70 protein-coding genes (2 of these 70 running past the window's edge) are annotated in these 53,865 nt (G+C 58.8%); 54 read left to right on the top strand and 16 right to left on the bottom strand.

Going from position 1 to position 53,865, the window contains the following annotated elements:
• The 6 genes from CFBP5499_RS21855 to CFBP5499_RS21830 all read right to left on the bottom strand — a co-directional run.
• Positions 1–1,566, bottom strand: the 5' portion of a protein-coding gene (locus tag CFBP5499_RS21855; protein WP_080828309.1) for a GMC family oxidoreductase. It extends 30 nt beyond the left edge of the window; the window shows 1,566 of its 1,596 coding nt (coding positions 1–1,566); its start codon is at positions 1,564–1,566; its stop codon lies off the left edge, out of view.
• A gap of 75 nt (positions 1,567–1,641) precedes the next feature.
• Entirely contained in the window at positions 1,642–2,649 is a 1,008-nt protein-coding gene (locus CFBP5499_RS21850) for a branched-chain amino acid ABC transporter permease (protein ID WP_080828311.1), read from the bottom strand.
• Between the two features lies 1 nt (position 2,650).
• The gene (locus CFBP5499_RS21845) at positions 2,651–3,538 is read right to left on the bottom strand and encodes a branched-chain amino acid ABC transporter permease (RefSeq protein ID WP_080828312.1); all 888 of its coding nucleotides are present in this window, start codon (positions 3,536–3,538) and stop codon (positions 2,651–2,653) included.
• A 2-nt stretch (positions 3,539–3,540) separates the two neighbouring features.
• Positions 3,541–4,242, bottom strand: a complete 702-nt coding sequence (locus CFBP5499_RS21840; RefSeq protein WP_080828314.1) for an ABC transporter ATP-binding protein — start codon at positions 4,240–4,242, stop codon at positions 3,541–3,543.
• Position 4,243: 1 nt separating this feature from the next.
• The gene (locus CFBP5499_RS21835; protein ID WP_080828315.1) at positions 4,244–5,029 is read right to left on the bottom strand and encodes an ABC transporter ATP-binding protein; all 786 of its coding nucleotides are present in this window, start codon (positions 5,027–5,029) and stop codon (positions 4,244–4,246) included.
• 29 nt (positions 5,030–5,058) lie between these two features.
• The gene (locus CFBP5499_RS21830) at positions 5,059–6,267 is read right to left on the bottom strand and encodes an ABC transporter substrate-binding protein (RefSeq protein WP_080828316.1); all 1,209 of its coding nucleotides are present in this window, start codon (positions 6,265–6,267) and stop codon (positions 5,059–5,061) included.
• Between the two features lie 212 nt (positions 6,268–6,479).
• On the opposite strand from CFBP5499_RS21830, the gene CFBP5499_RS21825 reads away from it, so the two are divergent.
• Both CFBP5499_RS21825 and CFBP5499_RS21820 read left to right on the top strand, forming a co-directional pair.
• Entirely contained in the window at positions 6,480–7,397 is a 918-nt protein-coding gene (locus CFBP5499_RS21825) for a LysR family transcriptional regulator (protein WP_080828318.1), read from the top strand.
• A gap of 135 nt (positions 7,398–7,532) precedes the next feature.
• Positions 7,533–8,555, top strand: coding sequence for an LLM class flavin-dependent oxidoreductase (locus tag CFBP5499_RS21820; RefSeq protein WP_080828319.1), 1,023 nt, complete (start codon positions 7,533–7,535; stop codon positions 8,553–8,555).
• Positions 8,556–8,926: 371 nt separating this feature from the next.
• On the opposite strand, the gene CFBP5499_RS21815 is transcribed toward CFBP5499_RS21820, so the two are convergent.
• Together CFBP5499_RS21815 and CFBP5499_RS21810 are read right to left on the bottom strand one after the other, a co-directional pair.
• A complete protein-coding gene (locus tag CFBP5499_RS21815; RefSeq protein WP_130932538.1) occupies positions 8,927–9,112 on the bottom strand; it encodes a hypothetical protein in 186 nt (61 codons plus the stop codon).
• A gap of 81 nt (positions 9,113–9,193) precedes the next feature.
• On the bottom strand, positions 9,194–10,003 hold the full coding sequence (locus CFBP5499_RS21810; protein WP_233284555.1) for an XRE family transcriptional regulator: 810 nt from the start codon (positions 10,001–10,003) through the stop codon (positions 9,194–9,196).
• A 127-nt stretch (positions 10,004–10,130) separates the two neighbouring features.
• Here CFBP5499_RS21810 and CFBP5499_RS21805 point away from each other — a divergent pair, with 127 nt between their 5' ends.
• The 15 genes from CFBP5499_RS21805 to CFBP5499_RS21735 all read left to right on the top strand — a co-directional run bounded on the left by CFBP5499_RS21805 (position 10,131) and on the right by CFBP5499_RS21735 (position 18,846).
• Positions 10,131–10,433: a helix-turn-helix domain-containing protein gene (locus tag CFBP5499_RS21805; protein ID WP_035241028.1), complete on the top strand. Its 303-nt coding sequence runs from the start codon at positions 10,131–10,133 to the stop codon at positions 10,431–10,433.
• Complete coding sequence (locus tag CFBP5499_RS21800) at positions 10,430–11,131, top strand: hypothetical protein (RefSeq protein ID WP_080828323.1); 702 nt, start codon at positions 10,430–10,432, stop codon at positions 11,129–11,131. Before CFBP5499_RS21805 ends, CFBP5499_RS21800 begins: the two co-directional genes overlap by 4 nt.
• 120 nt (positions 11,132–11,251) lie before the next feature.
• Positions 11,252–12,232 (top strand): ParB/RepB/Spo0J family partition protein, encoded by a 981-nt coding sequence (locus CFBP5499_RS21795; RefSeq protein WP_080828325.1) that lies wholly within the window; start codon positions 11,252–11,254, stop codon positions 12,230–12,232.
• Positions 12,232–12,696 (top strand): hypothetical protein, encoded by a 465-nt coding sequence (locus CFBP5499_RS21790; protein ID WP_233284551.1) that lies wholly within the window; start codon positions 12,232–12,234, stop codon positions 12,694–12,696. The genes CFBP5499_RS21795 and CFBP5499_RS21790 overlap by 1 nt, the downstream gene beginning before the upstream one ends.
• A complete protein-coding gene (locus tag CFBP5499_RS21785; RefSeq protein ID WP_080828327.1) occupies positions 12,693–14,969 on the top strand; it encodes a Mu transposase C-terminal domain-containing protein in 2,277 nt (758 codons plus the stop codon). The genes CFBP5499_RS21790 and CFBP5499_RS21785 overlap by 4 nt, the downstream gene beginning before the upstream one ends.
• Positions 14,970–14,996: 27 nt before the next feature.
• A complete protein-coding gene (locus CFBP5499_RS21780) occupies positions 14,997–15,764 on the top strand; it encodes an AAA family ATPase (RefSeq protein WP_080828329.1) in 768 nt (255 codons plus the stop codon).
• Positions 15,761–16,327, top strand: a complete 567-nt coding sequence (locus CFBP5499_RS21775; protein ID WP_080828331.1) for a hypothetical protein — start codon at positions 15,761–15,763, stop codon at positions 16,325–16,327. The genes CFBP5499_RS21780 and CFBP5499_RS21775 overlap by 4 nt, the downstream gene beginning before the upstream one ends.
• Complete coding sequence (locus CFBP5499_RS21770) at positions 16,309–16,698, top strand: MarR family transcriptional regulator (protein WP_233284550.1); 390 nt, start codon at positions 16,309–16,311, stop codon at positions 16,696–16,698. The genes CFBP5499_RS21775 and CFBP5499_RS21770 overlap by 19 nt, the downstream gene beginning before the upstream one ends.
• On the top strand, positions 16,688–16,894 hold the full coding sequence (locus CFBP5499_RS21765; protein ID WP_080828336.1) for a hypothetical protein: 207 nt from the start codon (positions 16,688–16,690) through the stop codon (positions 16,892–16,894). The genes CFBP5499_RS21770 and CFBP5499_RS21765 overlap by 11 nt, the downstream gene beginning before the upstream one ends.
• Before the next feature lie 13 nt (positions 16,895–16,907).
• Positions 16,908–17,183: a hypothetical protein gene (locus tag CFBP5499_RS21760; protein ID WP_080828338.1), complete on the top strand. Its 276-nt coding sequence runs from the start codon at positions 16,908–16,910 to the stop codon at positions 17,181–17,183.
• A gap of 17 nt (positions 17,184–17,200) precedes the next feature.
• Positions 17,201–17,728, top strand: coding sequence for a host-nuclease inhibitor Gam family protein (locus CFBP5499_RS21755; RefSeq protein ID WP_080828341.1), 528 nt, complete (start codon positions 17,201–17,203; stop codon positions 17,726–17,728).
• 9 nt (positions 17,729–17,737) lie between these two features.
• Positions 17,738–17,941 (top strand): hypothetical protein, encoded by a 204-nt coding sequence (locus CFBP5499_RS21750; RefSeq protein WP_080828343.1) that lies wholly within the window; start codon positions 17,738–17,740, stop codon positions 17,939–17,941.
• On the top strand, positions 17,938–18,138 hold the full coding sequence (locus CFBP5499_RS21745) for a hypothetical protein (protein ID WP_080828345.1): 201 nt from the start codon (positions 17,938–17,940) through the stop codon (positions 18,136–18,138). The genes CFBP5499_RS21750 and CFBP5499_RS21745 overlap by 4 nt, the downstream gene beginning before the upstream one ends.
• Positions 18,128–18,403, top strand: a complete 276-nt coding sequence (locus CFBP5499_RS21740) for a hypothetical protein (RefSeq protein ID WP_233284549.1) — start codon at positions 18,128–18,130, stop codon at positions 18,401–18,403. Before CFBP5499_RS21745 ends, CFBP5499_RS21740 begins: the two co-directional genes overlap by 11 nt.
• Positions 18,400–18,846, top strand: a complete 447-nt coding sequence (locus CFBP5499_RS21735) for a regulatory protein GemA (protein ID WP_080828347.1) — start codon at positions 18,400–18,402, stop codon at positions 18,844–18,846. The genes CFBP5499_RS21740 and CFBP5499_RS21735 overlap by 4 nt, the downstream gene beginning before the upstream one ends.
• A gap of 2 nt (positions 18,847–18,848) precedes the next feature.
• Here CFBP5499_RS21735 and CFBP5499_RS21730 read toward each other — a convergent pair whose 3' ends face one another.
• Positions 18,849–19,166, bottom strand: coding sequence for a hypothetical protein (locus CFBP5499_RS21730; RefSeq protein WP_080828348.1), 318 nt, complete (start codon positions 19,164–19,166; stop codon positions 18,849–18,851).
• Positions 19,167–19,267: 101 nt separating this feature from the next.
• On the opposite strand from CFBP5499_RS21730, the gene CFBP5499_RS21725 reads away from it, so the two are divergent.
• The 27 genes from CFBP5499_RS21725 to CFBP5499_RS21600 all read left to right on the top strand — a co-directional run bounded on the left by CFBP5499_RS21725 (position 19,268) and on the right by CFBP5499_RS21600 (position 39,179).
• The gene (locus CFBP5499_RS21725) at positions 19,268–19,645 is read left to right on the top strand and encodes a helix-turn-helix domain-containing protein (protein ID WP_003492010.1); all 378 of its coding nucleotides are present in this window, start codon (positions 19,268–19,270) and stop codon (positions 19,643–19,645) included.
• Between the two features lie 79 nt (positions 19,646–19,724).
• Positions 19,725–20,579 carry a glycoside hydrolase family 19 protein gene (locus tag CFBP5499_RS21720; protein ID WP_080828351.1) on the top strand — a complete coding sequence of 285 codons (855 nt, stop codon included), beginning with the start codon at positions 19,725–19,727 and terminating at the stop codon, positions 20,577–20,579.
• Positions 20,579–20,986, top strand: a complete 408-nt coding sequence (locus CFBP5499_RS21715) for a hypothetical protein (RefSeq protein ID WP_080828353.1) — start codon at positions 20,579–20,581, stop codon at positions 20,984–20,986. Before CFBP5499_RS21720 ends, CFBP5499_RS21715 begins: the two co-directional genes overlap by 1 nt.
• The gene (locus CFBP5499_RS21710; protein ID WP_080828356.1) at positions 20,983–21,231 is read left to right on the top strand and encodes a hypothetical protein; all 249 of its coding nucleotides are present in this window, start codon (positions 20,983–20,985) and stop codon (positions 21,229–21,231) included. Before CFBP5499_RS21715 ends, CFBP5499_RS21710 begins: the two co-directional genes overlap by 4 nt.
• Positions 21,224–21,727, top strand: a complete 504-nt coding sequence (locus tag CFBP5499_RS21705; RefSeq protein ID WP_233284548.1) for a DUF1804 family protein — start codon at positions 21,224–21,226, stop codon at positions 21,725–21,727. The genes CFBP5499_RS21710 and CFBP5499_RS21705 overlap by 8 nt, the downstream gene beginning before the upstream one ends.
• A complete protein-coding gene (terL, locus tag CFBP5499_RS21700) occupies positions 21,724–23,379 on the top strand; it encodes a phage terminase large subunit (RefSeq protein ID WP_080828360.1) in 1,656 nt (551 codons plus the stop codon). Before CFBP5499_RS21705 ends, terL begins: the two co-directional genes overlap by 4 nt.
• The gene (locus CFBP5499_RS21695; protein ID WP_080828361.1) at positions 23,376–24,794 is read left to right on the top strand and encodes a phage portal protein family protein; all 1,419 of its coding nucleotides are present in this window, start codon (positions 23,376–23,378) and stop codon (positions 24,792–24,794) included. The genes terL and CFBP5499_RS21695 overlap by 4 nt, the downstream gene beginning before the upstream one ends.
• 44 nt (positions 24,795–24,838) lie before the next feature.
• A complete protein-coding gene (locus tag CFBP5499_RS21690) occupies positions 24,839–26,326 on the top strand; it encodes a PBECR2 nuclease fold domain-containing protein (protein WP_233284547.1) in 1,488 nt (495 codons plus the stop codon).
• A gap of 103 nt (positions 26,327–26,429) precedes the next feature.
• Entirely contained in the window at positions 26,430–26,894 is a 465-nt protein-coding gene (locus tag CFBP5499_RS21685; protein ID WP_080828363.1) for a phage virion morphogenesis protein, read from the top strand.
• Between the two features lie 275 nt (positions 26,895–27,169).
• A complete protein-coding gene (locus CFBP5499_RS21680) occupies positions 27,170–28,285 on the top strand; it encodes a hypothetical protein (RefSeq protein ID WP_233284546.1) in 1,116 nt (371 codons plus the stop codon).
• Between the two features lie 15 nt (positions 28,286–28,300).
• Positions 28,301–28,642, top strand: a complete 342-nt coding sequence (locus CFBP5499_RS21675) for a capsid cement protein (protein WP_080828366.1) — start codon at positions 28,301–28,303, stop codon at positions 28,640–28,642.
• 13 nt (positions 28,643–28,655) lie between these two features.
• Positions 28,656–29,609, top strand: coding sequence for a major capsid protein (locus tag CFBP5499_RS21670; protein WP_080828367.1), 954 nt, complete (start codon positions 28,656–28,658; stop codon positions 29,607–29,609).
• Between the two features lie 12 nt (positions 29,610–29,621).
• Entirely contained in the window at positions 29,622–30,146 is a 525-nt protein-coding gene (locus tag CFBP5499_RS21665) for a hypothetical protein (RefSeq protein ID WP_080828369.1), read from the top strand.
• A 95-nt stretch (positions 30,147–30,241) separates the two neighbouring features.
• Entirely contained in the window at positions 30,242–30,712 is a 471-nt protein-coding gene (locus tag CFBP5499_RS21660) for a phage protein Gp36 family protein (protein WP_080828372.1), read from the top strand.
• A complete protein-coding gene (locus CFBP5499_RS21655) occupies positions 30,709–31,194 on the top strand; it encodes a Gp37 family protein (protein WP_233284545.1) in 486 nt (161 codons plus the stop codon). The genes CFBP5499_RS21660 and CFBP5499_RS21655 overlap by 4 nt, the downstream gene beginning before the upstream one ends.
• A gap of 13 nt (positions 31,195–31,207) precedes the next feature.
• Positions 31,208–31,429 carry a hypothetical protein gene (locus tag CFBP5499_RS21650; RefSeq protein WP_003491976.1) on the top strand — a complete coding sequence of 74 codons (222 nt, stop codon included), beginning with the start codon at positions 31,208–31,210 and terminating at the stop codon, positions 31,427–31,429.
• A 3-nt stretch (positions 31,430–31,432) separates the two neighbouring features.
• A complete protein-coding gene (locus CFBP5499_RS21645) occupies positions 31,433–32,692 on the top strand; it encodes a phage tail sheath family protein (RefSeq protein WP_080828376.1) in 1,260 nt (419 codons plus the stop codon).
• Between the two features lie 15 nt (positions 32,693–32,707).
• Positions 32,708–33,220 (top strand): phage major tail tube protein, encoded by a 513-nt coding sequence (locus tag CFBP5499_RS21640; protein ID WP_080828379.1) that lies wholly within the window; start codon positions 32,708–32,710, stop codon positions 33,218–33,220.
• A 41-nt stretch (positions 33,221–33,261) separates the two neighbouring features.
• Entirely contained in the window at positions 33,262–33,579 is a 318-nt protein-coding gene (locus tag CFBP5499_RS21635; protein ID WP_080828381.1) for a hypothetical protein, read from the top strand.
• Positions 33,580–33,660: 81 nt separating this feature from the next.
• The gene (locus CFBP5499_RS21630; RefSeq protein ID WP_080828383.1) at positions 33,661–34,026 is read left to right on the top strand and encodes a hypothetical protein; all 366 of its coding nucleotides are present in this window, start codon (positions 33,661–33,663) and stop codon (positions 34,024–34,026) included.
• 26 nt (positions 34,027–34,052) lie between these two features.
• Positions 34,053–34,190: a hypothetical protein gene (locus tag CFBP5499_RS30130; RefSeq protein WP_175416848.1), complete on the top strand. Its 138-nt coding sequence runs from the start codon at positions 34,053–34,055 to the stop codon at positions 34,188–34,190.
• Positions 34,191–34,275: 85 nt separating this feature from the next.
• Positions 34,276–36,756, top strand: coding sequence for a tape measure protein (locus CFBP5499_RS21625; protein ID WP_080828385.1), 2,481 nt, complete (start codon positions 34,276–34,278; stop codon positions 36,754–36,756).
• A 4-nt stretch (positions 36,757–36,760) separates the two neighbouring features.
• Positions 36,761–37,237: a phage tail protein gene (locus tag CFBP5499_RS21620; RefSeq protein ID WP_080828387.1), complete on the top strand. Its 477-nt coding sequence runs from the start codon at positions 36,761–36,763 to the stop codon at positions 37,235–37,237.
• The gene (locus CFBP5499_RS21615; protein WP_080828389.1) at positions 37,234–37,503 is read left to right on the top strand and encodes a tail protein X; all 270 of its coding nucleotides are present in this window, start codon (positions 37,234–37,236) and stop codon (positions 37,501–37,503) included. The genes CFBP5499_RS21620 and CFBP5499_RS21615 overlap by 4 nt, the downstream gene beginning before the upstream one ends.
• A gap of 2 nt (positions 37,504–37,505) precedes the next feature.
• The gene (locus tag CFBP5499_RS21610) at positions 37,506–38,504 is read left to right on the top strand and encodes a phage late control D family protein (protein ID WP_233284544.1); all 999 of its coding nucleotides are present in this window, start codon (positions 37,506–37,508) and stop codon (positions 38,502–38,504) included.
• Entirely contained in the window at positions 38,485–38,916 is a 432-nt protein-coding gene (locus CFBP5499_RS21605; protein ID WP_080828391.1) for a hypothetical protein, read from the top strand. The genes CFBP5499_RS21610 and CFBP5499_RS21605 overlap by 20 nt, the downstream gene beginning before the upstream one ends.
• Positions 38,916–39,179: a PAAR domain-containing protein gene (locus CFBP5499_RS21600; protein WP_080828393.1), complete on the top strand. Its 264-nt coding sequence runs from the start codon at positions 38,916–38,918 to the stop codon at positions 39,177–39,179. The genes CFBP5499_RS21605 and CFBP5499_RS21600 overlap by 1 nt, the downstream gene beginning before the upstream one ends.
• A 29-nt stretch (positions 39,180–39,208) precedes the next feature.
• Here CFBP5499_RS21600 and CFBP5499_RS21595 read toward each other — a convergent pair whose 3' ends face one another.
• Positions 39,209–40,138, bottom strand: a complete 930-nt coding sequence (locus CFBP5499_RS21595) for a hypothetical protein (protein ID WP_080828395.1) — start codon at positions 40,136–40,138, stop codon at positions 39,209–39,211.
• 119 nt (positions 40,139–40,257) lie between these two features.
• Here CFBP5499_RS21595 and CFBP5499_RS21590 point away from each other — a divergent pair, with 119 nt between their 5' ends.
• The 9 genes from CFBP5499_RS21590 (at position 40,258) to CFBP5499_RS21550 (ending at position 47,428) form a co-directional block, all read left to right on the top strand.
• Complete coding sequence (locus tag CFBP5499_RS21590; RefSeq protein WP_080828397.1) at positions 40,258–40,665, top strand: baseplate; 408 nt, start codon at positions 40,258–40,260, stop codon at positions 40,663–40,665.
• Positions 40,658–41,791: a baseplate J/gp47 family protein gene (locus CFBP5499_RS21585; protein WP_080828399.1), complete on the top strand. Its 1,134-nt coding sequence runs from the start codon at positions 40,658–40,660 to the stop codon at positions 41,789–41,791. Before CFBP5499_RS21590 ends, CFBP5499_RS21585 begins: the two co-directional genes overlap by 8 nt.
• Positions 41,784–42,443: a phage tail protein I gene (locus CFBP5499_RS21580; RefSeq protein ID WP_080828401.1), complete on the top strand. Its 660-nt coding sequence runs from the start codon at positions 41,784–41,786 to the stop codon at positions 42,441–42,443. The genes CFBP5499_RS21585 and CFBP5499_RS21580 overlap by 8 nt, the downstream gene beginning before the upstream one ends.
• A gap of 3 nt (positions 42,444–42,446) precedes the next feature.
• Entirely contained in the window at positions 42,447–43,661 is a 1,215-nt protein-coding gene (locus CFBP5499_RS30530) for a phage tail protein (protein ID WP_233284543.1), read from the top strand.
• Between the two features lie 10 nt (positions 43,662–43,671).
• Positions 43,672–44,229, top strand: coding sequence for a hypothetical protein (locus CFBP5499_RS21570; protein WP_080828403.1), 558 nt, complete (start codon positions 43,672–43,674; stop codon positions 44,227–44,229).
• Complete coding sequence (locus tag CFBP5499_RS21565) at positions 44,226–44,501, top strand: hypothetical protein (protein ID WP_080828405.1); 276 nt, start codon at positions 44,226–44,228, stop codon at positions 44,499–44,501. The genes CFBP5499_RS21570 and CFBP5499_RS21565 overlap by 4 nt, the downstream gene beginning before the upstream one ends.
• Positions 44,502–44,638: 137 nt before the next feature.
• Positions 44,639–46,213, top strand: coding sequence for an SGNH/GDSL hydrolase family protein (locus CFBP5499_RS21560; RefSeq protein WP_233284542.1), 1,575 nt, complete (start codon positions 44,639–44,641; stop codon positions 46,211–46,213).
• Between the two features lie 31 nt (positions 46,214–46,244).
• Positions 46,245–46,469, top strand: a complete 225-nt coding sequence (locus CFBP5499_RS21555; RefSeq protein ID WP_080828407.1) for a hypothetical protein — start codon at positions 46,245–46,247, stop codon at positions 46,467–46,469.
• 164 nt (positions 46,470–46,633) lie between these two features.
• Entirely contained in the window at positions 46,634–47,428 is a 795-nt protein-coding gene (locus CFBP5499_RS21550; RefSeq protein ID WP_080828408.1) for a DNA adenine methylase, read from the top strand.
• 123 nt (positions 47,429–47,551) lie between these two features.
• On the opposite strand, the gene CFBP5499_RS21545 is transcribed toward CFBP5499_RS21550, so the two are convergent.
• Positions 47,552–48,670, bottom strand: coding sequence for a mandelate racemase/muconate lactonizing enzyme family protein (locus tag CFBP5499_RS21545; RefSeq protein WP_080828411.1), 1,119 nt, complete (start codon positions 48,668–48,670; stop codon positions 47,552–47,554).
• A 230-nt stretch (positions 48,671–48,900) separates the two neighbouring features.
• Here CFBP5499_RS21545 and CFBP5499_RS21540 point away from each other — a divergent pair, with 230 nt between their 5' ends.
• Complete coding sequence (locus CFBP5499_RS21540) at positions 48,901–49,575, top strand: GntR family transcriptional regulator (RefSeq protein ID WP_080828413.1); 675 nt, start codon at positions 48,901–48,903, stop codon at positions 49,573–49,575.
• A gap of 64 nt (positions 49,576–49,639) precedes the next feature.
• On the opposite strand, the gene CFBP5499_RS21535 is transcribed toward CFBP5499_RS21540, so the two are convergent.
• From CFBP5499_RS21535 to CFBP5499_RS21515, 5 genes are all read right to left on the bottom strand, one after another.
• Positions 49,640–50,485 carry an ATP-binding cassette domain-containing protein gene (locus CFBP5499_RS21535; protein ID WP_080828415.1) on the bottom strand — a complete coding sequence of 282 codons (846 nt, stop codon included), beginning with the start codon at positions 50,483–50,485 and terminating at the stop codon, positions 49,640–49,642.
• Positions 50,482–51,321, bottom strand: coding sequence for an ABC transporter ATP-binding protein (locus CFBP5499_RS21530; RefSeq protein WP_080828417.1), 840 nt, complete (start codon positions 51,319–51,321; stop codon positions 50,482–50,484). The genes CFBP5499_RS21535 and CFBP5499_RS21530 overlap by 4 nt, the downstream gene beginning before the upstream one ends.
• 3 nt (positions 51,322–51,324) lie before the next feature.
• On the bottom strand, positions 51,325–52,239 hold the full coding sequence (locus CFBP5499_RS21525; protein WP_006313844.1) for an ABC transporter permease subunit: 915 nt from the start codon (positions 52,237–52,239) through the stop codon (positions 51,325–51,327).
• On the bottom strand, positions 52,236–53,243 hold the full coding sequence (locus tag CFBP5499_RS21520; protein ID WP_080828419.1) for an ABC transporter permease subunit: 1,008 nt from the start codon (positions 53,241–53,243) through the stop codon (positions 52,236–52,238). Before CFBP5499_RS21520 ends, CFBP5499_RS21525 begins: the two co-directional genes overlap by 4 nt.
• A gap of 62 nt (positions 53,244–53,305) precedes the next feature.
• Positions 53,306–53,865, bottom strand: partial view of an ABC transporter substrate-binding protein gene (locus CFBP5499_RS21515; RefSeq protein ID WP_080828422.1) — the 3' portion only. The gene runs 1,045 nt beyond the window's last position; 560 of the gene's 1,605 nt are visible here — the last part of the coding sequence; the start codon falls outside the window, past its right edge; its stop codon occupies positions 53,306–53,308.

Genomic DNA, 53,865 nt, shown 5'->3' with positions numbered 1-53,865 from the left:
GGCCTTTTCGGCAATCATGATCGTCGGGGAATTGGTGTTTCCGGAGGTGATGCGCGGCATCACCGAGGCGTCGGCAACGCGCAGCCCCGCAAGCCTGCGGAGTTTCAGCCGCGCATCGACAACGCTCTCCGTATCCGACCCCATGCGCAGCGTGCCGACGGGGTGGAAGATGGTGGTGCCGATATCGCCCGCCGCCTTGGCGAGATCATTGTCGTTTTCGAACGACGGACCGGGCCGGTATTCCTGCGGGTTGAAGCGGGAAAACGCCGGCTGGGCGACGATGCGACGCGTCAGCCGCATGGAATCAATTGCCACCTGGCGGTCGCCTTCGGTGGAAAGATAGTTCGGGCGGATTTCCGGCTGCATGGCGAAATCCGGTCCTTTCACATGCACTGAGCCCCGGCTTTCCGGCCGCAGATTACAGACACTCGCGGTAATGGCCGGAAAAGTGTGAACCGGATCACCGAACTTGTCGAGTGAAACCGGCTGGACATGATATTCCAGATCGGCGGTTTCCTTTTCCGGCGAAGAACGGGTGAAAACACCAAGCTGGCTCGGCGCCATCGACATCGGCCCGGAGCGCGTCAGCGCATATTCAAGGCCGATCCGCGCCTTGCCGAACAGGGTGGAGGCCCGTTCATTCAGCGTCAGGACGCCGGAGACCTTATAAACCATGCGCAATTGCAGATGGTCCTGCAGGTTCTCGCCCACGCCCTGAACTTCCGCCACGGTGTCGATACCGGCGGCCTGAAGCACGTCGCCACGGCCGACACCGGAAAGCTCCAGAATATGCGGTGAGCCGATCGCCCCGGCTGACAGCACTGTCTCGCGCCGTGCACGCATCTTTTTCAGGACGCCGTCATGGTGAAATTCGACGCCCGTAACGCGGCCCTCCTCGATGATCAGGCGCTTGACATGCGCCTTGGTCAGAACCGTAAGATTCTTGCGGCCGAGTGCCGGCTTCAGAAACGCCTTGGCCGTATTCCAGCGCCAGCCCGAACGCTGGTTGACGTCGAAATAACCCGCACCCTCATTGTCGCCCCGGTTGAAATCGTCGGTCGCGGGAATGCCGGCTTCGCCTGCCGCCTTCTGGAAGGCATCAAGCACATCCCAGCGCACGCGGGCTTTCTCCACCCGCCATTCGCCGCCGCTGGAATGCATGTCGTTCTTGCCGCGGTAAAAATCCTCCGACTTCAGGAAATAGGGCAGGATGTCGCTCCAGCCCCAGCCCTCGCAGCCCAGCTGGCGCCAGACGTCATAGTCGCGCGCCTGACCACGCATATAGATCATGCCGTTGATGGAGGAGCAGCCACCCAGAACCTTGCCGCGCGGATAGATCAGCGCGCGGCCGTTGAGCCCCGGCTCTTCCGCCGTCTTGAAACACCAGTCCGTGCGCGGATTGTTGATGCAATAGAGATAACCGACGGGAATATGGATCCAGTGGTAATTGTCATTGCCGCCGGCTTCCAAAAGCAGGACGCGGTTGTTCGGATCCTTCGAAAGGCGGTTGGCGAGAACGCATCCGGCACTCCCCGCTCCGATGACGATATAGTCATAGTCCCCCATGCTCTTCTCCATACGCCACCCTTGCCGCGTCGTCCCTGACGCGGGGGTGGCCTTTTCCAGTGTTTTCAAAAATGTCTAGCCGCGGTGCTGGAAGCCGAGTTTTCTCCCAAGCCGCGACGCGTAAAACTCGCCGATCAAACCGCGCCGGAACACCAGAACGCAGGCCATGAACACAAGGCCGGTAATGATGGTGACCGGAAAATCCGATGTCGCGAGATAGTTCTGCAAGGTGACGACGAGGCCCGCGCCGAAGATCGGGCCGATCATCGTGCCGATGCCGCCGAGCAGCGTCATCAGAATGACCTCGCCGGACATCTGCCAGGTGACGTCGGTCAGCGTCGCAAACTGGAAGACCAGCGCCTTCAGCCCGCCCGCAAGACCGGCAAGCGCCGCCGACATGACGAAAGCACCGAGCTTGTAGCGCTGCACACTGTAGCCCAGCGAAATGGCGCGCTGCTCGTTTTCACGGATGGATTTCAGGATCATGCCGAAAGGCGAATTGACGAAGCGCCAGATGATCAGAAGAGCGAGCACGAAAAATGCCAGCACCGTGTAGTAGATGTTGAGCGGCGCGTTAAGATCGAGAAGGCCGAAGAGGTGGCCGCGCGGCACGCCCTGCAAGCCATCCTCGCCATGGGTAAACGGTGCCTGAAGGCAGAAGAAATAGAACATCTGCGAAAGCGCCAGCGTGATCATGGCGAAATAGATGCCCTGGCGGCGGATGGCGAAAAAGCCGATGACGAGACCGAGAAGGGCCGCACCCGCCATGCCGATGACAAGACCGATCTCCGGCGTCACGCCCCATTCTTTCACCGAATAGGCGGTGAAATAGGCGGCACCGCCGAAAAACGCCGCATGGCCGAAGGACAGCAGCCCGGTGTAACCGATCAACAGATTGAAGGCGCAGGCAAACAGCGCAAAGCACAGGAGCTTCATCAGAAAGATCGGATAAACGAACATCGGCGCGGCGATGAGGACGGCAAGCCCCGCAACAATGAGGACAGTCTTGATGGTGCCGGCAGTCGCGGAAACTTCCGTCTGCGGCATCGCTCCGGCGGTGGGGCTATGGGTGGCTTTGGACATATCAGGCGTCCTTTCCGAAAAGTCCGGCGGGGCGGATGAGCAGCACAAAGGCCATGATGACGAAGATGACGATGTTGGAGGCCTCAGGGTAAAACACCTTGGTCAGACCTTCGGCGATGCCGAGCATGTAACCGGTGACGATGGCCCCCATGATCGACCCCATGCCGCCGACGACCACCACGGCGAAGACGACGATGATGAGGTTGGTGCCCATCAGCGGCGAGACCTGATAGATGGGTGCTGCCAGCACGCCGGTGAAGCCTGCAAGGCTGGCACCCAATGCGTAGGTCAGCGTCAGGAGCACCGGGACGTTGATGCCGAAAGCCTGCACCAGCGTCGGGTTTTCCGTCGCCGCCCGCAGATAGGAACCAAGCCGGGTTTTTTCGATCAGCGCCCAGGTGGCAAGGCAGGCGACCAGTGAAATGACGACAACGAAGGCGCGATAATTCGGCAGGAACATGAAGCCAAGATTGGTGCCGCCGGCAAGCTCGCGCGGCACCGAATAGGGCTGGCCGGCCGCGCCATAAAGCCAGCGGAACGTGCCTTCCACCACCAGCGCCAGGCCGAAGGTGAAAAGCAGACCGTAAAGCGGATCGAGATCATAAAGCCGCGACAGCAGGAAGCGTTCAACGATCGCGCCGAAAAGCGCAACGACGAGCGGCGTCACGACGAGCGCCGCCCAGAAATTGATGCCGAAATATTGCAGGCCGAGGAAGGCGACAAAAGCGCCGAGCATATATTGCGCGCCATGCGCAAAGTTGATGACGCGCAGCAGGCCGAAAATGACGGCAAGGCCGAGCGACAGCAAGGCGTAAAACGAGCCGTTGATGAGGCCGATCAACAATTGCCCGAGCAGGGCCTGAATTGGAATGCCGAAGATCATCGTCATCGTTAAACCCCCAGCACTTTATTAAGTTCGCCCATGCGGCCGGAAAGCTCGCCCACCGGGAAATTGCTGACCATCTGGCCGTGATCCATCAGGTAGAAGCGGTCGGCGATGCGGCTGGCGAAACGGAAATTCTGCTCGACCAGAACCACGGTCATGCCGCGGCTCTTCAGCTTTTGCAGCACCTCGCCAATGCGCTGCACGATAACGGGTGCAAGCCCCTCGGTCGGTTCGTCAAGCAACAGCACCTTCACCCCGGTGCGCAGGATGCGCGCCATGGCCAGCATCTGCTGCTCGCCGCCGGAAAGCTTGGTGCCGGGGCTGGTGCGGCGCTCATGGAGATTGGGGAACAATTCATAGATTTCATCGAGCGTCATGCCGCCGGAGGCGACCACGGGCGGCAGCTTCAGGTTTTCCTCGACACTCAGCGTCGCGAATATGCCGCGCTCTTCCGGTACGAAACCAATGCCGTATTTCGCCGTGCGATGCAGCGGCACCGGCATCATATCCTTGCCACCGAGTTTGATCACGCCTTTGCGGTTGCGGATGATGCCCATGATGGTGCGCAACGTCGTGGTTTTGCCGACACCGTTGCGCCCGAGAATGGTGATGGTTTCGCCTTCGCCGACGGTCAGGTCGACGCCGTGCAGGGCCTGGCTTTCGCCATACCAGGATTTCAGGTTGGAGACTTCGAGCATTGCCGCCATATCAAGCCTCCTCCGTGCCCATATAGGCCGTGCGCACGCGCGGATCAGCGGAAACGGCGGCGTAATCGCCCTCCGCCAGAATTTCACCGCGCTGCAGAACCGTGACGTGGTGGCAGATATCGGCCACGACTTTCAGATTATGTTCGACCATCAGCACCGCGCGTGTCTTTGCCACCTCGCGGATGAGTTCGGCGACATGGGAGACGTCTTCCCCACCCATGCCGGCCATCGGCTCATCCAGCAGCAGAACCTTCGGATCGAGCGCCAGCGTGGTGGCGATTTCCAGAACACGCTTGCGGCCGTAAGACAGATCGGCCGCAAGCGCATGTTTTTCCCTGACCAGACCGACCATGGCGATCAGCTCCTCGGCGCGGGCATTCAGCCTGTCGAGAGAGGAGAGCGGCAACCAGAACTGCGTTGCAAGGCCATTCGGACGCTGCAACGCAACCCGTACGTTTTCCAGAACCGTCAGATGCGGAAACACCGCCGATATCTGGAAAGACCTGACGAGGCCGAGACGCACCACCTTGTCCGGTGGCGTCCTTGTTATATCCGTTCCCATGAAGGTGATCGCTCCGCCCGTCGGCTGGAGAAACTTGGTCAACAGATTAAAGACCGTAGTCTTGCCGGCGCCGTTTGGGCCGATCAGCGCATGAACGCGGGCATGGTGGACGTCGAGATCGACGTTTTTCACGGCCGCGAATGCGCCGAAGGTTTTGCTGAGACCACGCGCCGAAAGAACGACGCGGGGTTCAGCCTGCCCGGCGGGGGCGGGAGCGATCGTCATGAAACTTTCCCCTTTATTGCGTCAGTCTTTTATTGCGTCACCAGCGGGCAACCGCTTTTTGCGGGGTCCATGAAGGCTTCCTTGCCGGGGATGGTGGCAAGCACCTTGTAATAATCCCACGGCTGCTTGCTCTCATCCGGCTTCTTCACTTCCATGAGGTACATGTCGTGAATCATCCGACCATTGGCGGCTACATGGCCATCCTTGGCAAAGACGTCGTTGACGGGCATTTCCTTCATGGCCTTGGCGACGGCGTCTGCATCGTCGGTGCCGGCCTTTTCGATGGCTTTCAGATAATGCAGCACGGCGGAATAGGTGCCGGTATGCACCATGTTCGGCATGGCGCCGGTGCGTTCCTTGAAACGCTCACCGAATTTGCGGGATTCATCGTCACGGTCCCAGTAAAAACCTTCCGTCAGCGTCAGGCCCTGCGCTGCCTCAAGACCGAGACCGTGCACTTCGGCAAGCGTGAAGAGAAGCGCCGCAAGCCGCTGGCCGCCGGCGACGATGCCGAATTCGGCCGCCTGCTTGATGGCGTTGGAGGTGTCGAGGCCGGCATTGGCAAGACCGATGACCTTCGCGCCTGATGACTGCGCCTGCAACAGGAACGAGGAATAATCCGTCGTCGCCAGCGGATGCCGCACGGACCCCAACACCTTGCCACCATTGGCCTTGACGAAATTCGCGGTGTTTTCTTCCAGCGAATAACCGAAAGCATAGTCGGCAGTCAGGAAGAACCAGCTGTCGCCGCCCTGCTTGACGAGCGCGCCGCCGGTGCCGACTGCCAGCGAATAGGTATCATAGGCCCAATGGAAACCATAGGGGCTGCACTGTTTGCCGGTGAGCTCGGTGGTTGCCGCGCCGGTATTGACGGTGATCTTCTTCTTATCCTTCGAGAGCGCCTGCACGGCAAGGCCCACCGACGACGAGGTCAGTTCCATGATCGAATCGACCTGCTCGGTGTCGTACCATTGGCGGGCAATGTTGGACGCCACATCCGCCTTGTTCTGATGGTCGGCCGTCACCACCTCGACCGGCGCACCCAGCACCTTGCCGCCGAAATCCTCAACCGCCATCTTCGCGGCTTCATAAGAGTATTTGCCGCCGAAGTTGGCGTAGACGCCCGATTGGTCGTTCAGGATACCGATCTTGACCTTGCCGTCCGAAATCTCGGCGGCATAAGCGGCGGTGCCGGCGGCCAGTGCCATGGCCGTGGATAAAACGATACTCTTGCGCATGACTTCTCCTCCCAGAGATGATTGCGAGCCTCAGATTGTCTGTGCAACGGTGAACGAAACCGTTGCACCCGAATGGCCGCACCGCCCTCCTCAAAGCGATGCATCCTGAGCCTAGACTTCTCGAATTCGGCCGTTGACACAAGAGCCGGGCATCATCAAATTGCGAACAGGAACTGTTCATTTTTGAACAGAACTCTTGATGGGAGACAAATATGGCCACCCCTTTCACCTGGGACGACCTGCAATATTTCCTGGCCGTGGCCCGCACCGGACAGCTCTCATCGGCGGCCCGCAGCCTGCGCACCAGCCACGCCACCGTCTCCCGCCATATCGACCGGCTGGAATTCTCGCTTAAAACCAAGCTGTTCGAGAGAAACCCGCGCGGTTACGAGCTGACGACAGTGGGACGGCGGCTGGTGGATACCGTCGAGCGCATCGAGGCGGAGGCGGAACGGCTGCAATCGGATATTTCCGAAAGCGGCAGCCTGCTGCGCGGCGTGGTGCGCCTCAGCGCTCCGGAAGGTTTTTCCAATTTTTTCTTCGTGGAAAGGCTGAAAGACTTCGCCATCACCCATCCGCACATCATGTTGGAAATGGTGACGATCCAGCAGATCATGGCATTGTCGCGGAAAGAGGCCGATGTGGCCGTAACGCTCGATCCGCCGAAAGCCGGCCCCTATATCAACGAACAGATCATCGATTACACGCTGCATATCTATGCCTCGCGCTCCTATCTTGCTGGCCACCCGAAAATTACCCGGCGTGAGGATCTGCCGAATCATTTCTTCATCGGTTACGTGCAGGACCTGATCTTCTCGCCCGGCCTAGATTACATGCGCGACGTGTGGCCCGGCCTGCGCCCCAACTTCCAGTCCTCGAGCATTTTCGCGCAGCTGACCGCCACGCTGAGCGGCCGTGGCCTCTGCATCCTGCCGAACTTCATCGCCGCGCGCTTTCCGGATTTGCAGATGGTGCTACCAGGCGATGTCGAGCTGCGGCGCGGTTATTGGCTGACCAGCCATCAAGATTTTGCCAACGTGCCCCGCGTGCGCTCGCTGATGGATTTCATTCTCACCACCGCGCGTGCGCATGAAAATCTCTTCATCCTCGATCGCAAGTCGATCGCCTGACACGGCCATCGTTCACATTTCGGCGACACCGTGTCTACGGGTGGCGGATTGGAGGATGCGCATGGCTGCCTATATGACTGACAACACGAAGCCGGTTTGTAAAAACCGGCATCCTCCGACATCTGGAAGGTCATCATGAAAAAGATCGGATTTTTATCCTTCGGCCACTGGACGCCCTCGCCCCAGTCGCAGACCCGCTCCGCGGCCGACACCCTGCTGCAATCGATCGACCTCGCCGTGGCTGCGGAAGAACTGGGGGCCGATGGCGCCTATTTCCGCGTGCACCATTTCGCCCGCCAGCTGGCCTCGCCCTTCCCGCTTCTGGCCGCCGTCGGCGCCCGCACGAAGAAGATCGAGATCGGCACCGGCGTCATCGACATGCGTTATGAAAACCCGTTCTACATGGTGGAGGATGCCGGCTCGGCAGACCTCATCGCCGGCGGGCGCCTGCAACTCGGCATCAGCCGCGGTTCGCCGGAGCAGGTGATCGATGGCTGGCGTTATTTCGGATATCGCCCGGCCGAGGGTCAGAGCGAAGAAGACATGGCGCGCCAGCACACCGAGGTCTTCCTCGAACTTCTGAAGGGCGAAGGTTTCGCTGAGCCGAACCCACGGCCGATGTTCCCGAACCCACCCGGCCTTTTGCGTCTGGAACCCCATTCCGAGGGGCTGCGCGAGCGCATCTGGTGGGGCTCTAGCTCCAATTCAACGGCGGTATGGGCGGCAAAGCTTGGCATGAACCTGCAAAGCTCCACCCTGAAGACGGACGAAACGGGTGAGCCTTTCCATGTCCAGCAGGCGCAGCAGATCCGCACCTTCCGGGAAGCCTGGAAAGAAGCCGGTCATACGCGTGAACCACGCGTTTCGGTCAGCCGCAGCATCTTCGCGCTCGTTAATGATCGCGACCGGTCCTATTTCGGTTACGGCAATGAAGGCGACGACAAGATCGGCTATATCGACGACAAGACGCGCGCAATCTTCGGGCGCAGCTATGCCGCCGAGCCTGAAAAGCTGATCGAACAGCTGAAGGCCGATGAGGCCATCGCCGAGGCCGATACGCTGCTCCTGACCGTGCCGAACCAGTTGGGCGTCGATTACAATGCCCATGTGATCGAGACGATCCTGAAGCAGGTGGCGCCGGCTCTCGGCTGGCGATAAGTCCGGCACGCCCGCGAAAAAACTCGCCCCGTCATTCCGGCCTTGAGCCGGAATCCAGCCGACGTGCGTCTGCACGGTGAAAAAATTCTTTCAGCCCAAGGACTTGGGCTGGCTGGATACCGGCTCAGGGCCGGCATGACGGAGGGAAGGTTTCGCCCTATCTGTAGGGGGGTAATACCTTCTGGACACTAGCTATCCAGCCATAGGAACTCACAAAGGCTTGTGAAATAAGGGGAAATCGCTCGTATACGCTAACGCGGGGGCTGGACAGGATTGCAAATGGCTGTCCAAAGGCGGGCCGAAATCGCGCATTTCAAACCATTTATCGCGCATTCTGCTGGCAAAGATTGCTCATTGATATGCGCGTCCACTCATCGGGCAAAAAACCTTGCTGCATAAGGCGTTTCGTCGTCTGAGAGGGCAAGCGAGAAATAGAGAACAGCTACTTCACGCGCTTCCATCGCCGAAAATTTCCGGTGGACGAAAGCTGTTAAGTCGGCAGTTTGCGCCGACTTAGACGGCGGATTGCCGACTTGAATTAAGATGCTGTTTTTCAATAGATTTCCGACAGGCGGCATTTTTATGCGCAGAAATATAAGTCGGCAGCCAAGAACTGCGTTCCTGCGTTAGAAACTAAATCACGACTGATGACCGATAAAGATTACTCGTCCCACAACCGTCAGGTCTTCGACCCGATCAGCACGGAAAGTCTCGACAGGATAATTTCCGTCAACGTTGTCTGACGTCAGTTCAAGGGTGCCATCCATGCGCCATTTTGCACGCTTCACCAAGACAGCGTTTCCCACCGCAAAGACGTAAATTCGCCCATGATCCACAACGCGCTGACTTGAATCGACAATTAACAGCGCATTGTCATTAATCGTCGGCAACATGCTGTCGCCAGTTGCCCACATCATAAAGCAAAAATCGGGTGCGCCGCCCATTTTCCTCAGAAACGCTCTTTCGAAGGCTGTTTCTGAGACTGGCATTTCGTTGATCGGAATAAGGCCGCGACCAGCCGACGCCCTTACATCATATTGAGGCAGATTAACAAAATCGGCCTTCTTCAGCTCAAATGGCAGACGCTCTGTCCGGTTTTCTTCGGTGTAGCGAGCGGCTTCAACAAGAAAACTTCCCGATCCGGATGTGGGGTCAATGACGCGGCTGCTTAGCTCGCGAATTACATCTTTTGGCGAGAACATCTCCCCCTCACCAGTGATGAGCCAGTCGAGATTAACAGAGTATCTCTGTTTGTAGGTTGAAAGGAATGCAATGTCTGGTTCCGAATCGCCGCGCTCATACCCTCCCAGAGTTTCAGCATTTATACTGATCTCTTCGGCAAAAGCCTTCCTATGCGGGAAGCCTATAGCTTCTCGCACCTTGGTAAGTCTCTGACCTAAAGGCGTTTTTGCAATTGCTGTGCGCGCCATAGCAAAACAGAAAAACACTGTTTTCAAAACAGAGAATCTCTGCTAATACTCCTAACTGCGAAGCGCTTACGCGGTTCGCACTTGTACCAAAGAAGTCCCAAAAAAACGGGCGCTGCAACGCCCGTTTTCTCAGCGGAGAAAACCTATGAGCAAATCAAAGCCGGTGATGGACTGGCAAGCCATAAAGGCCGAAGTCCACCGTAGAGGCATGACGCTAACCGAACTCGCAATTCGTTCTGGATTGCATAGCTCCCTGCTACGAAAACTGAACACCATCACGCACTACGAAGGTCAGGCAACTCTTGCTTCGTTCATAGAACAGAAGCCCGAACACCTCTGGCCGAATCGTTACCCAAAGAAAAGCTCCGGCATCTTGGATACAGCAAAGTACCCTCCGTTAGAAAGTCAAAAATCTAACGCGGCGGCTGACACGCGGGTGGCAGCATGAGCAACATGTTGTCCAACTCCGTTCGCTCTGCTGACAGTGAAGTCATTCCTTTTTTCCATGACTTGCCTAAACCCGCCATCTCGTCTGCCGCCCGTCTATGGGATGAAGCGCAGTCTGCCAGCTACAACGGCCAGACTGCTTATCAGGATTTCGCTCAGGATTTGCGTTTCCTCCATATCGAGCCGCCGCCGCGCGCCATTGTGAAGCGCTGGATTGCCGGTGTTCAGGCAAACCTCATTCCTCGCCCAGGTGGCGAGGGGCCAAACGCCGCTATTTCCGTTCCGGTTGCGTCCACCGCCCAGCAGGAAAAGCGATGGGAATCGCAGAACGACCGCCGTCACCGTCGCGCCACCGCGCAGGAAAAGCTTGCAGCCGCGCTGCCTGAATTTCAGCCGTCATCGGTGAAGGCGAAAGCGGAGTTTGCGGTCCATGCGGTCGATGCCATGGTGGCAGTGCCGGAGAGTGCGGGGCCAGTTCGCCCATCGATTGTCCCTGAAATCGATCCCGAGACGCGTGGGATCAGCGTGCTTGCGATGATTACGGAAATCCCTGCGTCCAGCGACTTCGACACACTCGCTGCGCAGCTGTACGCCGCAACCCTTGCCGAAATCAGACGTGACGCTGAGGCCAAGGCCGCGAAGCTTGTGGCCAGCCGCCTGCGTGAGATCGCGGACAGATACGACGCTTCCGCCGCCTGATCCTTCTCTTTCATCGCGCCGATCCGGTTCTTGCGTCCGGCGCGATCCTGCGGAGCCGCCGTGCCGTCCCCCGCTGGCGGCTCCGCTCAGACAACATCACCTATATTTCAGGTCTCATAGATGCCCAAACCGCAAAACGTCGCCAAGATTGATGTTCGCACGAAAGAGGTGCGTGACATTCCCCTCTCCGAGATCGACATTCCCGAAAACCGCGCCCGCTCGTTCGATCCTGACGAAGCCAAGGCGCTTGCCTTCGTCATTGCCAGTTCTGGCCTTCAGCATCCCATCCGTGTCCGCGCCGTGGGCAACCGTTTTCGTCTGGTTGCGGGGCGCAAACGCCTCGAAGCAATCCGCCTTCTCGAATGGGAGGCAATCCCTTCTACCGTTTCGAATGCGGAAACCGACGACGATGCACGGCTTGAGGAGGTGATGGAGAACCTTGGCCGGTACGATCTTAACAAACTCGACCGCTGCCAGCACCTTTACGAATTGAAGCAGGTCTATGAACGCCTGCATCCGGAAAGCAAAAATGGTGGCGACCGCAAGTCGGAAATCAGAACGCAAAATTTGCGTTCTGATGCGGAAAACCCGGAAATCTTCGGTTTTGCCGCCACGATGGCTGAGAAAATCGGCATGTCCCGCCGCTCCATTGAGCTTGCCGTTGAAATCTGGACTGGCCTGACCCCGGAAAGCCGCCAGCGCTTGGCTGGAACACGTTTGGCAAATCACCAGTCTGGCCTGAAAGAGCTTTCCGAGCAATCACCGGCTGCTCAGGCTGGTGTTCTGGACCTGCTTCTTTCTGACACCCCTGCCGCGTCTACGGTCAGCGAGGCGGTGACGATTTTCCGCAAGGGAACAGCGATGACACCAGCGGAAAAGAAGCTGGAGACCGTCAAGCGCACCCTGAATTCCCTTCCTGCACCCGTCGCTGACGCGGCGGTGTCTGCGCAAGTCGATGCCCGCATCGCGGAGATGAAGAAGAACATCGCGATCCTGAGCAAGTTCTTTGCTGACCTGAAGGACGACGATCTGGATAGCGTCATCGACCAGAATGAAGACCGCGTCATCGCTTCGCTCAAGCGCCGGGGACGCATCCAATAATGGCCCGCCGCCGCGATCCCCTCACCAAAGACCTGTTCAGCTGGGAGCCTCCCAAGGTGGCTGTCGGCTACAGCGATGACGTGGCCGGTCGCGGGCGGCTGGAAAATAAAATTGCACGGTTGATTGCCCATGCCCTTCGTGATGCCCGCGAGGACGGCTTCAGCCGCGATGAAATCGCCCAGCAGATCAGCAAATTTCTCGACCGGAAGGTATCGGTGGAAATGCTCAACAAGTGGACCTCCGAAGGCTCGGAGGGCCACCGCATCCCGCTCGATGCCTTCATCGCACTCGTTCACGCCACCGGCGCGAAAGACCTGCTCGGCTTTGTGCCGGGGCAGTTCGGGCTGACCGTGATCGAGAACGAGTATGCCGACCTGATTGAGCAGCGCCTTCTGGAAGAACATCGCGAGGAAATCGACGCCCGTATTCGGGCGCTCGATACCCGCAGGAGAGCAAAACGATGACAGCCAATGTTTGGTTTACCGCAGGGGAACTGGCGAAGATCGCCAAGGAACGCGGCTTGAAAAGCAGCACTTTTCCCAACTCGGAACGAGGCGTTAGAGATCGCGCCAAAGAAGAAGGCTGGAACGACCTTCCGGAAAATCTGTGCCGCGACCGCGCCGCCGTTGGTGGCGGTCGGGAATATCACCTGAATGTATTGCCGGATATCATGCATACGGTCATCACCGGTCGCGAAATCAGGGCGCACCAGCTTGCCGCTCAGGAGAAAGAGCGCGAGACCGCCCGCAAAAAGGTTGCGGCGCTGCCGGTCACGTCGCTGCGGTTTCGCCAGCGTCAGGCCATGGAGGCACGCGGCGAAATCCTGCTCGCCATCGACCGCTATATCGCCATGAAGGGCGGTTGGGGCCGCCGCAAGGCCATACTGGACTTTGTCCAGGCACAGGAAGAACATGCCGAGCGTAACATCGCCAAGGAGAAGGTCGAAGCCGGTGAGGCTCTGACGGGACGGGAGCGCGTCCTGCTGGAACGCGTCTCGCTTCTTGCCGATCCGGATGGTTTTGGCCTGCTGGAAGATACCCTGCGCCTTGCCAATGACCGGTCGGGCGACAAGTTTCGGATTTCCCGCGCCACCCTCTATGAGTGGTTCAGCGCCCGCGATGCTGGCGGCATCACCGCCCTTGCACCTGCACTAACGAAGACAGAAGAACCTATCTCGGCAGAGTTTTCCGCCTTCCTCAAATTCTACTGCAAACCGTCCAAGCTGGCGGCAACGGAAGCGTTGGAAGACTATAAGGCTGAAAACCCCGGCAGCAAGCTTACCATTGAGCATGTGCGCTATACGCTGAAGCACAAGCTGAACGACATTGAAAAGAATGTCGGTCGCGAGGGACTTCTAACGCTTCGGTCGCGCATGGCCTATATCCAACGCTCGACGGAAAACCTGTTCCCGACCACGATCTATACGGCAGACGGGAAGACGTTCGACGCCGAAGTCGAAAACCCGTTTTCGAAGAAGCCCTTCAAGCCGGAAATTACCTCCATCCTTGACGTGGCGACCCGGAGGTGTGTCGGCTTCTCCATTGCGCTCAAGGAAAACGTCATCTCGGTGACGGAGGCCCTACGCAACTCCTGCTGCGACCACGGCATTCCGGCCATCTTCTATACCGACCGTGGCCCGGGCTACAAAAACAAGACATTCGACGGCGATGTAAACGGCCTGATGGGCCGCCTGTCCATCACCAAGATGCATGCGCTGCCGTACAATTCGCAGGCCAAGGGCATTATCGAACGTTTCAACGGCACGGTCTGGAACCCGCTGGCCCGCAAGCTGCCCACCTATCTCGGCGCGGAAATGGACAAGGAAGCCGCCAAGATCGCCCACAAGGCGACCCGCAGCGACCTGAAGGAATTCGGCTCATCCCGCCTTCTGCCGTCATGGGACGATTTCCGCGCGATGTGCGAGGAAGCCATCGCCAAGTACAATAACCGCCCGCATGACGGTCTGCCGCGCTTCCGCGATGAACGCACCGGAAAGTACCGGCACTATTCCCCCAACGAGTTTTGGGCGCTGCATGTCGCTGACGGTTTCGAGCCGGTCCCGGTTGATGACGATCTGCGTGACGATCTGTTCCGCCCCTACGAAATCCGTGTCGCTCGTCGCGGTCTCGTGGAATGGAACACCAACCAGTATTACCACGCGGCGCTGGAGCGTTACCACGGCGAAGAGGTCATGGTCGGCTATGATTTCGCGCAGGCCCGCTATGTATGGGTGCGCGAGATCGACCGCGAGGAAGGCCAGCCGGGGCCACTGATCTGCGTTGCCGATTTCACCGGAAACAAGGCCGATTATGTGCCGCGCACCTTCCAGCAGGCGGCGGAGGAAGCCCGCCACAAGGGTCGCGTCAAGCGCAACGAGGCGAAGCGCCGCGACATCGATGCCGAATACATCGCCCCGTATCTGCTGGAAGAGACCCCGATCCAGCCGATGCCCTTCATCGACATTACCCCCGAACCGGTTCCCGCCGGTCCCGTTCTGGTGATCGACAATTCGGAAACCCCTTCAGCGGCGTCCGGAGCCGCAGAGACCAACCGCAGGCTGACCTTCGCGACCGATGAGGCGCTTGCGGCATGGGCGTTAGAAAATTCGGAAAAACTGACAGCCAATCAGGTGGGTGTTTTGCGTCGATGCCTCCAGAGGCAAACCACCATTGAGCTGTTTCGACTGTCAGGCATCGACGTGGACGCCCTTCGAAACGTCATCCGCGCCGCTGCCTGACGCCAACACACACGAGGAAAAATACGCATGAAAAATACATTTGTCGAGACCAGCAACGTGAAGCGCTTTCTTTCGGCGCTGTCGGCTCTGGAAGATCGTGGCGCGCAGGAGGCTTGCCTTGCCGTGGTCGATGGCGAACCCGGCTTGGGTAAAACCACGACGCTCAAGAATTGGGTGGCGCAAAGCGGCTGGGTCTATCTGCGCGCCAAAAAGGAATGGAAATCCGCGTGGATGATGAACGAGCTGCTGGAAGCGCTGCCCGTCAAGCCGCCCTACAGCATCGAGAAAAAATACGAAACTATCCTCCGCGAGCTTGGCAGCAGACATTCTGCCGCCCTGATGTCCAAGCGCACCTTCGGCCTCGTCATTGACGAGGCGGACCATATTTCGACCAAGGAAGCCTTGCTCGAAACGGTGCGGGACATTTCCGACATGCTGGAAATGCCCGTCATCCTCGTGGGTATGGGCAAGATCAACGACAATATCTCCCGCTTCCCGCAGATTTCCAGCCGCATCAGCCAGCGCGTCAAATTCCAGAAGGCCAGCCGTGAGGATATTCGGCTGCTGATCGACCGCAAATGCGAAGTGAAGGTGGCGGATTGCCTCATTGATTTCGTGCTGAAGGTTTCGCAGGGCTTTAACCGTGAAGTTCTGGAAGCCATCGCCAACATCGAGAAATTCGGCCTGCGCGCCGATCCCGACCCGGCAGGCGTGACCGTGGCCGATATGGCCGGGCTGAAGGTTCTCAGCGACCGGCGCACTAGCAAGCCCATCCATGTCCCGGAGTTTGCATGATGCAACGGGATAGTTCGACTCTTCATTTTGACCGCATTTTTGAGGCGCTCGACGGCACCGTATGCCTGACGCTGGACGCGCTTGAGGAAAAATCGGGCCTGACGCGGACACAGCTTGCCCGCGTCACGGCAAAGATGGTCACTGCCGCTTTGATCGAGCGCCGCAAGATGGGTTGCTACCAGCTTACCGCCGTAGGGCAAAAGGCGAAACGCACCGGCAATATTCCGACGCCGGTGCAGCCTATCCGCCCCGCAGCACCTCCTTCCGACAGTTTTCGTCAGCGGCTCTGGTCCGTCATGCGAATGTCAGGGACTTTCATGGCGGCCGAACTGGTTATGGCGGCGAACTGGCCCTTGAAGCAGCCGGAAGTGGAGGCAGGGAAATACCTGCTCGCTTTGAAACGGGCTGGCTATCTCATCGAATTGCCGCGCGGTCCAAGAGGCCAGATGCGCTACCGGCTTAGTCGCAATTCGGGACTGCTGGCGCCTGTCGTCAGCAGTGTTGACGGCAGCGTCTACGATCCCAATACCAGAGAGGCCGTGCCATGCGCCAAGCAAGCCTGATGCCTCTTGTCGATCCCGCATGGCTGGACGTTCTGCGCGCTGAAGCTGCCAAGCCTTATCGCACGAAAAAGCAGATCGGTGACGAATTGGGCGTGTCGCGCACCGCGATCTCGCTGCTTTGCTCCGGCACATACAGCGCGGGCATGAACAAGGTGCAGGCGAAGATCGCGCACAAGGTCATGGCACTCTACGGGCAGCAGGTTTGGTGCCCGCATGTTCGTGACGCCATCGCCCCCGGCACTTGCGAAAGCCACCGCACCGCACCGATGGCGAAAAGCGACCCCGTCAAGCTGAAGCAGTGGCTGGCGTGCCAGTCATGCCCGCAAAACCCGAAAAACCAGAAGAAGCCGGAGGCCGCAAATGCTGTCTGACGCCGCCGCGCAACTGCGCGACCGATTGTTGCCGCTCGTCAACGGGCTGGATGCCCCGGAGCTTTTTCTAACGCTGCGCCTCATGGAAATGGAGGCGAAGCACATGGAAATGACCATCGAATACCTGACCGGCCGCCCGCATGTTCCGCTCAACGGTCAGCTTCTTTCTTCCATCGCCCTTGTCTCCGATCATTGAAAGGAACCCAAAGATGCTGAAGCTCTCGGCTCTCCTGTCTCTCCTGCGCATTCATCTGAAGGCCCACGAAACTGGCGGCGTTGCGATGCCGCCGGAAGCGGCCGGAACCGTTGCCAGCCTTCTTTCGTCCTGCGAGGCCCATGCCAAGGACATGGAGGCGGTGCTGCAATCCGTGACGCCTGCGCCAGTCGATCTGCGCCCGCTGCTTTCGGAGAAGGTGGTGTCCCTTTCCGCCTTCGCCAGCGCTCGCAAGGCCACCCCTTCCAACAATCCTACCGAAACCGCCTGATACGAGGTCCATTCCACATGAAATCTGCACTGAAAAAGAAATCCAAGGCCATCTCCCGCGTTCCCCAGACCCGCGAGGGCGCTATCTGGGCAGTCGGCCGCGTCGGCACACTGCGCCGCGAGATCGCCGCCAAAAAGGCGTTGGCGGACGAAGCAATCAGGATGATCGGCGAAAAGTTCGAAGCCGATACTGCCGATTTTGCTGCCGAGCTGGCGGAACACGAGCGCGGTGTGCAGGCATGGTGCGAAGCCAATCGCATGATCCTCACCAATAACGACAAGGTGAAATTCCATGACTTCGGCACGGGCACCGTCCGGTGGCGCTCACTTCCTGCCAGTGTTTCCATCCGTGGCGCTGAAGCCGTCATTGAGGCTCTCAAGTCTCTCGGCCTGAAGGCGTTCATCCGCGAGAAAGAGGAAATCAACAAGGAAGCGATGCTGAACGATCCCGACAAGGCGCGCACCGTCGCGGGCGTCACGATCAAATCGGAGGGCGAGGTGTTCGCAATCGAGCCTCTCGAACTCGAAATTTCAACGGTTCAGTGAGGCGCGACGATGGAGAAAACAATCACGTTTCAAGACGGCGTTGCACGGTGGCTGCTAGAATGCTTTGGCCCCGCGATTGCTGCCGACAAGACCGAACGCGCCGACCGCTTCATTGAGGGTGAAATGCACCCTTGCTCGCGCTGCCAGTTCGATGCTTTCAGGGCTTGGGCGGACAGCCGCCGCCCCAAGCTGGAAACGGCAGGTGCGGCGTGAGCTACGATTACGTCCGCAACTACTACGGCGTGGAAGTCACCGTCAATCAGTTCGTCCGTCACACCGTGACGGGCCGGATCGGCACGATCATGCCGGAGAACGCCAGCGCCGGTCATTACGTCCAGGTACTGTTTCGCGGCGACAAGCACACCATGTCTTGTCACCCACAAGAGTTGGAGGCCGCCGATGACCTCTGATCGCTCCATACCGTCTTCCTTCGCGCAGGGCTTTGCTCTTTGCAGCCCTGACGGAACGCTGCTGCCGCACAGCTTCCGTCCCACGAAAGCAGAAGCGATTGCTTCCGTTTTCACCGAAGTGGAAAACCGCGACGTGCATTGGATCGCTGCCGAACAGCAGGGCATGACAGTCGAATTTGTCTATGCCCGCGTTTTTACGCCGGTGTTCTTCGCGAAATCCGTACTGGCGGCTATGGCTGAAGCGGAAATGGCAGGTGTGGCATGAACACCATCGCAATGATCAACGTCGCCAAATCGCAGTTTGAACTGGACGAAACCGAGTACCGCGCTTTGCTCGTTCGGGTGACGGGAGTTGCATCGCTTCGCGCCATGTCGGAACGTCAGCGCATTTCCGTGGTGGACGAATTCAAACGCCTTGGCTTCAAGGTTCAGCCGGGGAAGTCGGCTAAGGGAAAGCTAGAAAAACATCGCCCGACAGCCAATCGGCCGTGGTCGCGTTACATACATGCGTTATGGAAGTCTTGCGCACGGCTTGGCGTGATAGACGACGCTTCCGTGAATGCGCTCAACAGCTTCTGCAAGCGGTTCGTTTCACCGGAAGAGACCAACGTTGTGGTCGATGTGGATTTTCTTTCGCAGATACAGGCAGAGCCGATTGTGTCTGCGCTGAAATCAATGGAGAAGCGTGGAAAGGCAGGCAAGAGATGATCTCACTTGCAAGCAGCCGTTCCCATCGGCGTACCGCCAGCCTTGTAGGTTGCGGGGTCGTAAATCCAAACGGTCTTCAACGCGCCAGCCGGGGCAGTGTCGGTGATAACCTCGCACAGATATTCGGCAAAACCATCCCTGCTGCTGCCGTCTGCCGCCATTGCCACCCAAAGTACGTTTTGGCTCGGCATACGCCATTTGGCGTCCAGCACGGTCTTTTCCGCCTTGACGGCGGAGAGCGCCTTTTTCTGCCAATCGGCACCAGCATGGGCCGCGAAAGGCGTAGCGAAAGACAAAATGGCGGCAATAAGCGACTTCATGGAAACACCCCCGTTTCTAACGCTCAACGTGTAGCAGCGGCGCTCATCGTTATGCAATCGGTTTTGCGGAATATGGTTTCCGGCAGTCGGGCGGTACTGGTATGACCGACGCTCGCCCGATGCCCGCATCCATTGAGGAAATCGCTGAAACCATTGGCATGCGTCTGGCGTTAAAGATCGTGCAGACGTATGGCGGCATGGAGATCAAGTTTCCGAAAAACCCGCACGATCAGCATGCCGTCATTCTGGCTCTTGGCAAAGAGGATGGGTATGAGGTATGCAAATATATGGGCGGATCGCTTTTGTCGGTCCCGCACTGCCGCCCGCCGCGCAGCATGAAGGCCGATATTCGGCGGCTGGAGGCGGAGGGGCTGTCCCGCGGGGAAATTGCCCGACGCCTTGGCATCACGCAGCGGTGGGTCCGCGAAGTTGCTAACGCTCCGCCAAGCAATCAGTTTGATCTTTTCGAAAACACCTGACCGGAACCGAGTTCCGGTCATTTTCTTTTGGTGACCTTGCCAATGTCCTCGCAACTGCAAACCGCACCCGCGAGGCGACATGTCCACGATCAAAAACCAGACCACCTTCTTTTCCTACATTCGCCGCGCCCCGTTTGGTGGCCGCCTGACGCAAAGCCAGATTGATGGCATCAACGTCATTCTGGAGCAGTGGGAATATTACAAACTGATCGACCGCCGCTGGCTGGCAAACATTCTCGCGCAGATTTTCCACGAAACGGGCGGCAAGATGCAGCCGATCCGCGAGGCGAATGCCTCTTCCGACCCGCAGGCGAAAAGCCGTCTTGAAGCAGCTTGGAAGGCCGGGAAACTCGGCTCCGTCAAAAATCCATACTGGCGCGACGGCTGGTTCGGGCGTGGTTTCATCCAGATCACCCACAAGGTCAACTACGATGCACTTGGCAAGCGGTTGAATGTCAATCTCGTTGGCAATCCCGCATTGGCGATGGACCCCGTTATCAGCGCCCGCATCGCCATCGTCGGCATGGCCGAAGGGTTGTTCACCAATGGTGCCCACCGGCTTTCCGACTATTTCAACGACAAGGTTGACGATGCCGAAAGTGCGCGCCGGATCGTCAACGGCACCGACAAGGCGAAGCTGATCGCCGGCTATCACAAGAATTTTCTCGACGCCATTGAGGCCGCATCGGTTCCGCTTCAGGAAGCCGACGCCAATCACGCACTGGCAACGGCCGATGACGTGAAGCCCTCCGCCAGTGGTTCGGTGAAAACCCTTCTCAGCAGCACTCTGGTGACGGCCGGGGTTTCCGCCCTTGTCGGGGTTAACAATCCTTGGGCCTTCGGCGTTTCGGCGCTGGCCCTGCTGATGGGCGGCGGCGCGCTTTACATGTTCGGTTCGGGCCGCTGGTCCGTCAATCGCATCAAGGGGATTTGATGATAGCTGCCCTGTTGCGATGGCTTTCCGGTGATCTCGCTGGCGCATTGACCCGCGCCTATGAAATGCGGCTGAAGGCGGACAACGACCAGCAACGGCTTATTGCCGATGCTGCGATTTCCGATGTCAACCGTCAGATCGACGCCGCCCGGAACGCCAAGGAAATCCGGTTGGCCTCTTCCGGCTTCTGGGAAATGCGGCTGATCACGGCGATCATCGCCGGGTGCTTTGCGCTGCATCTCCTGCTCGTCACGCTCGACACCTGTTTCAAGCTGGGCTGGGCAATCCCGAAATTTCCCGCGCCCTTTGACGAGTGGCAGGGCGCGATCCTTCTTTCCTTCTTCGGTATTCAGGCTGTCGGCGGCGGTCTGAATGCGATTGCTGCCGCCATTCGAGGACGCCGATGAACGGCTTTGATTTCCCTGCTCATATCGCCACCAAAGTGGAACAGGCGCACACGAGGATCGATGAAGTGGCCGTTCGTGTAACCGCGTTGGAGCGGGATAGCGCCGTCCGTGATGAGCGGATGGACGGCATCCGAACCAGTCTCACCAAAATCGAAACCTCCATCGGCAAGGTCGTATGGCTGGTGGCCGCTGCGATCATCGGCGGCATCATGACATTTATTCTGAAAGGCGGCTTGAGTGGCTAACGATATGGAAACCCGCCGCAAGGCCCGCTCCGATTATGTCTATCGGCGCATGACGCTTGCCACAATCGCCGTGACGCTGAACGTCAGTCAGGCCACTATCGGGCGCTGGAAGGCGGCGGCGAAGGCCGATGGCGACGATTGGGACATGGCCCGCTCCGGCGCTGTTCTTGCCGGGGAAGGTCTCGACGTTGTCGTGTCATCGGTTGTCGAAGATTTCGTCATCATGGCGCAGGCGCTGCTGGACGATGTCAAGAACAACAAAGACCTCAGCATTGACCAGAAGATCAAGCACATGGTGGCGCTGGGCGATGCCATGGTGAAGGTCACGGCCTCTGCCGGAAAGCTGGCCCCGAAAATCTCCGAGTTGGGCGTGGCGCAGTCCGTTGTCCAGCATCTCATTGCCTTCGTTCAGGAGCAGTTCCCGCAGCACATTTCCGTGGTGCAGGAAATCCTTGTTCCGTTCGGTGACAGGATTGCGAGCGCTTTCTCGTCATGATGAAAAAACCGGTCCTGAAGGCGAAGGTCAGCGACAAGGATTTTCGCGACTGGATATCAAGCGAAGCCGACAAGCTTGCCCGTTGGGTGGACCTGTCGGTTTCCGCCTTTGCGGCCGATCCGAAGGCCAAAGCCGAGCGCCTGGCTAAAGTCAGAATTCCCGAAACGGGCTTCCAGTATTTTCTGGAGACCTACCTGCCGCATTATGTGAAGGGCGAACACAGCCTGTTTCACAAGACGATCTTTGGCCGCGTTCCGGAAATCCTCGCCTCCGAAAAGGGCGTTAGAGATTTGTTTATCGCGCCTCGCGGTTCGTCCAAATCCACGCACCTGTCACTCGGTTTTGCGCTTTATTGCATCTGCCTTGGCTACAAGCGCTATATTCTGGAAGTCTGCGATGTCTATGCGCAGGCCGCGTTGCTGATCGAAGCGATCAAGGCCGAACTGACGGAAAACCCGCGCCTTGCTAATGACTTTCCGGAAGTTACCGGTCAGGGGCGTGTCTGGCGTGAAGGCGAGATCGTCACCAAGAACAATATCCGTGTCGAAGGACTTGGCGCGAACCAGAAACTGCGCGGCCGCCGCCATGGCCCGTATCGTCCGGACCTGATGTTTTTTGACGATCTGGAGAATGACGAGGCCGTGCGTTCGCCCGAGCAGCGCAAGAAGCTGGAAACATGGATCAAGCGCGCTGCCCTCAAGGTGGGTCCGCCTGACGGTTCCATGGACGTGGTCTGGGTCGGGACCGTCCTTCATTATGACGCCGTGCTTGTCCGGGCCGCGAAATCGCCGGTCTGGCGTGTTGCCGAGTTTCAGGCAGTCATTCAGTTTCCCGACCGGATGGACCTTTGGGACCAGTTTGAGGAAGTTTACCAGAATGACGGTGAGGACGCCGCCCGCACATTTTATGCCGAGCGCAAGGCGGACATGGACGCCGGTGCCATCGTCAACTGGCCCGCGATCCAGCCGCTTATCTTCCTCATGCTGGAGCGGGCGTCCGACCATGACAGCTTCGCTACCGAGTACCAGAACAAGCCGGTCAACGAGGCCAGCCCCTTCAAGGATTTGACATTCTGGGTGGTGTCGCAGCCTGACCTTATCCATTTCGGGGCCATCGACCCGTCGCTTGGTAAAAAGGGCCATGGCCGCGATCCGAGCGCTATTCTTATCGGCGGCTTCAACCGGCTGCATGGCACGATGGATTTGCTGGAAGCCTCCATTCGCCGCCGTCTGCCCGATATCATCATTTCCGATGTCATCGCCATGCAGCGGCAATATCGCTGCCTGCTGTGGTTCGTGGAAGCCGTCCAGTTTCAGGAATTCCTGCGCACCACGCTGATGGCGACGGCGGCGCGTCAGGGTGTTGGAATTTCCGCCGTGCCGGTGACGCCGATTGCCGACAAGGATTTACGCATCGAGCGGCTTCAGCCGCCCGTCGCGGGAGGATTGATCCGCCTCAACAAAACACAACAGACGCTGATCGACCAGCTTCAGCAATGGCCGAACGCCGATCACGATGACGGCCCGGACTGCCTCGACATGCTCTGGCAGCACACGCTCGAATATGCGGGCGGTGCGACGGCCGGAGCGGGCGGCGGGATTAATACGGCTGCGAACAGCGGTCAGCAGAGACTTGGAGGGTATCGTCTATGAGCCGTCGCAATAAACAGAAATCGGCCTCTTTTGCAGCGGAAGCGGTGACAGCAGCCGAGCGAAAAAACCTGCCTGCGGATGCCCGCTCGCTGATTGCTAACGCGACGAACGATATCACCATCCCGTTTTTCAGCGGCGCGCTCCAGCACGCCGACGATACGCTGATCCAGCGTGGCGGCGGCAAGGGTCTCAAAATCTATGACGAGATCAAGCGCGACACGCATGCCTCCGCCATCCTCACCAAGCGCAACAAGCATCTTGTCGCCCGCGAGTGGGAGTGCATTGCCGCTTCCGACAAGCCGCAGGATGTGGACGCGGCGGACTTCGTGCGGAAGACACTGAAGAAGCTGCCGTTCGACCGCATTTCCGAAGACCTGTCCGGCGGCGCTATCCTGAAGGGTTTTTCCGTTTCGGAAGTGGTCTGGAAGCGCGATGATAACCGGATCGTGCCCGAAAAGATCGTGACCCATGATCAGCGCCGCTTCGCCTTCGGTCAGGACGGGCGGCCGCGCCTGTTGACCTGGACAAACATGAATGAGGGCGAAGAACTACCCGACCGCAAGTTCATCGTGCATCGCCATGGCGTCGTCGGCAACAACCCTTATGGACTTGGTCTCGGTTCGCAGCTTTTCTGGGCAGTGCTGTTCAAGCGTGAGGGTGTCGCCTTCTGGCTGCATTTTCTGGAGAAGTTCGCAGGCCCGACCGTCATTGCCGAAACGCCCTATGGCATGCTTTCGGACGAGCAGAACCAGCTTCTGCAGAAGCTTGCCAGCATCCAGACCAGCGCCGCCATCACCGTGCCGAAAGGCGCGGATGTAAAGTTTCTGGAAGCAGCGCGCTCCGGATCGGTCAGCTACCGGGAATGGATGGAATATTGGGACCGCCAGATTTCTATTTGTATCCTTGGCGAAACCCTCACCACCGATATCGGTTCTCACGGTTCCAAAGCTGCCGCCGAAACCCATGCCGATATTCTCGACCTGTTGGTGGACAGCGATGCCGATCATCTGTCCGATACGTTCCACGAGCAGCTCGTGCAGTGGCTGATCGATTATAACTTCCCCGGTGCTGGCGTTCCTCGCGTCTGGCGCGTGCGCCCGAGCAACGAAAAGTCCAAGGCCGAAACCCGCAAAGCGAAGGCGGAAGCCGCCACGTCCGAAAACGCGGCGCTGGTTGAAATCCTCAAATCGGCCGCCATGATGGACGATGACGACACTGCCCGCGAGTTCATCGTGTCGTTTGAACTGACGCATGCGCTTTCGGAAACGGCCATTGACCGGCTGGTGGAAGCGCGCTTCGCCTTCTCGGAACGTGGCAAGCGTGATGCCGTGTTGCGCAAAGCCGCCGCCGAGAACCCGGCCTTCGCCGCCCTGTTCGGGCCGCTCGACGTAAAAAAAAACTCCGTAGCTCGGTAGGCTTTGCCGCCGATCCCGACCCGGTCAGCGATCTTGCCGACCGGGTGGAGGAACTGACGGGCGGACATCTCACGCGCCGCCTGAACGCCATCCGCTCAGCCATAGACAGTGCCGCCGATCTCCCGGCTGTCGCCCGCGCCGTTCTCCAGCTCGGCGCGAAATGGTCTCCCGACGCGTTAGGAATTCTGCTCGGTGACGCGCTGGAGCTTTCCGCCCTTCAAGGGCGTGAGGCAGTATTTCTTGATGGCGAGGACGAGGCGAGTTTTGCCGACGCCGATGTTTTCAACCAGCCTTTCAAGGAACAGATAGAGTTCTTCAGGCAGAAACGCGGAAAGCCCACCAAGGTGTGGACCGACGCCATGCGCGGCACCCATGACCGTGCTTTCGTCATCGCCGGTGCCAGTGATCTGGCGATGCTCTCCGATTTCCAGACGGCGATTGCCGACATCATGGAAAAGGGCGGCACCCTTCAGGATTTTCGAAACGACTTCGACCGGATAGTCTCGAAATACGGCTGGACCTACAAGGGCGAATACGGCTGGCGCACCCGCGTCATTTTCGAAACAAACATGCGCACCTCTTATATGGCGGGCCGCCTGAAGCAGATGCGTGATCCGGACGTGCTAAAGCTGCGGCCGTTCTGGGAATACCGGCACGGGGAAACCCGCAAGCCGAAAATTCCCCGGCCATCGCATGAGGCATTGCACGGCAGGATTTATCGCCATGATGATCCATGGTGGAAAAAGCACTTTCCCCCGAACGACTGGTATTGCTCCTGCGGCGTCCGCTCGCTCTCGCTGCGCGACCTGAAGCGCCGGGGCAAGGACGGTCCCGACGAAGCGCCCGCCGATCTGATGATGCCGCTGATCGACCCGATCTCCGGGACGCTGATCGAGCAGCCGCAGGGCATCGGTTACGGCTGGGACTATATGCCGGGTGATCTCTGGGAGCGTGGTCTAACGCCGTCCAGCCTGATGGATGAAGGCCACGAGCTGCTCGACAATCCGCGCATGGCCGTCGCGATCGACACGCCGGAGCCGGTGTCCGATCTCGTCAAGGCGGCAAAACCATTCAAGGCGAAACTGCTGAAGGATGGCCAGACGGCGGAAGATTATGTCCGCGCCTTCCTGAAACCCTTCGGAGCCGATATCGAGCGGGCCGTGTTGTTCGAAGATAAATCCGGCACGAAAATCCCGGTTTCCGATCTGCTCTTCAGAAATCGGCATGGTGAGCTGAAGGCGCTGAAACGTAACCGGCATCGCGTCATGTCGATGATGGCGGAGGCGCTGCTTGATCCGGACGAAATCTGGATGGGCGTCGCCCGCAAGGTCGAAAGCGGCGACCTGGTCGTGGACCGGCGCTATATTCGTGTCGATCCGAAAACCGCCATGCAGATCGTCTTCGAGATCGGGGAGAAGACGTGGGAGGCGGTCACCAGCTTCGATTTCACCGACAAGAAGGGTGACGCAGATTTCGTGGCGCTGGAGAAACGGCGTGTCGGCAAGCTGATTTACAAGCGCCCGAAAAAGTAAAAGGCCGGGAGCGATCCGGCCTTTGTGCCAGCGAACTGGCGTGACCATCGCCGGTCTCGCTCACTGACAATGACAATATAGGCCCAGATAGCGGAAAAGTCCAATGGCAGGCATCAGCTACAAAACCACGATCAACGACGCGGATGTGCGCGAGAAGCTGGCGGAGCTGGTTGAGCGCATGGCGAACCGCGAAGGGTTTCACAAGAATGTCGGTGAGCATCTGCTGAATTCGACAGACGAACGCTTCGATAGCGAAACCGCACCGGACGGTTCGCGCTGGAAAACGTTGTCTTTGGTGACGCGAGATCTGCGCATGAGAAAATACGGCAACGCGCCGATCACGATCCTGCGGGCGTCAGGAGCCTTGCGTGGCTCGATCAACATGGTCGCCAGCCAGAACGATGTCCGTATCGGTTCGGCGCTGGTCTACGCCGCCATTCACCAGCTCGGCGGCGAGGCGGGCCGGAATCGGAAAGTCACCATCCCGGCGCGACCCTATCTCGGTCTTTCGTCCGAAGACGAGACAGAGATTTTTGCCATTGCGGAAGACTGGTTGGAGGTCGAATAACACCCTTGAAATTTTCGCCCGCTGGTGCGCATAAGCCTTTCGGGTGTCCGCTCATACCGATTTTGGGTTAGCCCCGCGTTAGAGACGCGTTAGAAACCGGCTGTGAGCCGGTTGCGGCCTTGCTCCCGCATTCGGGATGCGATCCGGGCTTGAAACCAATCCCGACATGACGCATTGTCTCCATACATGCCAAGTCCAACTGACCGGAACCGAGTTCCGGTCATTTTCTTTTTCGGCGTGCCCCATGGTCGCTTCAGATGATTTCTGGAGCCGACATGACCACCGCTTCCGCAACTGCCCGTATCGAAGTTTTCCGCCCCGGCACCTTCAAGTCGATGGAAGGCATTGAGCTGACCTATACCGCCGCCGACCTGAAGGCGATGGCGGACGGTTACGATTATGAGACTGCGCCAGCACCTGTTGTCGTCGGTCATCCTTCGACCGATGCCCCGGCCTTCGCATGGGCCGAAAGCTTCGATTTCGACGCTACGACCAACCGTCTCTATGCGACGGTCAGCGAGATCAACCCGGCCTTTGCCGAAGAGGTCAAAAAGGGCACCTACAAAAAGGTATCGCTTCAGCTTTTTTCGCCGGATCAGGCGGCCAACCCGACCCCCGGTACATGGTACCCGAAACATATCGGTTTTCTCGGCGGCGCGGCTCCGGCCGTCTCCGGCCTGAAGAACGTTGCCTTTTCCTCCTCTGAAGGCAGCGCCACCTTCGCCTCGTCCTTCGGGGAACGCGGTTTCGAGGAGACCGCCAGCATCATGCGGTCGCTGCGTGATTTCATCATCGAGAAATTCGGCATGGAAGATGCCGACAAGGCGCTGCCCGCCTATCGCCTCGAATGGCTCTCGGAAACCGAGATCGAAAAGCAGCCCGTTTCCCACCCGTCATTTTCCGCCCCCGTTGTTCCCCCTTTGAAGGAGCCAGCCCCCGTGACCACCCCCAATCCGTCCTTTGCGGCTCAGGAAGCCGATCTGAAGGCGCGTGAAGAGCGTATCAAGAAGCGCGAAGCCGACGCCGCCCATGCCGAAAACGTGTCCTTTGCGGAAGGTCTCGTCTCTGACGGCAAGCTTCTGCCGGACAGCAAGGGCAAGGTCGTGTCGATCCTTGATGCCTTGCCTGCCGAAACCTCCGTTTCGTTTGCGGCTGGTGAAACGGCTATCCCCGTCGCCAAGGCGCTCCGCGACATTCTGGCGGCCCAGCCGAAGATCGTTTCGTTCGGGGCTTACGACATGCAGGAACCTGGCAAGCCCGATACGGCTTCCTTTGCGTCGGACGGCAAGCCCGTCGATCCTTCCGGCATGGAACTGCATGCCAAGGCGGCCGCCTACCAGAAAAACCATCCCGGTACCGACTGGCTCTCCGCCGTCGCCGCCGTGTCGTAACCAGAGGTCTCCGCAATGCAGTATTTCCAGTCCGTCTTCAGCGACACGCTGACCGCCACCACAGCCTTTGATGCCTATGATCTTGTCGATTTCAACGACGCCAAGATCACGGTGGATGATGGCCCGGTGAAGGCCGTGGCGCTGAACCCCGCCACACCCGGCCTTGATGTCGCGGGCATGATGATTGGCCGCACGCGCCTGCGCGCCCGTGGTGCCATCGCCAAGGGCGACAAGCTCATTTCCGCAGCGGCCGGGGGCGTCAAGACCGCCGCTGGCAATTCCGTCAACGTCTTCGCCCGTGCGCTCACCGCTGCGGCCGATGGCGAATTCGTCGCCGTTTTCGTCTTCGTCAAGTAAGGAACCCGCTTTAATGACCACACTCAACCAGCGCTCTGCCGCAGTTGTCGATCCGATCCTTTCGACGCATGCACGCGGCTATCGCAACTCAACCTTCATCGCTTCGGCGCTTCTGCCGCGTGTTTCGATCCCGAATCGCTCGATGCTGACAATCAAATTCGGCAAGGAAGCATTTCGCAAGCTCAACACCCGCCGTGCGCCCGGTTCGGCTACCAAACGCGTTCAGTATGGTTATGCGGCTGATCCTGTTTCGCTTGTCCAGGACAGTCTGGAAGGCATCGTGCCAACAGAACACCAGCAGGAAGCCGAAAAGGTTCCGGGCATCAATCTCGGCGCTGGCGCCATCAACATGGTGTTGGATGTGCTTGATCTCAATCTTGAGATCGACAGCGCCAACATCGTTCGCAATGCGGCGAACTACGACGCCAACCATAAGATGGCGCTGGTCGGTGCTGATCGCTGGACCGACCCGAACTCCGATCCGAAAGCCGACTTCGACGATGCGAAGGAAATGATCCGCCGAAGCATCGGGCGTTATCCGAACACGCTGGCGCTTGGGCCAAGTGCGGCCAACGCCTTGAAAAAACACCCGAAGATCAAGGAGCAGTTCAAGTACACGTCGAAGGACAGTATCTCCGACGACATGCTTGCGGCCTATTTCGAGGTGAAGAAGGTGGTTGTCGGTGCTGCTGTCTATCTGCCGGAAACGGCGACGGACGCCGATCTGGCGAATGATGTCTGGGGCAACGACGCGATCCTCGCATTTGTGCCGGAGACCGGGGACAATTTTCAGGTTCCGTCCTTCGCCTACACCTACGAACTTCAGGGCTATCCTCAGGTCGAACAGCCCTACTATGAGCGTTCGATCAAGTCGTGGGTCTATCCGACCACGGTTGAGCGCCGGCCGATCCTCACGGGTGCCGAAGGCGGTTTCCTCTTCCAGAACGCTGGCGCGGCTGCGGCCTGATAGGGGACGATCATGGACGACAAGGAATTTTCCGTCACCCTGACCGGACCTGCCAAGGTCCACGGCGTTAGAGAAAAGGCTGGCAAGACCGTCACCGTTTCCCCGACGCTGGCGCTCCAGCTCGCGGCCTCCGGGGTCATCAATCCCGAGCTTGCCGAGCAGCTCTCCAATGCTCTCGATATGTCGGACACCGTTCTGGAGATCGATTTCCAGAAGGCGGTGGAAGATGCCGCCGCTGGCCGGATCGACCTGCTGAAGGCGGATCATCTGCTCGATACCGCAACGCTCGAAAACCGGATTTTCGATCTGACGCATGAACTGGACCGCGAAAGGAGTGCGGTCGGCACTGCCGTCGCTGATCTTCAGGACGAGCTTGTCGAAGCAGGCGAGAAGATCGCGGATCTCGAAACTGCCCTGACCACCGAAAAGCAGGCCAAAGCCGACGCGGAAACCAAACTGGCGGAGGTGCAGGCCGAACTGGCGAAGGTTGCCGAGCAGTCGGCAGACAAGGCGAAGACGCCCAAGACCCCCAAATAAGGCCCGTTCCGAAGTCTCCCAAGCCGGGCCTTTCGAGCGGGATGGTTCACCACATCCATCCCGCTCGTTTTCACTCTCACCCATGGACGTAACCGATGCCACGTTTTCTAACGGTTGACGAATTTACGACGATGTTCGGCCTTGCCGAAGTCTCGCAGATCGCGGGCATCGGCAATCTGAACGACATGACCGGTCGCACGCTCGACGTGGCGAAGATCGAAACCGCCATCACCTTTGCCGAAGATATTCTTGTCGGTTATTCCCGCGCCCGTTACGCCGTCATCGAAACGCTCACCCCCGAAACCACGCCGCAGCTCGTCAAGGGACTGATCGGTGACGTTGCCCGTTACCGGCTGCGCGACAAGTCGGGCGGACAGGGACAGGTCGAGACCACAGTACGCGAGCGCCATGACGCCGCTATGTCGAACATCAAGGCCGTGGCCACCGGAAAATTCGAGCTTCCGATTGCTGGCGAGCCGATCAATGGCGAGGCCGGATCGACCCGCGCCGACGCCATTATACCGCCCTCCCGCGTGGCCGGTATTTTGTTTGGGTGGAATTCATGAGCGAGGTTCTGCGCACCGCCCGCCCGCCGCTCATCATCGAACAGGTCGAAGATGCGCTTCTGCCGCACCTGAAGGAAAACGTCTCTGGCCAATGCAAGGTTGAGAATTTCCCGAACGATCCAAAGCTCTACGATTTTTCGAACCTGCCCGCAGCGTTGCTTATCCACTACGCCGGTTCCCGCTATGCGGCCCCGAAAGGCCCTGCCAACACCGCACAAGCCCGCGCCATGGAATGGTCGCTCGTGCTGCTGGTCCGGTCGCTGCGCGGTGAAGGCGGCGCTTACACCCATCTTGAGGATATCCGCCTTGCCGTGCAGGGCCGATCCTTTGCTGGTGCTGGCCCAGTCGTCATGACCCGCGACCAACTCATTGAAGAGGTAGACGGCGTTTGGCGCTGGGAACTCCGCATTTCCTTGCCGGTCCCGGCCGTCGCCCGCCACCATCTCCAACCGCCGATCCGGCCCGCAACCGCAACCCCCTGAAGGAAAGAAGGATATGGCCAAGACGCCTTTGAACCGCAAATCGTATCGCTACAGTGGTCCGGTCACGCCGCTGGAAGCGGACGGAACCACCCGCATGCTCTTTCCCGGCACGTCCTACGCCGATCTGCCGGAAGACAACGACACAGTCAAAAACCTGATCGCCCGCAAGCTGCTCATTGTCGAAACCGGCAAGGATGATGCAGCGCCTGCTGACGCATCCGCTGAAGGAGCCTGAGACATGGCGGCAACTTTCCATCACGGCCCCGAGGTCATCGAACATAAGGACGGCGTAACAGTCGTTCGCGACGTGAAATCCGCCGTCACCTACGTCAACGGCACGGCCCCCATTCAGGACGTGCACGCCACGGCTCTGGCGCGGGAAGACTACATCAACAAGCGCGTTATCATCCGCTCGCGGGCGGAAGGTGCGGCGGCGTTCGGCGTACACAAGGCCGGTTACACGATCCCGGCCGCGCTCGATGCGATCTTCGATCAGGGCGACGGCGGCACGATCATCGTCAACAACGTCTTCGATCCGGATGTTCACAAGGAGGGCGCGAACCCCGATCCCTCCAAGGTGACGACCGTTGACATCAACGGCACGATTTCGCCTGCCGGTCTCGCTTCCGGTTTTTCTGGCGCCTACGAGTGCTACAACAATTTCGGCTATTTCCCGAAACTCATCATCGCGCCGGGTTATTCGCCTGCAGCGACGGTTCGCGCCGAAATGGACGTGGTGGCCAGTCGCCTGCATGCCTTGGCGATTGCCGACCTTCCGCTTGGCCTGACGAAGCAGCAGGCCGTCGCGGCTCGCGGCGCGACCGGCACGGCGAACACTTCCAGCGCCCGAACGGTACTGACCTATCCGCATGTCGTCATCGAAGACACGACAGGGGCTGCGGAAACCCGGCTTGATCCGCTGTCATCGCGGCTGGCTGGCGTCATCATTGCCACCGATCTCAACGAAGGCTGGCAGAATTCGCCGTCCAACCGAGAAATCAAGGGCGTTGTCGATCTGGAAGTGCCGATCAACTTTTATCCGTCCGACTACCAGAACGATACCAACTTCCTGAACGAAGCCGGTATCGTCACCGCCATGCGATCCTTCGCAACCGGCATCCGGGTGTTCGGCAACCGCTCGACGGCGTTCCCGACCTCGTCCCATGTCGAGAACTTCATTCATGCCCGCCGCATCCTCGACATGATCCACGAGGCGATCATCTTCTACACGATGAATTACGTGGATCGTCTCGGTTCGCCCATGACCGTCGAAGCGGCAGAAGAAGGCGTGAACGCCTATCTGCGCTCGAAAACCGATATCGCCATCTACGGCGGCACCTTCCGCTTCGACCGGCAGAAAAACACTGCTGAGCAGATCGCGGACGGGAAGTTCTTTTACCGGCTCGAATGCCACCCGATTTCGGTCATGGAGCGCATCACCATCGACTCCTATGTCGATACGAAATTCATCTCCAACGCGCTTTCGCTCGCGGCCTGACAGGAGGCATAATCCATGGCACGTAAAATCGGTCAGATCACGCAGTCCGACTGCTACATCAACGAGGTGGATGTTTGCGGTCGCGTGGCGGAGCTGGACATGGGCGAAATCGCCCATGCCGAGATCGAACACCAGACGCTCGGCATGATCGGCGTCCTCAAGCTGCCCGGTCGCCCGGTGCAGGCGATTGACGGCAAGATCACCTTCGAATGGCTGGATGAGGAAGTGTCCCGCAACATCCTAAATCCGACCAAGGTGAACAAGCTCCAGCTTCATTCCTATGTCGATGTATTCGATGGCGAAGGACTGAACAGCAACCAGTCCCATACCCTGATCACCCATATCGGCTTCCAGATGATGAAGACGGGCGGCCGCACCGCCAAGCTCGGGGAAAATCTCGGGCAGGAGCACGATATTTCCATCAGCTCCTTCAAACAGTCCGTCTATGGCGGCGAAACCCCGATTATCGAATTTGATGCGTGGAGCAATATCTACCGCATCAATGGCGCAGACGTCTGGCCGCGCTGATAGCGCGTCCGGGCACACCTTGAACCCGTTCTGAGGAACCTATGGTAAAGCGATATCTCTCAATTCCTTATCTGGCGCTGTTTGGCGCGGCGACCTTCGTGCTCGCCTCTCTATTCTTCACGTCGCCGGTCCCGGCCGCGACGGAAAGCCGAAGCGATTTCTACAGCGTTATCGTCAGCACCGACAATTTCGGCCCCTTCGTCATGCATGTTTCCCCGGTCACCGTCGCGTCCATGGAGGTGGACGAATTCACGCCCTGGCATCAGGCAGTCAGGACGGCGCACCCTCTTGCCCCTGAATATGCCGAAAGCCTGAAGACGGACGCGCTCAACTTCATCGAAACCCGCATGCGCTGCTGACGCGGCAATCCTTCCTGACTATCGGGCCGCGTTAGAGGCGCGGCCCTTCTTTCAAGTTCTAACGTCACACAGGAGACAACCGTGGCAGAAGAAGTCAAACTGACCGGCGTTCGCGCTAAGCTGAAGGCCCACAAGGATGCCAACGCCGGCAACCGCACCGTCACACTGGATGAAAGTGGCGTCGTTTGCACGGTGCCCAAGTTCATCAATCACGGCAAGTGGATGCGAGCACAGCGCATCGCCAAGCGCGACCATGCCAAGGCGCAGGTTGCCTTTGTTGCGGAAACTGTTCTCTTCGAAGGCGAAAAGCTGAACATCACCGAAGTTTCCGAGCTTCTGTCCGCTGGCGATACGCTCCAGTTGATCGGTGAAGTCTTCGGCGGCGATGATGAAGCAGAAGGCGCTGGCGAAGATGGCGAGGGAAACGGGACGACGCAGACGAAGTAAAACTGTCCGATCCGGCCCAGCACGTCATGATGGTGCAGCAAGGCTGGACAGAGCGTTACCTTGATGCCATGAATGAAGACGAATTCTGTTTCTGGTATGAAGAAACAGTCGCCTTGGAAGAGGCGAAGGCCGAAGCGATAAAAGCAGCTTCAGGCAAAGGCTGACCGGAACCGAGTTCCGGTCATTTCCCTCAGGATAAAATGCGATCTCTGGTCCGGGGTATTCCGTCCCGACCGGAGACGCACGCGCATGAAGTTCCAGATGATTTTCGAGGGCGTGGATCGCGCCAGCAAAATCATGAACAAGCTCAAGGCCGCCGAAGACAAGACGGCGAAGGCCATGCGGGCGGGTGCAAAAGCTGGCGCTGCCGCTTCAGCCGGTGCCACGCGGGCGACGGAACGTCATGCATCTGCACTTTCAAAAATCGGCTCCATCGCCCGGTCGGCTTACAACGGCGTTGTTGCAGGTGCGCAGGCCGCCGCCCGTGCGACCGTTGCTCTGCACAATAAGACCATTGCGTTAGCTAAATCGGGTTTAGGGCAAGTTGCCTCCGGAGCCGGAAAAACCTTTCGGGGACTGGCGCTTGCCGCAGGGGTTGCGACCGTCGCGGTCGGAGCTGCTAGTTTGGCTGCGGGCCAACTGATCGGCACCGCATCAAAATTCGAAAAATTCCAGACCATTCTCGAAACAACAGAAGGCTCCAGCGCCAAAGCGAAAGATGCGATGGCGTGGGTGACCAACTTCGCCGCGAAAACGCCGTACGAACTGGACGGCGTTATGGACAGCTTTGTGAAGCTGCGAGCGTATGGCCTTGACCCCACTAACGGTCTACTTCGTGATCTTGGTGATGCCTCCGCCGCGATGGGGAAGCCGCTCGAACAGGCGGTGGAAGCCATCGCCGACGCCGTGACAGGTGAGAATGAGCGCCTGAAGGAATTTGGTATTCGTGCCGCCAAAGATGGCGATGAGATCGCGTACTCCTACACCATCAACGGCCAAAAAAGGATCGCCAAGGCACTGGCATCGGACCCCGGCGGCATCCAGAAAGTACTGCAAAAAATTATGTCTGATCGCTTTTCCGGAGCGATGGACAAGCTATCCCGCACATGGGAGGGCATGATTTCCAACCTTGGCGATCTGTGGATGCAATTCCAGCTCGCCATAATGAACGCCGGTCTTTTCGACTGGATGAAGTCAAAACTTGAGCTGGTTCTCGCCACTGTCAACCGTATGGCGGACGATGGCACCCTACAACAATGGGCGACCTACATCAGCAACCGCCTTGTGACAGTGCTCACTGCGGCATGGGAATTCGCCACCGGCGTCTATCAGGTGCTCTCACGCCTTGGCGAATACCTTTCTGTCGCTGCTGAATATGTCGGCGGCTGGGAGCGCCTTGCTGCTATTCTCGCGGGTATGGCCTTCGCGCCGATCCTGATTTCCACAGCTGCCGGTCTCGTCCAGATCGCCATGGGCCTATCGATGTTGAGTGCGGCGCTGATGGCCAATCCCATTGCGCTTGCCATTGCCGCCATCGTCGCCGGTGCAGCGCTGATCTATCTCAATTGGGAGCCAATCAAGGCGTTCTTTATCGATCTTTGGAACTCGATGGCCAATGCCGCGACCAATGCCTGGAACACCGTCAAGGGCTGGATCGGCTTTGATCCTATGCCCGTTCTTTCCAAGCTTTGGGATGCCCACCAGCTACTCGCCGCAATGGGTATTGAAGCGTTACGCGCCCTTGTAGAGGCGGCATGGAACAATCTTAAAGCCGTCCTTGAATGGTCTCCTGTCGAGACGATTTCGAGGCTTTGGGCTGGCCTGTCCACGGCAGCAACAGGGGCGGTGGAAAGCGCGTTTGCGGCTGTGGACGCCGTTTGGTCGCGGATCAAGGCGTTGTTCGAATGGTCTCCTGTCGAGGCGATCCAGAAGTCGTGGGCCGGGATTTCCGATGCGCTTGGCGGCTTGATCGACGGCGCAGCCGCCCGAGCTGGAGCAGCATGGGAAAAGGTCAAATCCGTTTTGAGCTTCAGCGGTGATGATACCGCTGAAACGCCAGCCGCGCCCGTCACCATGACGGACGCCGTTGCTTTGCGCGAAAACGCGACCGTCGCCATGCAGAAACTTGCCGAGCTGGACGCCGCAGCCGCCAAACTCGTGCCGTCGATCACCGATGTCATCGGGCAGGTCCGTAGCTATCTTGCCGGGGTATCGTTCTACGATCAGGGCGCAGCGTTGATGGACACCATGGCGGCGGGCATGCGGGCGCGTGCCGCTGTTGTGGTCGAAGAAATCCAGCGCATGACGCAGACGATACGCGATCATCTGCCGTCCTCGCCTGCGAAGATTGGACCGCTTTCGGATATTCACCGCCTGAAGTTTGGCGAGACCATAGCCGGGTCGATCCGGGCAGAACCGATGGTGAAGGCCATGCGTGCTGCGACCGCCGCCACCATGGCGGCCGCCGCGATCTCCGCGCCCAACGTCGCCACTGCATCCACCGGCGCTGACGCCGCCCGTGCGCAAGTTGCCCGCGCTTCCGTCCAGTCCGCTGCGTCGGGTGGCTCCGGTAACATCTACAATTTCCAGCCATCTGTGACGGTTCCGGCCGGAGCCGGTGCGCCCGCCGATGTCAAGCAGGCTGTGCTGGAGGCGCTACGAGAAAGCGGCCGGGAATTTGCGGCCATGATGGAAGAAGAGGATCGCCGCAGGGGCCGAAGGGAGACATGAGGCAATGATCTATCTGCTCGGCTCCATTCCCTTTGGCGTTGCGCCCCTGACCGGTCCCGTGTCGCACGGTATCGAGCGGGCGGGCACATTCGTCCAGCACGCCACCACGCGGGGCAAACCGGCTCTTCAGGAAATTGGCGAAGAACTCGATACGCAGTCCTTCAGCTTCTTCTTTTCTGAGGAATTCTGCGACCCGGCTGCCGAGCGGGCGAAACTGGAAATCGCCTTCGCCATCAAGTCGCCGCTGCCCTTGTCGCTTGGCGACGGCACTTTTACCGGCAAGCGCTATGTGATCGAAAGCCTGTCGGTTGGTATCATCAAAACGAACCGCAGTGGCAGTCCCGTTAGAATTGAGGCCACCATGGGCCTGCTGGAAGACCCGCTGGCTGGCGGCTTGTTTGAGCAACTGACCTCCATCGCCAAGAGCCGGGCCACGGCTCTCTCCGGCAGTGCCACCACCAATCCGCAGGTACGCAAATGACGGTGAAGCTGACGGGGGAATATTTCGAGCACAAGACGATTGCCGGTGACCGATGGGATTTGCTGGCCTATCGCTATTACGGTGACCAGTACAAACAGACGGTCATTCTTGAGGCCAACCGGCACCTGATCCTTGATGACCTGGCTGTGCAGCCGCTTCTGCTTCCGCAGGGTGTTGCGCTTAAAATTCCGGTCATTGAGGAAGAGGCCGCAAACACCAGCCTGTTGCCGCCGTGGAAGCGCGACAACCCGGATTATGGTGTCTGACCATGGCGACGAAACCTTATTTCTCGCTGATCTACAGGGGCGTGGATATCTCATCAGATATCAAGCCCATGACCACGTCCATCACCTATACCGACAAGGCCCATGGCGAGATCGATGAAATCGATGTGACCGTGCAGGACAAGGACGGCCTCTGGAAGAACAGCTGGTTCCCTGAAAAGGGCGACACCATGACGCTCACCATTTACGATGGCTTGGGCGGAGAATTGCCCTGCGGCACCTTCGAAATGGATGAACCGGAAGCCGCCGGAAACCGTGGCGGCGATACCATGACGATACGCGGGCTTGCCGCGCCGATCTCGAAACCACTCCGGACACAGAAAACCCGCGCTTTCGAAAAACAGTCGTTGCGTCAGATCGTGGAAAAGGTCGCGGGCGAAAACAGTCTGTCGGTCGAAGGTGACATCGAGGAGCAAATGTTCCAGCGTGTCACCCAGCGCCGGGAACGCGACCTAGAGTTTCTAACGCGACTTGCCGAAGACACCGGGCATTATTTCAGCGTGCGGGCCAAACGGGCGATTTTCACGAGCATCAAATCCGTAGATGGGCGCGCCGCCGCCCTGACGATCAGCCATGCGCAGCTCGGGCTGCAATTGCTGGATTACCGTTTTCGCTTCCAGACCGACAAAACCTATTCCAAGGCCAAGGTGACGGCCATGGACGAGAACCAGAAAACCAAGATCGAAGCCGAAGTCGAGGATAGCGACGTAACAACTGGCGACGTGCTCAATATCACCGGGGAACGGGTCGAGAATGCCGCGCAGGCCGAAAAGCTCGCGAAATCACGCCTGCATCGCAAGAATCGGAAATCACTCTCCGGATCGGTAGAGATGGTCGGCAATGTTTCGGCCGTCGCCGGCGTCGTGGTCGAGACCAGCGGTTTCGGTCGTTATGACGCGCTTCTGGTCATAGACAGTTCCAGACACACCATGAGCCGCAGCGGCTATACAACGGGGGCAGAGCTTGTCAAAGCGAAGCGATAGCGAATACGGGCAGAACCCGACCGCACGGCGCGGGATCGTCGTTGACCGAGATCCGAAGACGATGCGTGTCAAGGTCCAGTTTGAGGACGAAGACGAGCTGGTGACGCAATGGATCGACGTGCTCGCCAAATCATCGACTGGCGTTTCCGCCTTCCAGATGCCCGGTGAGAAAGACGAGGTCTGGTGCGCCATGGATGCGAAGGGCGAAAGCGGCTGTGTGATAGGCTCCCGTTACAATGCCAAAGATGCGCCATCGGGAAACGCCAATGATCAGGTCGTTTTGCTGTTTGCTGGCGGTTATGTGCGACTGGAAACGGGCAGCGGCAATCTGGACCTCAAGACACCCGGCAGCGTCAATATCGAGGCGGCGGGCGACTTCACCGTCAAGGCCGCGAAAGGACACCTTGCCTGATGCCGAAGATCGTTCGTCTTGGTGATACATCCACGCATGGCGGAACCGTGATCACCAGCGCCGCGAACTGGACCGCCGAAGGAGCATTGATCGCCCGGAAAGGCGATATGCATTCTTGCCCAATTCCCGGCCATGGCGTCACACCAATTGTCACGGGTTCGGGAAAGTACAGTTGCGAGGGAGCGCCCATCGCCCGCGACGGCGATATCTGCGGATGCGGCGCGGTCTTGATCTCCGGAGCATCTAAATGGGAATGCGACTGAGGCGGCAAGAATATGGGAAGCGACCATGCTCACATCGCGGCTGTACCTGATGCCGGAAAAACATATGTGCCGAGCTGGCGCTCGAAACGTCTATATTCTTCATCAATCGCATTCAAAAAGCCCTCAAGTGTGTGAAAAGTGAACTCAACTCTGTAGGCTTTTGCTCGGATTTTATAATCTGGTGATAGGTCGGGAATGCGGTCCACTAAACGCTTCAACGCCTCAAGAATTACGTAAAAATCGGTTCGACTATTCGCGTAATACTCAATTGCGGGGCCATCGTGCCTAATACCAAAGTTAGAATTTAGTCCCTGCAGGCGAATGACGAACGTGTCGATAGAGTGTTCGATTGTCGGAAATGAGTATGCGGCGGTAAACACGCCAGTGCTTTGGGCGGAGTAAAGTTGTTGGTGCTCAGGACCAACTTGGAAGTCATCATGAAAATAGTAAACCGTCAGACGAAGTCCGTCCGCTAGCCCTTTCAGTTGAGAGAAAAATAGGTTTAAATCCTCATCAAACTCCTTGTTAGAGGCGTCCTGAAGCCGCTTCTCGTGTTCAGCCACCAAGATGGCGGTCTGTTTTTCGAACAAACTTGTCGATGCCCTTGTCTCTTTGACCTGCTCTTGAGCGACAATGAGCTGCTGCTTCATAAGCTCTTGCGTTTCATTTAATTCTTCACGTTGCGCTGAGAGTTCTTGGGACTGTATGTACACAGCGCCAGCCAGCCACAAAAACGCGAGAGGGGCAAAAAAACCTGCCAGAGTGTCGCCCACTTCGTTTACAGGGCGGCAAGCGAGGTAACGATAGTAGAACTCCCAAAACTCACGATCACTAGCCACGGCAGGTGCGCAGGCCTCTGTATCGCCGATGAGCATGAAGGCGAAGGGCAAGTAGATGAGTGTCGCAACACTCAACGCGATCTTGACCCAGTTATCCCACATCCAGCGCAAAAACTTCATTCCCTTGCCCTTTTCCCGATTTCCCGCTACAGTTCTGCCACTGTCGATAGCTGATCGGCAAGCCTGACCGGAACCGAGTTCCGGTCATTTTTGTTTGTGGCGTGCGGCACTGTCTCCGCATGATCGACAAGGATAAAATCACCCACCGCCATTGGTCCATGAAGGTCGGCCGCGCCGATCCTCAGACCGCTATTGCGCCCGACACCTATGGCGAGATCGTCACGGCGGTCGAAGACCTGTCGCAGTCGATCACCAATCTTATCCTGACGCCGAAATACTCGGTTCCGACCGAACCGGAAAAAGGCGTCGATATTCTCGGCTCCATCGATCGGCACCCGGATATCGGCATTCCCTATCTGACCCGCGAGATTTGGGACGCGATCACGATTTGGGAGCCGCGTGTCACCGTCGAGCGTGTTGTGGTCGGCATGGTGCAATTTTCGCATTTCCAGACACAGGTTTTCTGGCGGCCGGTTCAGTCCGTGCTGGACGATCTTCAGGTAACGGAGGTCGTTTACAATGGCTGATCCCGTCAAGCGGACCCTTGCAGAACTGCGCGCCAATGGCGCTCCCGAGTTCTTCGAGCGTGATCCTTCTGTGCTGAAGGCGCAGTTCAAGGCGAAGTTCGAAGAGGTTGCCAACCGCACGCTCTATCCGGCGCAGACGGAAATGTACCTGATCGAAGTCGCGGCTTACGCCCTGTCGCTTCTGAACGAGGCGGCGCAGACCGGCGTTCTTCAGAACACTGTCGTTTTCTCTGAAGGCGTCCACCTTGAAAACCGCGCCGCCAACGTCTCGACCTTCCGCCTTCTTGCGCAAGCCGCCGTCACCACCATCGAGTTTCGCCTGTCCGCCGTTCGCCTGCTCGACACGGCAATCCCGAAAGGCACCCGCGTCGGTGCTGGCAATGCCGTGACCTTCGCCACCGATTCGGATCTCGTCATTCCGGCCGGGATGCTGGCGGCGACCGTTGGCGCGAGAGCGACGGCAACCGGCGCGACATGGAACGGTCTGGGTATCGGCAAGGTGACGGATATTCTTGATCCTGTCGCATTCGTCGCCAGCGCCAGCAATCTGACGGATATTTCGGGCGGGACCGACATCGAGGAGAAAGAGCGTTTTCGTCTGCGCGCCGCCAATGCGCTTCACACCATCAGCAAGGCCGGTCCGCGTGACGGCTATCGCGAGCATGTCATGGCGGTCAATCCGGAGATCGTGGACGTTGCGGTCATCCGGCCGGAACCCGGCCATATCGATATTTACCCGCTGATGAAAACCGGTCTTCCATCGAATGAGCTGAAGGCGGAAATCCTCGCCTACCTCGATCCGAACACCCGCCGCCCGATGGGTGATTATGTCGTTGTCCATTCTCCGGAGCCGGTCAATTTCAACATGGCGCTGACGGTCCGCGTTCGCGAGGCGGCGGCCGGTCAACAGGCGCTGTTCGAAAGCGTGGCGCAAGCAGCATTCCAGCCGTGGACACAAGAGCTTGGCCCGCAGATCGCGCCGTCCGTCATCACCTCAGCGCTGAAGGCCATGCCGCGTGTCGCGGACGCCAAGCTGACCAGCTTTGATTTCACCGACCTTGCCGCCCACCAGTTCCCGGTTCTGGCATCGCTTGTCGTCAATATCGTGGTGGTGCCGAATGAGTGATTTCATTCCTGCCATCCTTGTGCCTCCCGGCATCAGCGATCAGCGCGACCGCGATTTCATTGAGGCGTTGTCGCAGACGCTCGCAACCTTCCGGCCGTCCACCCTTGTCGTTCAGGACGCCTTGACAGCACCGGCTTCCCTTTTGCCGATCATGGTTGTGGAAGCCGCATTGCTCGATTTCATCTCTCCGGACATGCGTGAGGATTTGCTGCGCGCCATGATCGACGCCGCTCCGGAAATTCACGCCATGCGCGGGACCGTGGCTGGCGTGAAGATGGCGTTAGAAACCATCGGCGTTTCTGCCCGCTGGACGCAATGGTGGCAGGAAGAGCCGAAGGCGTATCACGATACGCACAAGGTCGTTCTGTTCATCAACGATACCGTCATCAACGGCCATGCACCGCTTGATCTGCCCAATCAGAAGGCGGCGGCGCGGATCATCGCCGCCGCCAAGCGGCACAGTCAGGACATCGCCATCCAGTACGGCGTGCGAGGCGAAGCGACCCTCCGTCTTGGTGCGGCGTCCCGGCGTGGCCGCACCGTTCGCATCATGGCTCCGCAGCTCGGGGACGCGGCCTATTCGATTTCCACCTTCGCGGGGACCGGAGCCTATGCGCTCCGCTCGATCCGCATCAACGCAAAGGCAGCTTGAGGCATGGCGCAGGCTTATTTTTCGCTCGTCACCAATACCGGTAAGATCAAACTGGCACAGAGTGCTGCTGGTGGCGATCCTGTCGTTATCACCCATTTTGCCATCGGTGACGGCAACGGGGCCGAAACCAATCCGACCGCCGCCAGCACGGCGCTGGTCCGCGAGGTCTGGCGAACGGCGGTCGAAAGCGTCGTTACCGATCCTGATAACCCCTCCGCCATTCTGGTGACGGCGATCATTCCGACCAATGCCGGTGGCTGGTGGATGCGCGAGTTCGGCATTTTCGATCAGGCCGGATCGATGATCGCAGTGGCAAAGCCCGTCAGTCAGTACAAGCCTACCGCACTTGAAGGTCAGCTCGAAGACATCCGTTATGAATTCCAGATCATCATTGGTGAAAACGCCAATGTGACGCTTTTGGTCGATCCTTCCATTGTCTTTGCAACGCGTGCGTGGGTCGAAACCCGCAAAGTGCCGATGAGCCAATTAACCCGCCTGCCGTGGCTTCCCGTTGCGTCTATGACGCTCTCCAGTGCTCCGGGAAATCCGCTTCTGGGCGATACGTACGTGGTTCCCTCTAACGCAACGGGCATTTGGGCGGCCAACGTCGGCAAACTTGCTGAATGGACAGGTAGTGGCTGGAATTACATTTCTCCGCCAGATGGGCACGGGATTGGCTTGCCTGACGGCCGTATCTTTGTTCGAATTGCCGGTGTTTATACGTCTCTTGCCGCAACCCAAAGCGAAGTCAATTCCGGCCAGGTCAACAATCGTTTTGTCACCCCCGAAACTCTGGCGAAAGAGCGTCCTAGTTACATGTCGGCACGGTCTGGCAGTCAGTCGATCCCCGCTGATGTCTGGACCACCCTGTCAAGTTACTCGGCGGCCCCAACAAATTTTAGAGGGGCATCTACCTTCTCTGGCGGCGTATTGACCATTGGCGCAGGTGATGAAGGACTTTGGATAGTTACCCTTTCTGCTGCGGAGTTGGGACTTGGGACCTTTGGCCAAGCAACACGCATCACCCTTAACAACCTTCCTCTTTGCTCCGATGGGGGCCAGACCAATAACGATCTTTCCTATGGCCGATCCGCCAGTAGCGCGGTCGTTCCCTTGGTCGTTGGTGACGTGGTGCGGTTTCAGTTGATCCAGACCACAGGCTCACCCCGAACTTTCGATGAATACACCCTGAGCGCCGCTCGTCTCGGCGCAGCGTAGGAGACCCCTGATGAGTAACAGTCTGGTTTTGTCACCCGAAGATGTCTCGCTGCTGGCCCGACATTTCGCATTGGGTGAGACGGCCTCGTACGAAGACGGAAAACTGGTGGTAGATCATACCCTTTTCGAGGTGATTTCGGGGGTTGTTGCCGTACCTGGATGGCAGGGGCCATTGCTTCTCGACATAGTCAAAGCCGCTCGTGTTGAAGTTTTGAGAGCTGCTTGCGAAGCGACCATCACTGGCGGCTTCAAATCGTCGGCGCTCGGTGCTGCTCATACTTACCCGAGCGATATGAAGGCGCAAATCAACTTGATGGGTTCGGTGACGGACAGCTTTATGCCGAACTTGCCACCCGATTGGCAAACGCCGTTCTGGGTCTGCGATGCTGCTAACGTGTGGAGTTACAAAGCGCACAGTGCGCCGCAAATCCAGCAGGCAGGCCGCGACGGCAAGGCGCTTGTAGTCAGGTGCCAAGCAGCGCTCGATGAGCTCACCGCCCGCGTCCTTGCGGCAGCTACGGCCGACGCTGTTACCGAGATCATGTGGACTGAAGGAGCAGCCGCATGACAGAGCATATCAACACTACAGCCGCCGTTTTCGTTGCCGCGCCGTTCAGCCCTTCGGGGGATTTCACGGTGCAGGCGCAAATCCCGCAGGGGTCCAAGGCCCGGGTCGATATCAAAGGTCGTGCGGATGCTAACGCGCCGTGGGTCGTACTCGGCACGATCCGCGCCAGCACCGCGCCGCCCATGCTGCGCTTCGCCAAATGCCCGCTCGTGTGCCTCGATATGTCGGGCAACGGCGACGGAAAATCCATCAAGGCATGGAGTGGCGAGTGAACGGGCTTTCGGTACCAATCACGATCCCGATAGCGTTGCCAGTTGGTCTGCCGTCAGTCGCAACGGCGTTAGGAACTGCCGCCGCGATCATCGAGATTTCGACGCTGGATTTTAATGAGACCGTGCAGGCAGGCGACGTGCTTGCCGCGCTTTCTGTCTATGACGCGGCAGCGGCCCTCTCTGTTGCCAATCTGAATTTTAACGAGACAGCGCAGGCAGGCGATGTGCTCTCTGCCTTGGAGGTTGGTATGTCCTGGACATTCACGCTGATCGATGACGCCGGAGGCCGTTTTGCCCTTTCCGGCAACAACCTTGTGCGCGGGCTGACGGCGCTTGATCACAAGACGACACCGGCACCGACCATTACCGTCGAGGCGACGGATGGCAAGCGCGTGCGCCGCAGAACCTTTGTCGCCAACGTTCGGGGCGTCAACGCATGGTCGCCAATGCACGCCAAGCTCAATGCAGGGCAAAACGCCGTACTACACATAAATGGCGACAGCACAGCTTATCCGGACACGGGCATTTTCTATCGCTTGGTGCGGGCCATTGGCGAGATGCATGATGCCACGGTGATCATCTACCGGTGGGCGGAATGGCAGACTAACGCCGCCACCGGCCCCAAGGCTTACGCCGATCCAGTTACGCTCCGGATCGGCACACGCGGCACGCTCGCCGTCTATCTCGCCTCACTGCCGGGTGGCATGGCAGGTTACATGTTTGCCGATCAGCGCGCCGCCGCGCTGGCGATCCCCACGCCCGATCTTTGCATCATGCATCAGGGCCACAACATGCAGAGTTTCGAGCTTTCGGGCGGCGATGTCCGGTACGTCTCGGGCAAATCCTGCTTCCTTGGTCCAATCGGGATGACCTGCCTGAAATGGCCGGGCGTGCCGCAGATCATAACCACCCAAAATCCAAAGCGTAGCAGCACTGGCTACGACAAGGTGCGGGCGGCAATTCTAGAGATCGGCGCATCGCTGACCGATATCATGGTCATCGACACGCATCAGGTTTTCATGGACGCGGGCAAGCCAAGCGACTGGTATCTGGACGATACTCACCCCAATGACGCGGGCTATGCTGCGATAGCGGATTGCCTCATCGCCAGCTATCGGGGCTCGACCCCGGTTGCCGGATTTATGACCGCACCATGGCCGCTGACAGCGGCAACCAATTTGCATGTGAACCCGGATTTTTCGAACTGGACCGGCGCTGTGCCCCTTAATTGGAGCGCACAGGCTCCAGCGACGGCGACAAAAGACACCAACGTTAAGTGGCCGGGTTTTGCCCACTCTTTTTCCATGGTGCCCAACGGCAATGCTGCTGCGGGCATGGTGCGGTACATCCGCACAACCGAGCTGACCCCGCTCTTGGGTAAGCGCGTTACCGTCGCCATCCTTTTTTACACTGTGGCGGGACAGCGCAGCCCAACGATCAACTGGGTCGTAAAGTCGGGCGGCTCTGTCCGGACGCTGGTTGGAGCTGCTTTGCACTTCGGCGGCGCTGGCGATCAGGTGACAGGTGGGTGGATGATGGCGGTCTTTCATAACATCCTCATCGACGCCGATATCGATGCAAACGGATTCAACACATATTTCTCGATCCGCCCCGGTTTTGGCGTCACGGCTCCCACATCGAACCTGCCTCTACGGCTTCAGAAAATCGTAATGGTCGAAGGCGACAAGCCGCGAATTGCGCTTGCGGCCTAGAAAACTACCGATCTCTTGAAAGGCATCCATTATGAAAACAGTTGAATGCTACCGGGCCGACAATGGCGAACTGGAAAAGAGCCTAGATCGGGCCAAGGCGCACGACCTTCATTGGGCGCTACCCAAAAGAGATAGTCAGGTCTCCAGCGAGAAGGTTCTGGATTGGTTTCAGTGCCTCCGGATCATGGAAAACGCAGACCTCGTGATGCAGCACCTGAAGGAATTCATCGAGCTGCGCGGCAAGCCCAATTCCTGATCGGAATAGCCACCCGGTTTTGACCGGGTGGCTCGGGTGTTTCCACGCACCCAAGCAACGGGCCTTAGTTTGCGACCAGACCCGTTAGACAGCGACACAAGATAACCGTCACACCCGTACCCTGCAGGGCGGGTTCCTTGTGACTGACTCGCAGGCTTTTTGAAATGGTAAATCTAACGCCGGTTGCTCCGGCTGCACCTGCCGCTCCCTACATTGGTGGCAAGCGCGTTCTCTCGAAAACCATCATCGCCAAGATCAACGCAACGCCTCACGAGGGCTATGCGGAAGTCTTCGTGGGCATGGGCGGCGTCTTCCTGCGCCGTGATCTCCAACCGCGTATAGAGGTCATCAACGATATCAGCGGCGACGTGGCCAATCTTTTCCGCATTCTTCAGCGCCACTATCCGCAGTTTATGGAAACCCTTCGGTTCCAGATCACGTCACGGCGCGAGTTTGAGCGGCTCTCGAAAATCGATCCTTCGACGCTCACCGATCTGGAGCGCGCCGCCCGCTTCCTCTATCTCCAGCGCACTGCGTTTGGCGGCAAGGTGGCAGGGCAAAACTTCGGCGTGACGATGACCGGCGCTCGCTTCAATCTTCTGAAGCTCGCCCCACAACTGGAGGCGATCCACGAGCGGATGGCAGGTGTCGTCATAGAGCAGCTGCCGTGGCGAAAATTCATCGAGCGCTATGATCGGCCGGGGATGCTGTTTTATCTCGATCCGCCTTATTGGGGGAATGAGATGGACTACGGCACCAACGTCTTCGGCCGCGAGGAGTTCAGCGAGATGGCCGATGTTTTGAGCGGGATCAAGGGGCGCTTCATTCTTTCCCTCAATGCGGTCAAAGGCGTCTATGAAACCTTCTCTGCATTTAGTGTCGAGGAGGTTGATTGCACCTACTCGCTGAGTTCGACCGGCCAGAAAGCCGTCAAAGAAGTCATCATCGCTAACGTGTAGTGAGAGCAGGCACGGCGGTCGCTGATTGCCGTGCCTAGAAAAATTTCTGTCCAGAAGTTATTTCATTTCTGTCCAGAAGGCGGCGGCGCGCCACACTATCTCAAATACCTGACATTGCCGCTTTTATTTCACCGCCTTGCCATAACGGGCGAAGCTTGCAGCCAGCGGCGTGGTGCTCGCCCCCGGCTGCTCGGGCCGTTTGTAAACACCATCACGCACATGGATCGGCTCTTCGAAATGGTCCTTGATCCACGGAATATATTCGAGAATGGTCGATGCAGGGTGCCAGTAGCTCAGATGCACATGCACCTGGCTCATTTCTCCCGCATGCGGCACCACGGGCAGGCGATGGGCAAGCGCCAGATCGGCGACCTGGATATATTCGGTGATACCGCCAAGCCGCGTCACGTCAGGCTGGACATAGGCAACCGCGCCGGCATCGATGAAGGAACGGAACGCATCCACCGTATAAAGCTGCTCGCCGAGCGCAATCGGAACGGAGGTGTTGCGCGCCAGCCGCGCATGGCTGGTGACATCGTCATACCACATTGGTTCCTCGAACCAGTAAATATCCAGGTCTTTCGCCGCCGCGCAGAAACGCTGGCATGTCGGCAGGTCCCACTTGCCATTGCCGTCAATGGCGATACGAACAGCAGAACCGACACGTTTGCGGACGGCGGCAAGGCGGGCAATATCGATATTCGGATCGTCGTGCCCGACCTTGATCTTCAGGCGCGTGAAACCGTCTTCCTCCACCGCCCGGGCGCTGCCCGCCAGCAAGTCTTCCAGCGTGAAGGACAGCCAGCCAATATCGGTATTATAAGCCTCCACCGCCGCCGTGCGGGCGCCACCGAGATATTGCCAGAGCGGAACACCCGCCTTTTTTGCCTTGATATCCCACAGCGCCACGTCGATCGCGGCCAGCGCCAGATGGGTGATCCCGGCCCGGCCGACCCATTGCAGCGAGGGATAACGGGCGAGTTTCGTCCAGAGCCGTGAATGGTCGGACACATCCTCGCCCAGCAGCAGAGGGGCATAACAATCGCTGATGCAGGATGTGATCAGCCTGTCGGACGGCAGATGCGCATGGGTGCCGGTGAAACCATAACCCTCAATCCCGTCGCTCGTCGTGATTTTCGCACCAACAACGCCCCAATGAGTGATGCTGTGGGTGGAATCGGAAATGGACTCCGATGTCAGCGGCAGATGCAGGATGAAAGGTTCGACAGCAGCTATTTTCATGATCGGTCATTCCTCGTTGCTTGAACGGCTTGCGAGGAGAAACAGAACCACCATTCCGCGATCCAAAGACGCGGTGACGGGTTTTAGGGGAGCGACCTCCCGCCCTCCTCCGGCGGTTGGTATCCAATGGGGATAGAGCTAAAGCAAAAACGGCTTTTGTAAAATAAAAAATTTTTTATTTTTAATATTATGCCATTGCCTGCCCCGCAAAGCTAGGTGATGATGCTGTCATGAACACGCTGGTCAAAGTCACACTCGCCGATCAGGCGCATCGGGAACTGCGCGCCCGCATCGTCAGCGGCAGATTGCGCGGCGGCGAACGCCTGCTGCCCAATGAGCTTGCCGCCGATCTCGGCATCAGCCCCACCCCCGTCAAGGAAGCCTGCCTGAAGCTCGAAGCCGATGGGCTGGTGGTCAATTCCTCAAGGCGCGGCATGGTGGTGCGTGATTTTACGGTGGAGGATGTGGAAGAGCTCTACGCCGCCAGAATACTGCTCGAAAAAGGCGCCGTGGAAGTGGCCTTCGATGCCGGGCAATTGAACGACGCCCTGCATGCGCGGCTCGTGGAAAGCCTTGCGCAACACCGCGCATTCGCCAAGGGCTCAACGCTCGATGAATTGTCGAAAGCGCTTTTTTTCGATCGCAGCTTCCACGCGACCCTTGTTTCAGCCGCTCGCATTCCGGTCATTTCCGGCACGCATGAGCGTATTCTCGACCAGACCCACACGGTGTTCGTGTCGATCCTCGGCGATTACGCCCGCTCTGTCGAGGAACACCAGAATATCGCTGACGCCATCGCCGCCGGCAGCAAGGTCCAGATCGTCGATGCATTATGGCGGCATCTGGAGCGCAGCCGGCAGAACACGTTACGGCAAGTGCGCCTGCTCAAAGAGGCAGGGGCCTGACCTGGAAAAAGAAAGGGCCGGAAATCCGGCCCATTCCACTTGTTGATCGTTCGATCGGTCGATCTCAGGCCGTCGCGGCCTGCCGTGCCGCCTTGCGGCGCTCCACGCGGGCGCGGATGGCATCGACATCCGTGATCGGTGTCGCGGCAAAAAGCTGACGGGTATAAGGATGCTTCGGATCGGCGAAAAGTTCCTCGCGCGAGCCCTGCTCCACGGCTTCGCCCTTGGAGATGACCAGCACGTCGTCGGCGATATAGCGCACCACGGAAAGATCGTGGCTGACGAACACATAGGTCAGCTCGAATTCTTCCTGCAGATCGCGCAAGAGGTTCAGCACTTGCGCCTGCACTGAAAGATCGAGTGCCGAGACCGGCTCATCCAAAACCAGCAGCGCCGGGTTCAGCATCAGTGCGCGCGCAATGGCGATGCGCTGGCGCTGGCCGCCCGAGAACATGTGCGGATAACGGTTAAAATGCTCAGGACCGAGGCCGACCTTCACCAGCATGGCTTCGGCACGCTCGCGGCGCTCGGAAGCCGGAATCTTCGTGTTGATGACGAGCGGTTCCATCAGCACGTCGCCCACCTTCTGGCGTGGGTTGAGACTGCCATAGGGGTTCTGGAACACCATCTGCACCTTGGAGCGCATCTGCGTGTCCGGACGGCGCTTGGCGATATCAACCGGCTTGCCCTCGATCTTGAGTTCACCGCCGGATGCCGGGTCGATCAACGCGATGATGCGGGCAAGCGTCGACTTGCCTGAACCGGATTCACCGACGATGGCCAGCGTCTTGCCACGCTCGACAGCAAAATCGATGCCCTTCAGCGCCTGAACCATCTTCGCGCCGCCGAACAGGCCGCCCGGAACGTGATAATGGCGGGTGATGCCCTTGCCTGCGACAACAATGCTCATTGAACGCCCTCCTTGCCGAAGAAATCGGAGACCGTGGGCAGGCGGTCGCCGGTGGCATTTTCCGGCAGGGCCGAAAGCAGTGCCTTGGTATAGGGATGCTGCGGGGCTTCGAAGAGGCTCAAGACATCCGCCTCCTCCATCTTGCGGCCCTTATATTGCACCACGACGCGGTCGGCGGTTTCCGCCACCACGCCCATGTCATGGGTGATGAGGATCAGTGCCATGCCGTATTCTTCCTGCAGCTTCATCAGCAGGTCGAGGATCTGCTTCTGGATCGTCACATCGAGCGCGGTCGTCGGCTCGTCGGCGATCAAAAGGCGCGGTTTGGAGGCAATCGCGATGGCGATCATCACACGTTGGCACTGGCCGCCCGACATCTGGTGTGGGTAGGCCTTGAGCTTGGTTTCCGGCTCGGGAATGCCAACGGCCCGGAACAGTTCAAGGGCGCGGGCACGCGCAGCAGCGCCGCTCATGCCGAGATTGAGGCGCAGAACTTCCTCGATCTGGAAACCGACCGTGAAGGACGGATTGAGCGAGGCGACGGGTTCCTGGAAGATCATGGTGATCTCCCGGCCGATCACCCTGCGGCGCTCCTGCGACGACATGTTTAAAAGGTTCTTGCCGTCGAAGGTCATCTCATCGGCGGTGATCGTCGCCGTATCGGGCAGCAGACCCATGACGGCGAGCATCGATACCGACTTGCCGGAACCGGACTCACCGACGATGGCCAGCACCTCATGCTTGTCGACGGAGACATCGATGCCGTTGACTGCGGTGAACGCGCCGGTGGCGGTGGCGAATTTGACGGTGAGGTTCTTGATTTTCAGCAGGCTCATTGCTCAGCTCCGCTTCAGTTTGGGATCGAGCGCATCGCGCAGGCCGTCACCCATCAGGTTGATGGCGAGCACCGAGATCAGGATGGTCAGGCCGGGAAGAGTCACGACCCACCAGGCACGCAGGATGAATTCCCGCGCTTCCGCCAGCATCGTGCCCCATTCGGAGGCAGGCGGTTGCGCACCCATGCCGAGGAAGCCGAGAGCGGCTGCATCGAGAACGGCGGACGAGAAGGACAAGGTCGCCTGAACGATCAGCGGCGCAAGGCAGTTCGGCAGGATGGTCTTGAACATCAGCCGGAGATTGCCGGCTCCCGCCACACGGGCAGCGGTGACATATTCACGCCTGAGCTCGCTCATCACGGCAGCGCGCGTCAGACGCGCAAAATGCGGCTGATAGACGATGGCAATGGCGATCATGGCGTTGGTGAGCCCCGGGCCGAGGATAGCGACCAGCACCAGCGCGAGCAGCAGCGACGGAAACGCCAGGATGACGTCCATCACACGCATGATGACGGTATCCACCCAGCCGCCGAAAAAGCCGGCGACGAGACCGATGACAATGCCGCCGACAAGGGCGATGGAAACGACGACGACGCCGATGAACAGCGAGTACTGCGCACCGTAAATCAGGCGGGACAGCATGTCGCGACCGACAGCGTCCGTGCCGAAGAAAAAGCCCGCACGGCCACCTTCCTGCCAGACCGGCGGCACGAGCAGCGCATCGCGATATTGCTGGGTTGGATCATGCGGCGCGATCAGCGGCGCAAAAACCGCCACCAGCACCAGCAGAATGAAAACGGCAAGGCCGATGACGGCACCGCGGTTCTGGCGGAAATAGAACCAGAAATCGGCAATCATCCGGCGGCGGATGGCAGCGTCCGAAAGGCGGACGCCGGGAGTGGTGATCACATCGGTCATTTGTGACGGATCCTCGGATTGATGAGGCCATAGGTCAGATCGACGAGCAGATTGACGATCATCACCAGACCCGCGATCAGAAGCAGGCCGCTCTGCACGACGGGATAGTCGCGGCGCGAGATGGAATCGATCATCCACTTGCCGATACCCGGCCAGGAAAAGATGGTTTCGGTCAGGATGGCGCCCGCCATCAGCACGCCGATCTGCAGGCCGATGGTGGTGATGACCGGGATCATGGCATTACGCAGCGCGTGAATGCCGACGACGCGGGATGCTGACATGCCTTTTGCGCGTGCCGTGCGCACATAATCCTCACCCAGGACTTCCAGCATGGCCGAGCGCGTCTGGCGCGCAATGACCGCGAGCGGAATGGTGGCAAGCACCACCGAGGGCAGGATGAGATGCGACAAGGCCGAGGAGAAAGCACCCTTCTGCCCCGAAATCAGGCTGTCGATCAGCATGAAACCGGTGACGGAGGGGAAGAAATACATCAGCGAGATGCGGCCCGACACCGGTGTCCATTGCAGGATGCCGGAGAACATGATGATGAGCAGCAGCCCCCACCAGAAGATCGGCATGGAGAAACCGACAAGCGCCGTCGTCATGGAAATCTGGTCGAACCAGGAGCCGCGACGAATGGCGGCGATGACGCCGACCGGCACGCCGATCATGGTTGCGATGATGATGGCGACAAGGCCAAGCTCGACCGTCGCGGGGAAGAGCGCCAGGAACTCGGTCAGAACGGGTTTCTTGGTGACCAGCGAATTGCCGAGATCGCCCTGAAGCAGCCGTCCGAGAAAATGCAGATATTGCTGCCAGATGGGCTGGGCAAAACCGAGCTGTTCGGCAAGCTGCGCATGCCGTTCGGGCGATATGCCACGCTCGCCCGCCATCAACAGCACGGGATCGCCCGGCAGGACGCGCACGAAGGCGAAGGCGACGATGGTGATCCCGAGGAAGGTCGGAACGAGATAAAGAAGTTTGCCGAAAATGAACCGGATCATGGTTTTTTCCTGAAAAGACGCGCGGAAGAACAGGGTTCTTCCGCGCGTCCAGTTGTTTGGGATTACTCAGCGATATCGACATTTTCGAAGGTGAAGTCGCCAAGCGGGCTCATGGTGAAGCCGGAAACCTTGGCGGACATCGGAACGAACTGCGTGGAGTGCGCAAGCGTCGCCCACGGAGCCTGTTCCTTGAAGATCACCTGCGCCTGCTCGTAAAGCTTGGTGCGCTCGGCAACGTCAGTAGTCTGCTTTGCCTTGGAAAGAAGTTCGGAGAACTCCTTGTTGCACCATTGCGCACGGTTTGCACCGCCTTCGCCGGTTGCGGCGCAGGAGAGCAGAACGCCCATGAAGTTATCAGGGTCACCATTGTCGCCGGTCCAACCGAGGATGACGGAACCGTCGCGGTTAACTTCGGTCGACTTCTTGAGGTATTCACCCCACTCGAAGGAGACGATCTCGGCCTTGACGCCAACCTTCGCGAAATCCGACTGGATCAGCTCGGCCGTGCGGCGCGCGTTCGGCATGTAGGGACGCTGAACCGGCATCGCCCAGATCTTCATCGTCAGATCCTTGACGCCAGCGGCTTCGAGAGCCTTCTTGGCCGCTTCCGGATCATACGGAT

The organism is Agrobacterium tumefaciens (genome assembly GCF_005221325.1).
GTDB lineage: Bacteria > Pseudomonadota > Alphaproteobacteria > Rhizobiales > Rhizobiaceae > Agrobacterium.
This window is presented reverse-complemented; position numbering and strand designations above follow the sequence as displayed.

Bases quoted from the DNA above. Each gene is read 5' to 3' on its own strand.
- CFBP5499_RS21850 (WP_080828311.1), bottom strand. From the start codon at position 2,649: ATGTCCAAAGCCACCCATAGCCCCACCGCCGGAGCGATGCCGCAGACG.
- CFBP5499_RS21845 (WP_080828312.1), bottom strand. From the start codon at position 3,538: ATGACGATGATCTTCGGCATTCCAATTCAGGCCCTGCTCGGGCAATTG.
- CFBP5499_RS21840 (WP_080828314.1), bottom strand. From the start codon at position 4,242: ATGGCGGCAATGCTCGAAGTCTCCAACCTGAAATCCTGGTATGGCGAA.
- CFBP5499_RS21835 (WP_080828315.1), bottom strand. From the start codon at position 5,029: ATGACGATCGCTCCCGCCCCCGCCGGGCAGGCTGAACCCCGCGTCGTT.
- CFBP5499_RS21830 (WP_080828316.1), bottom strand. From the start codon at position 6,267: ATGCGCAAGAGTATCGTTTTATCCACGGCCATGGCACTGGCCGCCGGC.
- CFBP5499_RS21825 (WP_080828318.1), top strand. From the start codon at position 6,480: ATGGCCACCCCTTTCACCTGGGACGACCTGCAATATTTCCTGGCCGTG.
- CFBP5499_RS21820 (WP_080828319.1), top strand. From the start codon at position 7,533: ATGAAAAAGATCGGATTTTTATCCTTCGGCCACTGGACGCCCTCGCCC.
- CFBP5499_RS21805 (WP_035241028.1), top strand. From the start codon at position 10,131: ATGAGCAAATCAAAGCCGGTGATGGACTGGCAAGCCATAAAGGCCGAA.
- CFBP5499_RS21800 (WP_080828323.1), top strand. From the start codon at position 10,430: ATGAGCAACATGTTGTCCAACTCCGTTCGCTCTGCTGACAGTGAAGTC.
- CFBP5499_RS21795 (WP_080828325.1), top strand. From the start codon at position 11,252: ATGCCCAAACCGCAAAACGTCGCCAAGATTGATGTTCGCACGAAAGAG.
- CFBP5499_RS21790 (WP_233284551.1), top strand. From the start codon at position 12,232: ATGGCCCGCCGCCGCGATCCCCTCACCAAAGACCTGTTCAGCTGGGAG.
- CFBP5499_RS21785 (WP_080828327.1), top strand. From the start codon at position 12,693: ATGACAGCCAATGTTTGGTTTACCGCAGGGGAACTGGCGAAGATCGCC.
- CFBP5499_RS21780 (WP_080828329.1), top strand. From the start codon at position 14,997: ATGAAAAATACATTTGTCGAGACCAGCAACGTGAAGCGCTTTCTTTCG.
- CFBP5499_RS21775 (WP_080828331.1), top strand. From the start codon at position 15,761: ATGATGCAACGGGATAGTTCGACTCTTCATTTTGACCGCATTTTTGAG.
- CFBP5499_RS21770 (WP_233284550.1), top strand. From the start codon at position 16,309: ATGCGCCAAGCAAGCCTGATGCCTCTTGTCGATCCCGCATGGCTGGAC.
- CFBP5499_RS21765 (WP_080828336.1), top strand. From the start codon at position 16,688: ATGCTGTCTGACGCCGCCGCGCAACTGCGCGACCGATTGTTGCCGCTC.
- CFBP5499_RS21760 (WP_080828338.1), top strand. From the start codon at position 16,908: ATGCTGAAGCTCTCGGCTCTCCTGTCTCTCCTGCGCATTCATCTGAAG.
- CFBP5499_RS21755 (WP_080828341.1), top strand. From the start codon at position 17,201: ATGAAATCTGCACTGAAAAAGAAATCCAAGGCCATCTCCCGCGTTCCC.
- CFBP5499_RS21750 (WP_080828343.1), top strand. From the start codon at position 17,738: ATGGAGAAAACAATCACGTTTCAAGACGGCGTTGCACGGTGGCTGCTA.
- CFBP5499_RS21740 (WP_233284549.1), top strand. From the start codon at position 18,128: ATGACCTCTGATCGCTCCATACCGTCTTCCTTCGCGCAGGGCTTTGCT.
- CFBP5499_RS21735 (WP_080828347.1), top strand. From the start codon at position 18,400: ATGAACACCATCGCAATGATCAACGTCGCCAAATCGCAGTTTGAACTG.
- CFBP5499_RS21730 (WP_080828348.1), bottom strand. From the start codon at position 19,166: ATGAAGTCGCTTATTGCCGCCATTTTGTCTTTCGCTACGCCTTTCGCG.
- CFBP5499_RS21725 (WP_003492010.1), top strand. From the start codon at position 19,268: ATGACCGACGCTCGCCCGATGCCCGCATCCATTGAGGAAATCGCTGAA.
- CFBP5499_RS21720 (WP_080828351.1), top strand. From the start codon at position 19,725: ATGTCCACGATCAAAAACCAGACCACCTTCTTTTCCTACATTCGCCGC.
- CFBP5499_RS21715 (WP_080828353.1), top strand. From the start codon at position 20,579: ATGATAGCTGCCCTGTTGCGATGGCTTTCCGGTGATCTCGCTGGCGCA.
- CFBP5499_RS21710 (WP_080828356.1), top strand. From the start codon at position 20,983: ATGAACGGCTTTGATTTCCCTGCTCATATCGCCACCAAAGTGGAACAG.
- terL (WP_080828360.1), top strand. From the start codon at position 21,724: ATGATGAAAAAACCGGTCCTGAAGGCGAAGGTCAGCGACAAGGATTTT.
- CFBP5499_RS21695 (WP_080828361.1), top strand. From the start codon at position 23,376: ATGAGCCGTCGCAATAAACAGAAATCGGCCTCTTTTGCAGCGGAAGCG.
- CFBP5499_RS21685 (WP_080828363.1), top strand. From the start codon at position 26,430: ATGGCAGGCATCAGCTACAAAACCACGATCAACGACGCGGATGTGCGC.
- CFBP5499_RS21680 (WP_233284546.1), top strand. From the start codon at position 27,170: ATGACCACCGCTTCCGCAACTGCCCGTATCGAAGTTTTCCGCCCCGGC.
- CFBP5499_RS21675 (WP_080828366.1), top strand. From the start codon at position 28,301: ATGCAGTATTTCCAGTCCGTCTTCAGCGACACGCTGACCGCCACCACA.
- CFBP5499_RS21670 (WP_080828367.1), top strand. From the start codon at position 28,656: ATGACCACACTCAACCAGCGCTCTGCCGCAGTTGTCGATCCGATCCTT.
- CFBP5499_RS21665 (WP_080828369.1), top strand. From the start codon at position 29,622: ATGGACGACAAGGAATTTTCCGTCACCCTGACCGGACCTGCCAAGGTC.
- CFBP5499_RS21660 (WP_080828372.1), top strand. From the start codon at position 30,242: ATGCCACGTTTTCTAACGGTTGACGAATTTACGACGATGTTCGGCCTT.
- CFBP5499_RS21655 (WP_233284545.1), top strand. From the start codon at position 30,709: ATGAGCGAGGTTCTGCGCACCGCCCGCCCGCCGCTCATCATCGAACAG.
- CFBP5499_RS21650 (WP_003491976.1), top strand. From the start codon at position 31,208: ATGGCCAAGACGCCTTTGAACCGCAAATCGTATCGCTACAGTGGTCCG.
- CFBP5499_RS21645 (WP_080828376.1), top strand. From the start codon at position 31,433: ATGGCGGCAACTTTCCATCACGGCCCCGAGGTCATCGAACATAAGGAC.
- CFBP5499_RS21640 (WP_080828379.1), top strand. From the start codon at position 32,708: ATGGCACGTAAAATCGGTCAGATCACGCAGTCCGACTGCTACATCAAC.
- CFBP5499_RS21635 (WP_080828381.1), top strand. From the start codon at position 33,262: ATGGTAAAGCGATATCTCTCAATTCCTTATCTGGCGCTGTTTGGCGCG.
- CFBP5499_RS30130 (WP_175416848.1), top strand. From the start codon at position 34,053: ATGATGGTGCAGCAAGGCTGGACAGAGCGTTACCTTGATGCCATGAAT.
- CFBP5499_RS21625 (WP_080828385.1), top strand. From the start codon at position 34,276: ATGAAGTTCCAGATGATTTTCGAGGGCGTGGATCGCGCCAGCAAAATC.
- CFBP5499_RS21620 (WP_080828387.1), top strand. From the start codon at position 36,761: ATGATCTATCTGCTCGGCTCCATTCCCTTTGGCGTTGCGCCCCTGACC.
- CFBP5499_RS21615 (WP_080828389.1), top strand. From the start codon at position 37,234: ATGACGGTGAAGCTGACGGGGGAATATTTCGAGCACAAGACGATTGCC.
- CFBP5499_RS21610 (WP_233284544.1), top strand. From the start codon at position 37,506: ATGGCGACGAAACCTTATTTCTCGCTGATCTACAGGGGCGTGGATATC.
- CFBP5499_RS21600 (WP_080828393.1), top strand. From the start codon at position 38,916: ATGCCGAAGATCGTTCGTCTTGGTGATACATCCACGCATGGCGGAACC.
- CFBP5499_RS21595 (WP_080828395.1), bottom strand. From the start codon at position 40,138: ATGAAGTTTTTGCGCTGGATGTGGGATAACTGGGTCAAGATCGCGTTG.
- CFBP5499_RS21590 (WP_080828397.1), top strand. From the start codon at position 40,258: ATGATCGACAAGGATAAAATCACCCACCGCCATTGGTCCATGAAGGTC.
- CFBP5499_RS21585 (WP_080828399.1), top strand. From the start codon at position 40,658: ATGGCTGATCCCGTCAAGCGGACCCTTGCAGAACTGCGCGCCAATGGC.
- CFBP5499_RS21580 (WP_080828401.1), top strand. From the start codon at position 41,784: ATGAGTGATTTCATTCCTGCCATCCTTGTGCCTCCCGGCATCAGCGAT.
- CFBP5499_RS30530 (WP_233284543.1), top strand. From the start codon at position 42,447: ATGGCGCAGGCTTATTTTTCGCTCGTCACCAATACCGGTAAGATCAAA.
- CFBP5499_RS21570 (WP_080828403.1), top strand. From the start codon at position 43,672: ATGAGTAACAGTCTGGTTTTGTCACCCGAAGATGTCTCGCTGCTGGCC.
- CFBP5499_RS21565 (WP_080828405.1), top strand. From the start codon at position 44,226: ATGACAGAGCATATCAACACTACAGCCGCCGTTTTCGTTGCCGCGCCG.
- CFBP5499_RS21555 (WP_080828407.1), top strand. From the start codon at position 46,245: ATGAAAACAGTTGAATGCTACCGGGCCGACAATGGCGAACTGGAAAAG.
- CFBP5499_RS21550 (WP_080828408.1), top strand. From the start codon at position 46,634: ATGGTAAATCTAACGCCGGTTGCTCCGGCTGCACCTGCCGCTCCCTAC.
- CFBP5499_RS21545 (WP_080828411.1), bottom strand. From the start codon at position 48,670: ATGAAAATAGCTGCTGTCGAACCTTTCATCCTGCATCTGCCGCTGACA.
- CFBP5499_RS21540 (WP_080828413.1), top strand. From the start codon at position 48,901: ATGAACACGCTGGTCAAAGTCACACTCGCCGATCAGGCGCATCGGGAA.
- CFBP5499_RS21535 (WP_080828415.1), bottom strand. From the start codon at position 50,485: ATGAGCATTGTTGTCGCAGGCAAGGGCATCACCCGCCATTATCACGTT.
- CFBP5499_RS21530 (WP_080828417.1), bottom strand. From the start codon at position 51,321: ATGAGCCTGCTGAAAATCAAGAACCTCACCGTCAAATTCGCCACCGCC.
- CFBP5499_RS21525 (WP_006313844.1), bottom strand. From the start codon at position 52,239: ATGACCGATGTGATCACCACTCCCGGCGTCCGCCTTTCGGACGCTGCC.
- CFBP5499_RS21520 (WP_080828419.1), bottom strand. From the start codon at position 53,243: ATGATCCGGTTCATTTTCGGCAAACTTCTTTATCTCGTTCCGACCTTC.